This window comes from Kribbella sp. NPDC048928, from assembly GCF_043197975.1.
In the GTDB taxonomy this organism is placed as follows: Bacteria; Actinomycetota; Actinomycetes; order Propionibacteriales; family Kribbellaceae; genus Kribbella.
Window position 1 is genome coordinate 390,660 of the sequence record NZ_JBICUC010000009.1, and the last position, 48,122, is coordinate 438,781.

Sequence of the window (48,122 nt, forward strand, 5' to 3'; positions counted from 1 at the left end):
AGAAGTTCCGCTGGTACTGCGCCAACTGCAACGGGATCGTCCACGAGGTCGAGCTCCAGGTGAACGACATCGTCGAGGACCTGCCCCCGGTCTTCAAGGCGTTCTACGACAGCGAGGACGCCCGCACCTGCCCACAGTGCGGAACAGTCCACCCGGGAAAGGGCTGATGTGGGGTTAACGACAGGAGGTAGTGCCATTCTCAGGCGGACGGCGGGCGCGCTCAGGCGTGCGCTGCGGCGTACGTATACGGCTACGTCCTGTCGTTAGGCGCAGGATGACTGTCGACGTACACACGCATCTGGTGCCGCACGGGTGGCCGGATCTTGCGGCGGCTTGTGGCGGGGACGGGTGGCCGTGGCTGCGGATCGACTCCGAGCGGGCCGCGATGATCATGATCGGCTCGACGGAGTTCCGTCCGATCGGACCGCAGACCTGGGATCCGGCCGTCCGGCGGGCCGATATGGATGCCGACGGCATCGATCTCCAGGTGGTGTCGCCGACGCCGGTGTTCTTCTCCTACGAGCGGCCGGCCGTGCAGGCGGTGAAGCTGGCCGAGATCTTCAACGATCTGACGCTGGAGACGCTGGCCGGCGACGAACGGTTCGTCCCGTTCTGCCAGGTTCCGTTGCAGGACCCGGACCTCGCCTGCGCCGAGCTGGACCGATCGCGGGCCGCGGGACACGTCGGTGTCGAGATCGGCAACCATGTCGGCGACAAGGACCTCGACGACGCGGGGATCGTTGCCTTCCTCAAACACTGCGCGGAGACCGGTACACCGGTTCTCGTACACCCGTGGGACATGCCGGGCGGCCCGCGGCTGGACCGCTGGATGGCCCGCTGGCTGGCCGGGATGCCCGCCGAGACACACCTGTCGCTGCTGGCCATGATCCTCGGCGGTGCCTTCGACGCCCTGCCTCCGAACCTGCGGATCTGTTTCGCCCACGGGGGCGGGAGTTTCGCGTTCTGGCTCGGCCGGCTGGAGAACGCCTGGCACCGGCGCGGCGACATCGTCCGCGGTTGCTCACAGCACCCCCCGTCGACGTACCTGGACCGGATCCTGGTCGACACGGTGGTGTTCGAATCAGCCCCTTTGCGGCTACTTGTCGATACCTTGGGGGAAGACCGCGTGCTGGTCGGCAGTGACTATCCCTATCCACTGGGTGAGCGGCCGGTCGGGGAGGTGGTACGGAAGGCCGGCTTCCTGACCGCGGATCAGCAGCACAAGTTGCTGACGGCGAACGCCCTTCGCTACCTCGGGAGGCTGGATGAGTGAGGATCGGTCGGTACTGTCGCGCAAGGCGCCCGAACCCGACCAGGAACTGCGGTACGGCGACCACCCGGACCAGGTGATCGACTACTGGCACGGGCGGGAGCATCGTCCGCTGGTGGTGTTCCTGCACGGCGGGTTCTGGCGGCCGAAGTACGACCGCCTGCATGCCCGCTCGCTTGGCGCCGCGCTCTCGGACCTCGGCTGGCCGGTCGTGTCGCTGGAGTACCGCCGCGAGCCAGGCAACCCGGACGTGACCACCTCCGACGTCCGTACGGCCCTCGACGCACTGCCGGACCTGCTGGACGTGCACGCGGGTTACGTACTGATGGGGCACTCCGCCGGCGGCCAACTGGCGCTGTGGGCCGCGTCCACGCTCAACCCGGTGCGGCTACGTGCTGTGGTCGCTCTGGCTCCAGTCGCCGATCTATTGGCGGCTGACCAGCAGATGCTCGGCGAGGGCGCCGTTCAGGCGTTCATCGGTGGCGGCGTACGCAACGACCTGGACCCTGTCCACCTGCCCGCGTCCATCGCCTCGGTCAGCCTCATCCACGGCGTGAACGACACCGTCGTCCCGATCTCGATCACCGACTCGTACTTCGCCGCCCACCCCACGGCCCGCTACCACCGCATCGACCACTGCGCCCACTACGAGCTGATAGACCCGCAAACAGACCCCTGGCACGAAGTAACCACAGAACTAACCCGCCTCACCGGCTAGGGCCGGGGGCCTACTGCAGGCGTTTGGCGGCGGTTAGGAGGCCTTCGGAGGTGGGGAGGAGGGCGGAGACCAGGTCGTCGTCGTCACGGACGGCGCGGACCAGGTCGCGCAGGGCCATGGTGTCGGCGTCGCGGCGGGCGGGGTCGGCGAGGCGGCCCCCGGTGAGGATGCCGGCGAAGACGACGAGTCCGCCCGGGCGGAGCAGCCGCAGGGCCTCGTGCAGGTACGCGGTGTTCTCGCGGCGGTCGGCGTCGCAGAACACCAGGTCGTAGTGACCGTCGGTGAGCCGCGTGACGACGTCGAGCCCGGCGCCCGCGATCAGGCGGAACCGGTTCGACTGGACGCCGGCGTCCAGGAACGTCTTGCGGGCCAGCCGCTGGTTCTCCGCGTCGATGTCGACCGTGGTGAGCGTGCCGTCGGCGCGCATGCCACGCAGCAGCGCGAGGCCGGAGACACCGGTCCCGGTGCCGATCTCGACGACCGCCTTGGCGCCTGCACCCGCGGCGAGCAGGCTCAGCGCGGCGGTCGCGCCGGGGCCGATCGGGACGACACCGCTGTCCGCGGCGCTCGCCCGCGCACCGGTGACGACTTCGTCCTCACCGGTGTAGTCCTCGGCGTACGCCCAGGACGTCGGGTCGATGCCGGTGGCGATGGCGTCCTCCCAGTGGTCGGCTGCGTGATGTGCGGCTGCGGTACCCATGCTGAACCGAAGCCTAGCGGTTCGGAGTCCGCTTTCCGTGCTGCACGCGCTGAGGCTGCGCACTCCTGCTCATAACAACCTTGCCCTGATCAGATATGATCGTCTCATCGAGACGTGGCTCACCTGGTGAGGGAGGTGTGTGGGGTTGCGATCAGGCGCGGATGACGTCGATGGCCGCTTCCTTGAAGACGGCCAGCTGGCTGTCGTCGGCCTGGGCGTCGGTCACCAAGGTGTCGATCTCGCTCAGCTCGCAGATCCGGGCGAAGGCCCGCTGCCCGAGCTTGGAGGAGTCGGCGACCACGACCACCTTGGCGGCCCGGCTGACGATCATCTGGTTGATGTTCGCCTCGCCCTCGTGATGGGCGGTGGCGCCGGTCTCGTCGATCCCGTCGACGCCGATGAATGCGATGTCCAGCGACAGGTCGGACAGGATCCGGTGCGACAGCGGGCCGATCATCTCGTACGACTGCGGCCGCGCCACGCCACCGGTCAGCACCATCTTCACGTGCGGCCGGACGATCAGCTCGTTGGCGATGTTCAGCGCGTTGGTGACGAGCGTGAACGCCGGCTCACCGTGCTCCGCGGACAGCTCCGGCCGGGTCGCGAGCGTCCGCGCCACCTCGGAGATCGTGGTGCCGCCGTTCATCCCGATCACCATGCCGCGGCGCACCAGCGTGGCCGCCGCCTGCGCGATCCGCTGCTTCTCGGAGGCGAAACGCGCAGTCTTGTAGCGCAGCGGCAGGTCGTACGACACCGCGTTGGCCACCGCGCCGCCGCGGGTCCGGGTGAGGAGCTGCTGCTTGCCGAGATGGTCCAGGTCACGCCTGATCGTGGCCGCGGACACGTGCAGCTGCTCGGCGAGCTCGTCGACGTCGATGGCGCCCTTCTCGGCGAGCGACTCGAGCAAGGTGTTGAGGCGTTCATAACGCTTCACCCGGGGCTCCTCCTTCACACAATCGGTCAGCCGGGTGGCGGCTGGTTGGCACCATTCGATCACGTTCGAGCAGTTTCGACCATGACACGTAGGAGTACATGATGCCCAAGACGCCTTGTGTGAGCACTGAGATCGCCACTCAGCCGGACCTCTGGCGACAGGTCTCGGACGGTTTCGCGCAGTACGGCGGTTCGCTTCCGAAGGCGGGCCTGCGGGTCGCTGCGGTCGGCTGCGGCACCTCCTGGTTCATGGCGATGGCGTACGCCGCGCTGCGCGAGGACGCCGGTCAGGGTGAGACCGACGCGTTCGCCGGCTCCGAGTTCCCGGCCGGGCGTCCGTACGACGCGATCGTCGTGATCAGCCGCTCCGGTACGACGACCGAGGTCCTCGACCTGATTCGCGACACCGACGTACCGACCATCGCGATCACCGCCACCGTGGGCTCGCCGATCGTCGAGCTGGCCGACCACACGATCATGCTCGACTTCGCGGATGAGCAGTCCGTGGTGCAGACCCGGTTCGCGACCACGACGCTGGCGCTGCTGCGCGCGTCGCTCGGTGAGGACCTGACGAAGGCCGCTGCGGACGCTCAGACCGCACTGGCCGTCGACGTGGACGAGCTCGCCAAGCTCGAGCAGGTCACGTACCTCGGGACGCGCTGGACGATCGGCCTCGCCCACGAGGCCGCGCTCAAGCAGCGTGAAGCCGCGTCCGCGTGGACCGAGGCGTACCCGGCGATGGACTACCGGCACGGCCCGATCGCGATCGCCCAGCCCGGCCGTGGCGTCTGGATCTTCGGCGAGCCGCCGGTCGGTCTCGTCGACGATGTCACCGCGACCGGCGCGACGATCGTCCAGCACGGCGACCTCGACCCGATGGCGTCGCTCGTCGTAGCCCAGCGTGTCGCGGTAGCCAAGTCCCTGGCCCTCGGTCTCAACCCCGACCAGCCCCGCAGCCTCAGCCGCTCGGTCATCCTCGAGCCTCAGCAGTAGAGCTTCCCGAACAGCGAGAACAGGGTGCTGGCCGGATCGGTGTTCGGGAGCGGGTTGTAGGACAGCGTGGTGTCGACGGTCGTGCTGTGCAGCGAGTACGTCGTGTAGCCGAGCAGCTCACCGCTGTGGCCCTCGACCGACTTGCCGCACGGCAGGTGGAAGCGCTGGAGCCCGAGGCCGTAGTCGAAGAGCGGGGTTGCGGCGACGTAGCCCCGCATCTCACCGAGCGTTGCGCTGCTGAGCAGTCGTCCGCCCAGCAGCGCCTCGAAGAACCTGTTCAGCTCGCTGGTGGTGGGGCGGTTGCCCGGCACGCTGGTCCGCGTCAGTTGCAGCGGCGTGAGGATGCGGCGGCGGATCTCCGTGCCGTACGGCCGGCCGGTGATCTTCTCGATCAGCAGGCCGGCGATCACGTAGTTGGTGTTCGAGTAGTGCCAGCCGTCACCCGGCGCGAAGTACGGCGGATGCCGGAAGGCGACGGCGAGGAGTTGCTCCGGCTCGTAGTGCTTGAACCTGTCCATGCCACGCCAGCGGTTCGTCGAGTAGCCGTCGTCGTGGGCGTAGTCGTAGATACCGCTGGTGTGGTTCAGCAGTTGGCGGATCGTGATCCGTTGCCCGTCGGGCACCACGCCGGGCAGGTAACTCCACCGGCCGGCGCCCCCGACCGGCGACGGGTGACCAGTTGCCGGGTTGACCTCTGAGGTGGTGGGTCTGCGGTCGGCATGCCGATGGGACGACCCACAAGCTCAGAGGTCAACCCCGGAGATTCCGAATTGTTGCGAAAGCAGTTTCGCGTGAGGTCTGGTGTTTGCGAAAGCGCTTGCGCTACGGTGCGGAAACGGTCGGCCCGCTGACCGCCATCCCCGCAGAGGAGTTCCGATGAACAGGTTTGCATTCCGTTGTGCTGCAGGGCTTTCCGTACCGTTCCTGCTCGCCGCCTGCTCGAGCGCGCCGTCTTCGGGCGGCGACCCGGGGACCGGTTCCAGCCCCGGAGGCCAGGTCACGATCACGGTCGGCGACCGTCCGAGCAGTTCCGACCCGGCCAACCGGGCGACGTTCGACCATCGGGTAGCCGACTTCCAGAAGGCCAACCCGGACATCAAGCTGAACCCGGTCGAGACCATCTGGGACGCGACCACCTTCCAGGCGCAGGCGGCCGGCGACCAGCTGCCCGACGTACTGAACGTGCCGTTCACCGAGCCGCAGGGCATGATCGCCCGCAAGCAGGTGGCGGACCTGACCCAGGTGCTCAAGGACCAGGGTCTGATGGACAAGTTCAACCCGAACGTGCTGAAGATCGCCCAGGACAAGTCCGGCAACGTGTTCGCGGTACCGACCGCGGCGTACTCGGTCGGCTTGGTCTACAACCGGGACCTGTTCAAGAAGGCGGGCCTGGACCCGGACAAGCCGCCGGCGACGTGGGACGAGTTGCGTACGGATGCGAAGCAGATCGCCGAGAAGACCGGTCAGGCCGGTTACGCGCAGCTGACCACCAACAACACCGGCGGCTGGATGTTCACCACCCAGACGTACGCGTTCGGCGGCTCGATCGAGAACGAGGACGGCAGCAAGGCGACGTTCGACGACGCGCCGTCGAAGGCCGCGCTGCAGGCGCTGCACGACATGAAATGGACCGACAAGTCGATGGGTCAGGCGGTCCTGTACGACATCCCCGGGATCTCCAAGGCTTTCGCGGCCGGCCGGATCGGGATGTACATGGCGGCTCCGGACGGCTACCGCACGCTGGTGCAGCAGAACGGCCTGCCGTCGGCGGCGTTCGGGATCGGCCCGATGCCGCAGCAGGGCGGTGAGCACGGCACTCTGACCGGTGGCAGTGTGCAGATCGTCAGCCCGAAGGCGACCGACGCCGAGAAGGTGGCGGCGATCAAGTGGATCAAGTTCAACTACCTGAACAAGTACGTCGACCAGGACGCCGCGGTGACGAGCGCGAAGGCCGGCGTGGCGGCGAAGCTGCCGGTCGGGACCCCGGGCCTGCCGGTGATCTCGGCGGATCAGTGGTCGACGTACCAGGGCTGGATCAAGCCGTACGTCAATGTGCCGCTGGAGCAGTTCGCGCCGTACACGAAGGTCGCGGCCGAGGAGAAGATCATCCCTGAGCCGCCGGTGAAGGCTCAGGAGGTGTACGCCGCTCTCGATCCGGTCGTGCAGACCGTACTGGGCAACGAGAAGGCGGACATCCCGGCGCTGCTGACGAAGGCCGCCGGCACCGTGAATGCCAAGCTCGGGCGCTGAGTTGCTCCGCCGCCTGCGCAACGGAGTACCGGCAGTGCTGTTCGCACTGCCGGTGCTCCTGGTCTTCCTGGTGTTCTCGTGGGGCCCGATCGTCAAGGGCCTGGTGATGAGCGGGCAGCAGACCAACCTGGTCGATCCGGTCAAGTGGGTCGGGCTGGAGAACTTCCGCTACGTACTGACCGACCCCGGTGTCGGTCAGGCGGCGCTCAACACGGTCTGGTTCACCTTGCTGGCGCTGCTGTTCGGGTTCCCGGTTCCGGTGCTGCTGGCGATGTTCCTGTCCGAGCTGCGTGGCAGGTCCTGGCTCTACACCACACTGGCGTACCTGCCTGTCATCACGCCACCCGTGGTCGCCATCCTGCTCTGGCGGTTCTTCTACGACCCGTCGCCGAGTGGCATGTTCAACACGATCCTGGGCGTCTTCGGGCTCGGGCCGTACCCCTGGCTGGACAGTCCGTCGTCCGCGATGCCGTCGATCGTGCTGGAGGCGACATGGGCCGGTGCGGGCAACGCAGTGATCATCTACCTGGCCGCACTGACGTCGGTACGCGCGGACCTCTACGAGGCCGCCGAGCTGGACGGAGCAGGAGTGGTACGTCGCGTGTGGCACGTCATGCTGCCGCACCTGCGCAGCGTGCTGCTGCTGATGCTGCTCCTGCAGATCATCGGCACGATGCAGCTGTTCACCGAACCACTGCTGTTCACCGGCGGTGGACCACAGGGGTCGACCATGACGATTCTGCTGCTCATCTACAACTACGCCTTCGTGAACGGTGACTACGGCGCCGCTACCGCGTTGAGCGTCCTCTTGGCGCTGGTGCTCGCTGTACTGGCCGCGGTCTTCCAGCTGGCGACCCGTGGCTGGAGCACGGAGTGAGCGGGGACCGGGGTGCGCTGTCGGATGCGGACCGGCAGCTCAGCCGAGTACGGGTGCCATTCGTCATCGGACAGGTCGTCGTACTGATCGGCCTGCTGGTTGCCGGTCTCGGCCCGATGCTTTGGTTGTTCAAGGCAGCGATCTCGCCGACGCAGGACAGCATCCGTTCACCACTCGCCTGGTTCCCGTCCGGCAAGGTGCAGTGGGAGAACCTCGCTACTGCGTGGCAGCAGGGCCACATCGGCTACTACCTGACCAACACTGCCTACATCGCAGCAGGTACGGCGGTTGCGTCGCTGATCGTCTGTACGACGGCCGGCTACGTACTGAGCGTTCTACGCCCACGCTGGGGTTTCGTACTGTCCGCAGCGATCCTGGCGACGCTGTTCGTGCCGCACATCGTCTCGCTCGTCCCGCTGTACCTGACCGTGCTGAAGGTGCCGCTCGTGCACGCCAACCTGACCAACACGTTCTGGGCGGTCTGGCTGCCACCCGCGGCCAGTGCGTTCAACGTACTGATCGTGAAGCGCTTCTTCGACAGCATCCCGCGGGAGTACTTCGAAGCGGCACGGATCGACGGCGCCGGGTCGATCCGGGTGTTCACGTCCCTCGTACTCCCGCTGTCGCGGCCGATCCTCGGTGTGGTCGTGCTGCTCAGCATCATCTCCTCGTGGAAGGACTACCTGTGGCCCTTGCTGGTGCTGACGAACCCGGATCTGCAACCGGTCTCGGTGGCGTTGCCGAAGATCGCCAAGGTGACGGAGCTCAACATCCAGTTGGCGGGCCTGTTCCTGGCCCTGCTGATCCCGGTCCTGCTGTTCCTGGTCTTCCAGCGAGCATTTCTGCGTGGCGTGGGTCTGTCTGGGGGAATCAAGGCGTGAACCGGGTTCTCGTCACCGGTGCGGACGGATCGATCGGCCGTGCCGCGGTGAGTGGCCTGCAAGCAGCCGGGTACGACGTCGCCGGTCTCTCGCTGCGCTACGACCATGCGAGTACGGCCAACCGCGCACTGGTCGGCGACGCGCGTTCAGCGACGGATGTGAGCGCCGCACTCGACGGTGTGGACGCCGTACTGCACCTGGCCGCCATCCCGCATCCCAGCCTGGGTACGCCGGAGGAGGTGTTCGAGAACAACGTGGCGGCGACGTTCAACGTGCTGGCGCAGGCAGGACAGCAGGAGGTACGTCGTGCCGTCATCGCCAGCAGCATCAACGCGTTCGGCGTACCGATGAACGTGAACGACGTGGAGCCGGCGTACTACCCACTGGACGAGGAGGTGGAGGCTGACATCGCCGATGCGTACTCGTTGTCCAAGAGCGTCGACGAGCAGAGCGCACGGATGGCCTGGCGCCGATGGGGGACCGACGTGATCGCACTGCGCTTCCCGTTGGTGAAGGCCCGCGAGGAGCTGCTGAGGTTCGCCGCGATGGCCGAGCGCGACCCGTCGATCATGGCGCGGGAGGGCTGGGCGTACCTGGACCTGCGAGACGGCGTCCGGGCGATCATCGCTGCGCTCGAGTCACCTGTTCCCGGAGCGCACGTGGTGGGGCTCGCCGCCGACGACATCCTCATCGACCGGCAGACCGACGAGCTGTTGCGCAAATACGCGCCTGACGTGCCGCTGCGGCAGGCTGTGGAAGGACGTGGGTCGTTGGTCGACACCAGCCGAGCACGGGAGCTCCTTGGATTCGCCCCGGAGCACTCGATCCACGATCAGGCGGTGTCCGCGATGACCAGGTGAGGCTCGACGTACTCGACGCCGGGCCTGAGGTCGCCCTCCAGAAGCCGGTTGGCGACCAGGCGGCCGATCTCCTCGAGGCCGACGTCGATCGTGGTCAGGTGCCGGGTGCCGCGCTGGTCGTGCATCAGGCTCTCCCAGTTGTCGACGCCGACCAGTGCGACGTCATCGGGCACCTGGCGGCCGGCGGCCCGGACCACGCGCTCCACACCACGGCCGATCGCGTCGCTGCCGCAGAAGATCGCGTCCAGGTCGGGCACCTCGGCGAGCAGCTCGGCAGCGGCCTGCTCGCCCCACTCCTCACGCCAGCGCCCGAAGCGGACCGGTGCCGCCCAGTCCAGCCCGGCGTCGGCGAGGAGCTCGACGGCGCCCTCGGCCCGTCCCTGCGCGGCGATGTCGTGTGTCTCCGCGGTGATGTGCGCGATCCGCCGGCGGCCGCTCGACAGCAGATGGCTGATCGCGAGCCGGCCGATGGCGTGGTCGTCGGCGGTGATCGTGGTGTCCTGCGGATCCTCGGGGAGCGTGAACGCGTTGATCACCGGTACGTCGAACCGGCTGCTGAGCGACGGGGTGCGGAACGACGTACTGGTGCCGATCACGATCACGCCGTCGATCCGCCGGGCGCGCAGCTGCAGGATGCTCTCGGTGACGTCGTGCTGCTCCTCCATCCGCGCGTCGTACAGCAGGATGGCCTGCTCCTTGGCGCCGAGCTCGGTCGCGGCCGTCGCCAGCACCACGCGGGTGAACGGGTTCGACGCGCGGTGCGTGAGGACCCCGATGGTCTGGCTGCGGCCGCGGGCGAACGACCTGGCCAGCGCGTTGTGCCGGAAGCCGAGACGGTCCGCCGTCAGCCGCACATGCTCCCGGGTGGCCTCGGAGATTCGGTCTGTGCCGTTGAGCGCCTTGGACGCCGTGGACAGCGAGACTCCGGCCGCGGCGGCCACATCGGACAGCGTGATCACCTGGTCGGCCATCTGCCCATCGTAGTCAGCTCCGAGCCGTTGACAGGGCGTCGACGGCGTATCAGGGTGTGATCTGCGAAACCGCTTTCGCTCTCAGGGAGGAGAAACTCCATGACCCGTCGCCGCTCCGGCGCAGTCAGTCTTCTCACGGCCGGTTTGCTGCTGGCCGCCGTACTCCAGTCACCTGCCCGGGCCGCGACCACCGCGGCGCCGACCCTGACCATCACGCCGACCACGGTCGGCAACACCTTCACCGTCGGGCAGCAGGTGAAGCTGGGCTTCAGTACCGACGCCACGACCGTCAACTGGACTGTCCGCGACGCCGGCGGCACCGAGGTGGCCAAAGGCTCCGCAGCGGCCGCCACACTGCACGGCCAGCTCCCGTTGTCGATCAGTACGCCCGGCTGGTACCAGACCGATCTGACTGCGGTCGCCGCCGACGGTACGAGCACAGTCGGTGGTACGGACTTCGCCGTACTGACGCCGCACGACTTCTCGACCTCCACCGACACCCGCATCGGGGTCGCTGGTGCCCTTGGATTCAGCAGTGCGTCCAACCCCGGCCTGGAAGCCGTACCGCTGATGGCCAACGGCGGCATCTCCACCGACCGGGACGAGGCGTTCTGGGCGGCCGCGGAGGCCACCAAGGGCATCATCCAGTTCCCGCAGAACGTCAAGAACTACAAGGCCGCGCTGGACGCGAACCACGTCGATTTCCTGAACATCCTCGACTACGGCAACCCGCTCTACTACCCGGACGGGGCGCCGTCGACCGACGAGCAGCGGGCCGCGTTCACCCGGTACGCCGTGGCGGCCGTGGACGAGTTCGGTACCGAGCACACCACGTACGAGCTGTGGAACGAGTGGAACCTGCGGGACCCGAACGGTGCCGCGAAGGCCAGCCCGGAGAACTACGTCGCCCTACTGAAGTCGGTGAGCGCCGCAGTACGCGCGAAGCACCCGGACGTGAAGCTGACCGGCCCGTCCCTCGCGGTCATCAACGACTGGCAGGGCTGGTTCACGAAGTTCGCGGACCTCGGCGGGCTGGACTATGTGGACGCGGTGACGATCCACCCGTACGTGCAGCCGCTGGATCCGGAGGCCTCGGTCACGTACGTCAACACCATCCGCAGCATCATGGCCGCACACGGTTCCAGCAAGCCGATCTACATCAGCGAACAGGGCTGGGCCACCGGTACCAACCCGAGCGCGGTGTCGGAGCCGGCCCAGGCACGTGACCTCGTCCGCGGACAGTTGCTTGCGTACGGCAACGGTGTGGCGCGCTACAGCTCGTACAACTTCATGGACTCGGGCACGGACCCGTCGAACGTCGAGCACCGGTTCGGCATGGTGCGCAACCGGCTCGACCCGCGGGGCGCGCTCGTACCCAAGCCGTCGTACGTCGCGACCGCCGTACTTGCCCGTCAGATCGACGAGCTTCCGTTGGCCGGCGAGACGCGCTTCGGCACCAACGGGTACGACGTGGCGTTCAACGCCGGTGGCGGACAGAGCGTGCACGCAGTCTGGTCGACCACGCCGGGTCTGGTGAACCTGGCGGCGCCGGCCGGTTCACAGGTCCAGATCACCAGCCTGTACGGCGAAACGAGCACGCTGACCGCCGACGCGGGGGGACACGTGTGGGCGACGGCCGGACCGGAGCCGTTCTACGCGCGCGGTGCGATCAGCGGTGTGGCGCCGTCCAACCGGTTCGCGCTGTCGGTGGCACCGGAGATCGCCGGCGATCCAGCCACGGGCACGCTGACGTTCAGCAATCCGGATGCGGTGGCGCACTCGTTCAGCGTGGCTGCTGGTGGGACCGACACGAGCGGCTCGGCCGCAGCGGGTGCTACTGCTATGACAGCTGTGACGTACCCGGCGCAGAACTCCACGGGCGCTCGTACGTACTCGGCCAAGATCACTGTGGACGGTCTAGCGGTCGCCCTGGTGTCTACGACAGGTACGGCGACGCCACCGCTGTCCGTGACGGCGTCACACGTACTGAACGGGAGTGGGAAGGACCTGCTGCGATTCCGGGTCACCAATGCGTCCTCTCATGGGTTGACGCTTGCTGGGTTGGACTGGGCATCCGGTACGTCGTCCGGGACCCTGCTGGCGGGCTGCACGATCGGTGCGAACGCCACACACGAGGTGGACGTGCCGCTGAGCCTCACTGGTCCGTCAACCTGGTCTGCCAGCCTGCGGCGATCCGGGGAGGCCACCATCACGGCGTCCGGCAAGCTCACAGCTCTAGCCGGCCCCACTGTCGCCAAGCGGCACACGGTGAAGCTGGATGGGGTCATCGACACGGCAGTCGCGGCAGAGCCCGCGATCGCGCTCGAAGGGACCGGTACGCCGCCGGTCACCGGTTGGGGTGGCCCGACTGACCTGTCCGGGTCGCTGTGGCTCACACACGACGACCAAAACCTGTACCTGTCAGCCAAGGTGACCGACGACGTGTTCTCGCAACCGAACCGCGACGGCAACATCTGGGGCGGCGACGGCATCCAGCTCGGGATGACGGCCGGTGCGCCGGGTGAGGCCACCGCGACCCAGGAGATCGGTGTGGCGCTGACGGATGCCGGTCCGGTGGACACGTGGCGCTGGACACCGACAACCCAGGCCGGTACGCCGCCCGGTGTCCAGGCGAAGGTCGTACGGGACGCGGCTGCGCACACCACGACGTACGAGATCGCAGTCCCGTGGAGAACGCTCGGGTTCGCCGCGAAGGACCGGCTGCTGTCGGCGACCGTCGTGGTCAACGAGAACGACGGCACCGGCCGGCGTGGCTGGCTGAGCTGGGGCAAGGGCGTCGCGGAGACCAAGAACCCAGCGCTGTTCAACGCGATCCAGTTGACGCCTTCCGCTGTCGGGTAGCCGCCCACTGACCTGCCGTAGGTGCCCCTGTAAGCGCTGTCCGAGGGGCACCTACGCCAGGACCCGCACCACCCGCCTAGGATTGGCCGCGGGGACAACGGGAGGGAGCGCGACTTGAGTCACACCGTGCTGGCCGAGCTGGTGGCCAACGTGCTGAAGGTCACGGTCAAGGCCGGCGACACGGTGGGCCCGGAGACCACGCTGGTCATCCTGGAGTCGATGAAGATGGAGATCCCGGTGCTGGCCGAGGTGGCCGGCACCATCACCGAGCTAAAGGTCACCGAGGGCGAGGTCGTCCGCGACGGCGACCCGATCGCAGTCATCCAGGAAAGCTGATTCAACCGAAATGGCCTCTCGCACGTCTTTAGAGGTGGAGGCGCCGGGCGGGAACTTCCGGTCGGGGCGCCGCGTTGAGCCGACGTACGAACAAACCAGGGTCCGACCCGGGTTTTCCCGACGTGCGCAGAGGACGGTGACCGCGGCACCATGGCCTTCACGCTCATTGCCGAGAAGACCCAGGGAGGCGTTGCGGTGAAGCCGTTCAACACCTCGACGGCACCCGTCCCGGAGTCCGCGCCGCAACCGGCGCCGGACGTGCTGCCGTCGTGGGACGAGATCGTCCGCACGCACTCCACCCGCGTCTACCGGCTGGCTTACCGGCTGACCGGCAACAAGCACGACGCCGAGGACCTGACCCAGGAAGTCTTCGTCCGGGTCTTCCGCTCGCTGTCGTCGTACACGCCGGGCACCTTCGAGGGCTGGCTGTACCGGATCACCACGAACCTGTTCCTGGACGGCGCCCGCCGCAAGCAGCGGATCCGCTTCGACGGCCTGCCCGAGGACGCCCACGACCGGCTGCCGGCCAAGGGCGAGGGCCCGGCCGAGAAGCTGGACTCGGACCTGTTCGACCACGACGTGCAGGACGCGCTCGACGCGCTGCCCGAGGACTTCCGCGCCGCCGTCGTGCTGTGCGACATCGAGGGCATGACGTACGACGAGATCGCCGACGTCCTGGACGTGAAGCTCGGCACCGTCCGCAGCCGGATCCACCGCGGCCGGTCGATGCTGCGCAAGCACCTGGAGCACCGGGCCCCGCGGTCCGGCCAGACCCGCGTCGGCGGCCCGCCCACCGACGGCGGCCTGCTCGGTGAGAGCGGTGACCTCGGATGACGCACCCGCTGGACAAGCTCAGCGGCGTCGTCGACGGTGCCCTCGACCACGACTCGCGTGACAAGGTCCTGAGCCACCTGGTCGGCTGTGACAGCTGCCGGTCCGAGGTGGACGCACAACGCCGGCTCAAGGCCCGGATGGCGACGCAGGATGCCCCGGAGCCGTCTCTCGACCTGATGCAGCGCCTGATGGGCGTCTCGTCGTTCTCGACCGAGCCGCGGGAGGAGGTCCGTCCGGTGCTGACACCGGCGGTCGGCCTGTTCCCGCAGCGGTCCGCGTTCCCGGCCGGGCGTACAGGTGGCACCCGGCCGGGAGCCACCCGCGGCAGCCGCTCCCGCCGTCGCGCCGGCGTCCTGGGTGCGGCCGGCTCGGCCGCCGCGGTCGCCTCCCTGCTCGGTACGGCGTTCGTCGTCGGCGACCCGTCCCGCTCGGAGCAGCCCCCGACGCTGCAGCCGCCGGTGGCGAGCTTCTCGTCCGACCACGCCTCCACCAGCGGTGGAGCACCGTTCGCCGACCCGGTCGGACTGATGAGCACCTACAGCCCGACCGGCTACGCGGGGCTCAACCAGACCCTGGGCTCGACGGTGCGGCCGGTGGCCCTGACAGGACGCTGACCGGTGAGCCTGTCCCGGCTCGCCATCCTGGTCAGCACCGCCCTGATCGGCTTCGGCCTGCCCACGTCCGCGGCCGCCGTACCGGATTTGACGAAGGCGGACTCACCGAGCGCGGTGAACTGGCTGCGCCGGGCCGCCGCCGCGCCGAACCACATCTCGTACCACGGCACCCAGGTGATCACCGCCTGGGGACCGAAGGGTGCCAGCTCGGCGACGCTCGAGATCGTGCATGCTGCCTCGCAGGGCTCCGAGATCAGCGTGCTCGGCTCGTCCGCGCCCGGCGCGAAGGCGTTCGTGCAGCGCGCCACCACCACGGACGCCGCGATCGACGGCGGCCCGTTGGCGCTGCTGCAGGCGACGTACCAACTGGTGGACAAGTGCTGCACCGACCTGATCGGCCGGCACGCGGTGCTCGTGGAGGCGCTCCGCGACGACGGGACGCTGGCTGCCCGGTTCTGGATCGACAAGGCGAGCGGGCTGCTGCTGCAGCGCCAGCTGTTCGGTACGGACGGCCAGACGCAGGCGCGCGCCACGGTCTTCACGGAGCTGGAGATCGAGGGGTCCGAGTTCCTCGGGCACCTGCCGCCGATGCAGCCCAGCGGCGTCCAGGCGGTCGGGATGGGCAAGGTCGACAACCTGCGCTCGGACGGCTGGGTCTGCGCCCCCGAGCTGCCCGCCTCCCTCAAGCTGTACGACGTCCACCAGGACACCAGTAACGACTCCCTGCAGTTCTCGTACTCCGACGGGCTGTTCAACGTCTCGCTGTTCGAGCAGCGCGGCACGCTGGATCCGTCCGCGGTGGACGGCTTCAGCACCACCGACAGCCCCGGTGTGCACGTGCGGTACGGCATGCCGTCGTACGTCGTCTGGTCGTCCGGTGGGATCGTCTACACGCTGATCGGCGACCTGCCGCCGAGCCAGCTCGGACAGGTGGTGAGGTCGTTCCCGCACGACCTCCCGGAGAAGCTGTCCGCGATCCAGCGGCTGGGAACCGGGCTGGCGAAAATCGCGACCTGGCTCACTCCGATGGGTGCACTCTCGCCGAAGCTGGGATAATCAGATCTGGAAGCCCCTCCGGTTACCTCCGGGGCCGGGGCTCCCGACCGAAGACAACGACCAAGACGTGAGGCGGGGACCGTCATGAGCGACGACGCCGAGCCGACAGTTCCGAACCCGGCCACCGCGGAACCGACCGCGGTGCTGCCGACCGCACCCGTTCCGGGAACCGACGCCCCGCCTGCTCCGGGTGCGGATGGCTCGGCGCTGACTGCGTTGACGCCGCCGCCGCTGGGCACCGGCAACACCCCGCTGCGGACGCCGAGCTCCGATGCCGCGTACCGGCAGACCAACGGCGCCTCGGCCGGCAGTCTCTCCAACGGCAGCCTGTCCGGCGCGCAGGCCAACGGCGGGCGTTCGACCACGCAGCGCAGCTTCGGGCGGCCCGAGCCGCAGCAGGGGACGTTCCGCCCGGTGTACCAAGGGCAGGCGTGGCCGACCGAGCAGCCGCAGTACCGCCCCGCGTACCTCCCGCCGCCCCCGAGTGACTGGCACCAGCAGCAGGCCCGCTCGTACACGCCCGAGCCGCCGAAGGTGAACCGGATCGTCACGATCGCGGCGCTGGTCGCGCTCGTCATCGGTGTCATCGCCGGCGCCGGTGCGGCCACTGCCGTGGTCGCGCTCGGCGGCCGAGACGCTCCGATCACCGCCCAGCCCGATCCGCCGGTCGGCACCGGAGCGGACCCGAAGATCCGGACCGGCTCGGTCTCCGCGGTCGCCGCGACCCTGCTGCCGAGCGTCGTGCAGTTGCGGGTCCAGGGCTCGGACAACTCCGACGCCACCGGCTCCGGCTTCGTGATCGACAACGTCGGGCACATCCTGACCAACAACCACGTGGTCGCGGGCGCCGCCAAGGGCGGCTCGATCCAGGTCGTCACCAACGACAACAAGACCGCGACCGCACGGCTCGTCGGGCGCTCTCCGGCGTACGACCTGGCGGTCGTCCAGGTGGCCGGCCTGACCGCGCCGTCGGTGAAGTTCGGGCAGTCCGCCGCGGCGGTCGTCGGGCAGGACGTGGTGGCGATCGGTTCACCGCTCGGCCTGGCCGGTACGGTCACGTCGGGCATCATCTCGGCGAAGAACCGCCCGGTGACGACCGGCGACGACACCGGCCAGGCGTCCTCTTACATCAGCGCCCTGCAGACCGACGCCGCGATCAACCCGGGCAACTCGGGCGGGCCGCTGGTCGACATGAACGCGCGGGTGATCGGGGTCAACTCCGCGATCGCCACGGTGCGCGGCGCCGAGGAGGGGCAGAGCGGCAGCATCGGGCTCGGGTTCGCGATCCCGATCGACCAGGCCCGGCGGACCGCCCAGCAGCTGATCGCCAACGGCCAGGCGTCGTACCCGGTGATCGGGGCGAGTGTGGACATGACGTTCGAGGGTGGCGGCCGGGTCAGCGCCGTGACTCCGAACTCGCCTGCCGCGCGGGCGGGCCTGCGGCTCGGTGACGTGATCACCGCGATCAACAGCGAGCCGGTGGACAGCGCCGAGGTGCTGATCGTCGCGATCCGCACGCATCAGCCGGGGGAGGCCGTGCGACTCGCCTTCGAGCGCGGCGGCCATGCCCGGACGGTTACGCTCACTCTCGGCCAGCAGATCGGCTGAGCGCCATTGACCAGCTACGGGTTAGGCTGGTCCGGAACGTACGGAGAGGTGGGGACATGTTCGGCATCGGGCCACTCGAACTGGTCGTGATCGCGATCGTTGCCGTACTCGTCTTCGGACCGGATCGGCTGCCGGAGTTCGCCCGGACGGCGGGCCGGCTGTTGCGGCAGGTCCGGCAGATGGTCAACAACGCGCAGAACGATCTGCGCAGCGAGCTTGGTCCGGAGTTCGCCGACCTCGAGCTCCAGGACCTGAACCCGAAGAACTTCGTTCGCAAACACCTGCTCGACCCGATGGACGAGGACGAGAAGGCGGTCACCGAGTTCTCGGACTCGACGCCGCAGCGCCTTCCGGCCGGCGCGAAGCCGCCGTTCGATCCCGAGTCGACCTGACCGCTCCCGCGGGGCGGATCCGGAAGACCGGGTAGCGGTCGGCGATCGCCGCGAGGTCGGCGGCCGATGCGTGCCTGTCGACCGGAAAGTGCGGCCGCGCGCCCGGCGCGATGTCCAGATAGCGGCGGAGGATCGGCGGCCGGTCTGCCGCGGGTACTTCGTCCAGCTGGACTGCCTCGGCGCCGCGCCGGTGCAGGACTGCGCGCCCCTCGGCGGCATTGACGTTCAGCACCCAGTTCGCGTGCGCGCCGAGCATCGAGACCAAGTAGCGGCCGCCGTCGTACTCGGCGACCGCGACCGGTAGCCGCACCGGGCGGCCGCTGAGCCTCCCGGTGACCTCCAGCGTCATCGCGCAGCGGGGTACGAGAAGTCCGCTGCTGTGCTGCAACCGAGCGATCCAGTTGATCGCCAGCGCCAGCCGGCTGGGCCGGCCGCCGCGGTACAGCCTTCGTTTCAGTGCGTGCAGCTGTCGGGTCAGCGCCCTCATCGCCGCGCGCGGGCGAATCCGGCGCAGGCCAGCACGCCTGCGACCGCGGGCAGCAGGGCGATAATCCCCCAGACGGGCGGGAACGGGTGCACGCCGTACTCGCTGGCGAAGAGCAGGGTCAGGCCCAGGGCGAGCGTGATCAGCACCGCCAGCCCCGCGGCTCCAGTTGCGACCAGGCGAGGCGTCCGCGCGAGGGCCGCGGCCAGTACCCACATCAGTACGTTGATGACGGCCGCCGTGTACACCAGGCCGTAGATGGTCCCTGACGTCACGTCCTTGCCGTGCGCGGCGTAGCCGGCCGCCGCGTGGTCGAGCAGGCTGTGCCCGCCGCCCTGGTCCACAACTGCGGCGACGGCCAGCACCAGCGAGAGCAGGACCGCGAGCATCGCCGTGCCACGTCCGGGCGCTGCCTTCGAGCGCAGCGTCGAAGGATTTTCAGATAGTGACTGTCTCATGCAAGTGACTGTACAAACGACGCTCGTCGCTGGTCAAGGAATTTGAGAGAGTCACTTGCTGAAGCGTGCAACTGTCCCTAAGCTCGGAGGCATGGCAACCGGTCTGCGGGAACGCTGGCGTGTGAAGGCGCGGCGAACGATTCAGGAGCGCGCGCTCGACCTGTTCGACGAGCGTGGGTTCGGCGCGGTGACGATCGAGGAGATCGCGGCCGCGGCCGAGGTGTCGCCCTCGTCGGTCTACCGGTACTTCGGCACCAAGGAAGGGCTGATCGTCGCCGACGAGTTCGACACGATGAGCGAGGAGGCGCTCGCGGAGCTCTTCGACCCCGCGGACCCGGTCGGCGCCATGATCCAGATCGTCCGCGACTACGAGGCGGTGCCGTCCGACGGCGAGCCGATCCCGTGGCGCCGGATTCGGTACTTCTTCAAGGAACCGCTGGTCAGGACGGCGTTCTGTGCGTCACTGGACCGCGCGAGTCAGCGGATCGCGCCCCTCATGACCGGCGGGCACCTCAGCGAGACACAGGCCCGGGTGGCGGCGAACGCGCTCGTTTTCGGGTACTTCTCGGCCCTGGAGCAGTGGTACGTCGACGGTGGTGTCAGGCCCGTCGCGCAGTACGTCGAGGAAGGTCTCGACGTACTGCGTCCGATCTGGTCAGCTGCGACCGGCAGCGAGTCAGCGGCCGGCGGGGGAGAGACCCAGCTGACGGCCGAGCAGACCGCGGGGCTTGCCGCCGAGCGTTGAGGCGATCTTCTCGAGAACCTGGGCGGCCGGGGTGTCCGGGTCGGCCATCGTGAGCGGCTGACCGAGGTCACCGCCGGAGCGCAGCCGCTCGTCGAGCGGGATCTCGCCGAGCAGCGGGATCGTGTACCCGAGGCGGGCGGAGAGGGTCTCGGCGACCCGCGTACCGCCGCCGGTGCCGAAGATCTCGATCCGGTGCTCGGGACCGCAGTGCGGGCAGGGCAGGTACGACATGTTCTCGACCACGCCCGCGACCCGCTGGTGCACCATCTGCGCCATCGTCCCGGCCCGCTCGGCGACCTCCGCGGCCGCCTCCTGCGGGGTCGTCACGACGATCACCTCGGCGCTGGTCAGCCGCTGGCCGACAGAGATCGCGATGTCACCGGTGCCCGGCGGGAGGTCCAGGAGCAGGACGTCCAGGTCGCCCCAGTACACGTCGGCGAGCATCTGCACGAGCGCGCGGTCCAGGATCGGGCCGCGCCAGGCGACCACCTGGTCGCGCTTCGGCTTCAGCATGCCGATCGAGATCACCTTCACGCCGTGCGCGGGCACCGGCATGATCATGTCGTCCACGGCGGTCGGGCGCTCGTCCGCGACGCCGAACATGGCCGGCACCGAGTGGCCGTAGATGTCCGCGTCCAGGACGCCGACCGACAGGCCCTGCCGTGCCATCGCGACGGCCAGGTTCACGGTCACCGACGACTTGCCGACACCGCCCTTGCCGGACGCGATCGCGAACACCTTGGTCAGCGAGTCCGGCCGCGAGAACGGGATCTCCTTCTCGGCGACGCCGCCGCGCAACTGCGTCTGCAGGGCCGACCGCTGCTCGGCCGACATCACGCCGAGGTCGATCTCGACTCCGGTGACGCCGTCGAGTTTGCTCACCGCGGCCGTGACATCGCGCCGCAGCGTGTCCTTCATCGGACAGCCGGCGACGGTCAGCAGTACCCGGACGGCGACCACACCGTCCTCACGAACGACAACGGACTCGACCATCCCCAGGTCCGTGATCGGCTTCTTGATCTCGGGATCGAGCACTCCACCGAGCGCCGCGGTCACCTGCTCAGCAGTGGCAGCCATGCCCCAAGGCTACGTGCTCCCCCCACCACACCCGACCCCAGTCCATGTGACGCTCACTTCACAGGCCGGGGGCGCCGTAGATGGGGAACCAGCGGGAGAGGTCTTGTTCGAAGTTGAGGTCGGTGCCTACTACGGACTTGATTTGGAGTTCTTTGGCGTTGTCGCGGCGGTCTGGGCCTACTGGGACGAAGGGGTACCAGGAGCCTCGTTTGTAGAGGTAGACGAGGCCCAGGGACTCGGTGCCGTTGGTGAAGGCGACCAGGGTGCAGAGGAGGGCGTTGCCGAAGCCGGCGTCGACCAGCGATGTGTTGACGGCGTGCAGGTCGGTGACCAGGGTCTCCAGGTCGTCCGGGGACGTCTGCCGGACCAGCCAGGTGAAGCCGTACGAGTCCGTCGTACTGGTGAACTTGCCGTTGTCGAGCGCGAGCAGCTTGTCGACCTCGTCGCGGAGCGTCGAGAACCCGCCGCCCTCGGCCGCCTTGAAGCAGACCGAACCGCTGCCAGTCGGACGGTAGTCGGCCGCGGTCTCCAGCGTGATCGCGGCCGACGGAAGCGAGAACAACTGATCGAGGTTCGGCGGCACAGCCTTGCTGCGCCCGAGCAGAATGTCGAGAAGTCCCATGTGTCTAAGCTTGCTCGCCCAGCTCGCGGGAGAGGACACCGAGGCGGTCCAGGCGTGTCTCGAGCGACGGGTGCGTCGAGAACAGGGCCGAGACGCTCTTGCCGCCGGAGATCGCGGGGGCGAAGAAGAACGCGTTGAACGCCTGTGCCTGGCGCAGGTCCCGCGACGGTATCCGCGCTATGTCGCCGCTGATCTTGGTCAGTGCCGACGCGAGCGTGGACGGTCTGCCGGTGAGCATCGCCCCGGCCCGGTCGGCGGCCAGTTCGCGGTAGCGCGACAGGGCGCGGGTGAGCAGGAACGAGATCGCGTAGACGGCGATCGACACCGCGATGACCGTCAGCATCACGAGGGCCGCGTTCTGGTCGCGGTTGCCGCGCCCGAGGCCGCCGTACAGCCCGAAGCGGGTGATGAGCCCGGCCAGTACGCCGAGGAAGGACGCGATCGTCATCACCGCGACGTCGCGGTGCGCGACGTGCGAGAGCTCGTGCGACAGCACGCCCTCGAGCTCGTCGGCGTCCAGCCGGCGCATGATGCCGGTGGTCACACAGACGACGGCGTTCTTCGGGTTGCGGCCGGTGGCGAAGGCGTTCGGCAGGTCGACGTCGGCGATCGCGACCCGCGGCTTCGGCATGTCGGCGAGCGCGCAGAGCCGGTCGATCGCGCCATGCAGCTGCGGCGCCTCCTCGGGCGTCACGATCCGCCCGTGCATCGCGTACAGCGCGATCTTGTCGGAGAACCAGTACTGCACGAACAGCGCACCGCCGGCGATGATCACAGCCAGCACCGCACTGCTCGTCAGCGCGATCAGCAGCGCCACGAAACCCACGTACAGCAGTCCGAGCAGGAAGCTCGTGATCACCATCCGGCTGGAAAGCCCCCGGTCGGGCGCGAATCGAGTCTTCATCCCACGTCCTTCTTCCTCACCTGATAGTGAGCCTAGCTCGGGGTCAAACCCGATCGTCCTCGCGCGTGTCGAGGTCGGCGAGCAGCGAGCGGAGCTCGGAGCGCAGGAAGTCGCGGGTGGCGACCTCGCCGACCGCCATCCGCAGTGACGCCATCTCGCGGGCCAGGAACTCCATGTCCGCACGGGTCCGGGCGTCGACGGCGCGGTCGCGCTCGTACTGCACCCGGTCGCGGGCCTCCTGCCGGTTCTGCGCGAGCAGGATCAGCGGAGCCGCGTACGACGCCTGCAGGCTGAGCGCGAGGGTGAGGAAGATGAACGGGTACTGGTCGAACCGGATGCTCTCCGGCGCGAAGATGTTCCAGCCGATCCAGAACAGGATCGTCACGGTCATGTAGACCAGGAACTGCCCGGTGCCGAGGAACCGCGCGATCCGCTCGGACAGCCGGCCGAACGCGTCCGCGTCGTACGTCGGCCGCGGTACGAACGTCCGCCGCCAGTCCCGCGGTACGTCGAGCCGGGAGGTCCCGCGGGGCATCCTGCGGTCGTCACGGGGCATCGTGGGCCACCTCCTGCGGCGTGTCGGGCTGATCAGGGTGGTCGTGCTCACGCCAGTCGTCGGGGAGCAGGTGGTCGAGTACGTCGTCGACGGTGACCGCACCGATCAGCCGGCCCTCGTCGTCGAGCACTGGTGCCGAGACCAGGTTGTACGTCGCCAGGTACTTGCTGACCGTCTGCAGGCTGTCGTCCGGCCGCAGTCCGTCGAGGTCGGTGTCGAGTACGGCGGAGACCAGCTCGGACGGGGGTTCGCGGAGCAGCCGCTGGATGTGACCGATGCCGATGAACCGTCCGGTCGGCGTCTCCAGCGGGGGACGGCAGACGTAGATCATGGCGGCCAGTGCGGGACTCAGGTCCGCGTTACGTACGTGCGCCAGCGCATCAGCCACCGTGGCATCCACGGGCAGGATGACGGGCTCCGACGTCATCAGACCGCCGGCGGTGTGCTCCTCGTACGTGAGCAGCCGCCGCACGTCCTCTGCTTCTTCTGGCTCCATGAGCGTCAGCAGCCGCTCGGCCGTCTCGGTAGGCAGCTCCGCGATCAGGTCGGCCGCGTCGTCGGGGGACATCTCCTCCAGGACGTCGGCGGCGCGTTCGGTGTCCAGACCGGCCAGGATCTCGACCTGGATGTCCTCGGGCAGCTCCTCGAGTACGTCGGCCAGCCGCTCGTCGTCCAGCGCAGCCGCGATCTCCTTGCGCCGCTTGGCGGACAGGTCGTGCAGTACGCCGGCGAGGTCGGCCGCACGCATCGAGTCGAAGGCAGCCAGGATGTGTGTCGCGCCCTGTCCCTCCTCGACCTGGGTGAACCCGCTGACGTCGGTCCAGTCGAGCACGTGGGTCTGACCGCGCCGGCGGAACCGTTTGGATCCCTCCCGCACAGCGACCTTGGTCAGCAGCCAGTCGCGGGTCCGCCACTGCTCCATGGCCATGTCGTACACGACCGCGGTGCCGCCCGTGTCGGCCAGCGTGACTGTCCGGTCGAGCATCTCGCCCAGTACGAGCACCTCGGTCGCCCGCTGCTCGAAACGGCGCATGTTGAGCAGGCCGGTCGTGATGACGTGGCCGATGTCGACCGAGGTGACCCTGGTCATCGGCAGGAAGATGCGGCGCCGGGTGAACACCTCGACGACCAGCCCGAGGACACGCGGCGGCTGGTCGCCCTGGCGCAGCATGGCGACCACGTCCCGTACCTTGCCGACCTGGTCCCCGTTCGGGTCATACACCGGCAGACCGGCCAGCCGTGCGACATAAACCCGCGACGGTGATCCGCTCATCCCCGTCCTCGCTCCGCTCCGGGCGGGGATGAGCGGACCGCCGCTCTGTGCTGTCCGATGAACTCGCTTCGCTCGTTCATGCCCGAAGGCTAACCCGGCGGACCGGCGTCCCGGCTCAGGACGCTTCGTAGACTTCTGCTCCTCGGGTCAGATCGGAGTGGGGTGGGGATGCTGGGATCCACCGGACTGGGCGTGGACGAGGAGACGGCGTACCTGGAGCTGGTCCGCCGGGGCGGGGCGTCGCCGGCCGACCTTGCCAAGCGGCTCGGGCTGTCCGAGCCGGACGTCGAGCGGACGGTCGGCGTACTGCTGGCGGAGGGCTTCGTGCACCGGACGCCGGCGCCGGGCGAGCTGATCGTGCCGGTGCCACCGGAGCTGGCCGTGGAGCACCTGATCCTGCGGCAGGAGGAGGAGTTCGAACGGATCCGCAAGGCGGCGTACCGGCTGGCGGCCGAGGCGAGCCGCCAGACCGGCGCCCGGCGGACCGAGGAGCTGATCGAGATCGTCGCCGGTGAGACGGCGGTCGGGCTGGCGTTCGACCGGGTGCAGCGGACCGCCCGTGCCGAGATGCGCGAATTGGTGGCCCCGCCGTACGTCGCCTCAGCTGAGGTGAACAGTACGCAGCTGGCCCGGCAGGGAGCTGGTGTGGCGTACCGGGTGGTGTACGACAACTCCGCCCTCGCCGACCCGGTGCTGGCAGCCAGTGCGGTCAGCCACGTCCGGGCGGGGGAGCGGGCCCGCATCGCTGACGTACTGCCAACCAAGCTGGCGATCGCGGACCGGGAGCTGGCACTGCTCCCGCTGGACTGGGCGACGCCGGCACAGGACGCGGCGCTGCTGGTGCACCCGTGCAGCCTGCTGGACGCACTGGTCGCGCTGTTCGAGACAGTGTGGAACAGGGCCAGCCCGCTGTCCGTGACCGACTCCGACGAGCTACAGGCGGAGGAGGCGATGTCCGCCGAGGACAGGCACCTGTTGTCGCTGCTGGTCGCAGGACTGACCGACGACGCCGCAGGGGCCCGGCTGGGCATCAGCCGCCGCACAGTGGCCCGCAGAGTCCAGCAGCTAATGGAACAGACCCACTCCCGCTCCCGCCTCCAACTGGGCTGGCACGCCCGCGACCGAGGCTGGCTGTGACCGGATTGGTCGTGACCCGTTTGCGCCAGCCAGATCCATAGCAGCAGGGCACGGGAGCCACATGTAATTCGGAGATCGTTGGACTCCCCCTGAGCTTGGAGCTTCCGTGCCCTTCCCCTCCTCGTACCGCCGCTGGCTGACCGCCCTCGGCGCGGCGGCACTGGCGCTCGCCGCCGTCACAGTGCCAACTGCTGCGCAGGCGGCACAGCCGCCCGTCAGCACGTCGCCGCCGCGCACCGTAACCCTGATCACCGGTGACAAGGTCACCGTCACCACCGTCGCCGGCCATCCGACCGCGACCGTCCGCAAGCCCAACGGGACGCCGGCCGGCGCGCACATCATGGCCGTAGGCAACGACCTGTACGTCTACCCGGACGCCGCGATGTCCTACCTGGCGTCCGGTGTGCTCGACGAACGCCTGTTCAACGTCACCCAGCTCGTCGCGGACGGGTACGACGACGCGCACAGCAACGGCACACCGCTGATCGTGTCGTACGTACCGGGCCGCAAGCAGGTTCCTCTGGCGGGTGCGCGGCAGACGCTCGCACTCAGCAGCATCAAGGGTGCGGCGCTGACCGCGGACCACAACCGCGCCGCGTCGTTCTGGTCGTCGTTCACAGCCGGCGGGTCGGTCGCCAAGGTTTGGCTCGACGGCAAGGTGAAGGCCGCGCTGTCCGACACGACCGCGCAGATCGGTGCGCCGGAGGTGTGGCAGGGCGGCGACACCGGCCAGGGCGTGGACGTCGCCGTACTGGACACCGGGATCGACGCAGCACACCCGGACTTCGACGGACGGATCGTCGCCTCCGAGAGCTTCGTACCGGACCAGGACGTCACGGACCGCAACGGTCACGGGACACACGTCGCTTCGACGATCGCCGGTACGGGCGCCGCGTCCGGTGGCATGGAGCGCGGTGTCGCGCCTGGCGCCGGCCTGCACATCGGCAAGGTGCTGAACAACGACGGAGACGGCCAGGACTCCTGGATCCTTGCGGGCATGGAGTGGGCCGCACGCGACCAGCACGCCAAGGTGATCAGCATGAGCCTCGGCTCCGGTCCGACCGACGGCACGGACCCGATGAGCCAGGCAGTGAACGAGTTGAGCGCGGAGACCGGCGCGCTGTTCGTCATCGCGGCCGGCAACTCCGGCCCGGACCCGTACAGCGTCTCGGCGCCGGGTGCTGCCGACGCTGCGCTCACGGTCGGTGCGGTCGACGGGAACGACCGCTTGGCCGCGTTCTCCAGCCGCGGTCCGCGCCTCGGCGACAGCGGTTTCAAGCCTGACCTGACTGCTCCGGGCGTCGACGTGCTCGCCGCACGGTCGCAGTACTCGCCGGAAGGCGAGGGGGCGTACGTCGCCATGAGCGGTACGTCGATGGCGACGCCGCACGTGGCCGGTGCGGCGGCGTTGCTGGCGCATGTACACCCCGACTGGACCGGGCAGCAGTTGAAGGACGCGTTGGTGAGCACGACCAAGCCGACGGTGCAGTACAGCCCGTTCGCAGCGGGTACTGGCCGACTGGACGTGGCGGCTGCTGTGCGCAGCACTGTGTACTCGACCGGTTCTGCGTTCGCGGCGGTCAAGTGGCCGTACCCGGCGAGCGGACTGGTGCAGAAGGACGTTACGTACACCAACAGCGGTGCTGAGCCAGTCACGTTGAACCTGGCTCTTAAGAACCAGGGCATTCCGGCTGGCCTGTTCACGCTGACAGCTCCTCAGGTGACGGTGCCGGCTCACGGTACGGCGGCTGTCGGTGTAGTGAGTCACCTGGACCTGGCCGCTGATGACGCCGGCTACAGCTCAATGCTGACGGCAACGGACGCGAGTGGGGCAGCGGTCGCACACACCAGCATCGGTGTCAGCAAGCAGAGCCAGCGCGTCAAGCTGTCGCTGCGCGCCAAGGACCCGCACGGTGCGCCGCTGTCCGGTGTCGTCGTACTCAAGGACATCAAGCGGGACGTGGTACCGCAGGTGTACGAGGTGAACGGCGGCCTGGACATCAGCGTTCGCCCAAGTACGTACGCCGGGTGGATGTACGCCGACGTACCGGGGCTGGACGGCCCGCACTCGCTGGGGCGCGCTGTGATCAGCCAGCCCGAACTGGACGTCAACCAGGACCGCGTGGTCACTTTCGACGCGGCTGGTCTGCACAAGGTGGCTGCTGTCACTCCACGGCCCAGCCAGAACACGTACGTACGAATCGACCAGTACCGCAGCTATGCCGACCTGCATCGCTTTGTCGACTCGTACCAGCTGGAGTGGTGGATCTACGACTCGCTCTGGGCGACGCCGTCTCCCAAGGTGACACAGGGTTCCTACACGTTCGCCACGCGCTGGCGGCAGGTACAACCCGCGCTGACAGTCGGGTCGTTCGACAGCGTCGTCCAGAGTTGGTCGCCGAAACTGCCGGAAGGTATCGGTCTCTCCCCGGTCGTGTACGTCGGCTCGGATCCGGCGAAGTACGACGTCCGCGGCAAGATTGTGGTTGCCCAGCGCAACGATGCCGTACCGCCGACGGAGCAGGCCGCGGCCGCAGCCAGGGCCGGTGCGAAGCTGTTGCTGATCCTGAACGACGGCTACGGCCCGCTGGACGCGTGGGCCGACCTGCCGCAGGAGGAGGCACCGACACTGCCGGTGGCGTCGCTGAACACGGACCAGGCGCAACAGTTGCTGGCACACCGGCCGAAGCTGCTGAGGCTCGAGTCGCATCCGTACCCGGACTACCTGTACGACCTGGTCCAGCACCACGACGGTGCAGTGCCGAAGGACCCGGCGTACCGGCCGGGTGTACGTGACCTGGCGCGGATCGACGAGTCGTTCCGGGACACCAAGCCGGGTGAGGCGCTCGACATCCGTTTCGACCTGTCGCCGGATCTCGTGACGGCTGTGGGCGCAATGGCGACCCCGGTGCCGGCGCAAGGCGACCGCACCGTGTTCGTGACGGCCTCACCGAAGGTGCAGTGGCTGAGCATGGCCGCAGTACCTGACCTGACCGAGCAGAGCTCCTCGTTGTCGTACCGTGCAGGTACCACTACGAGGGACACGTGGTTCGCGGGCATCCAGCGGCCGCGGCTGTTGAGCGACAGCGCGTTGTCCACGCCACCGTCGCGTACGGGCGACATCATGTCCGTCTTCAGCCTGCCCGGGTTCGCGGACTCTGGTGCGCATCAGGGGGTTGTGTACGACGTCGGCGCGTCGGTGACGTCCAGGTTCTACCAGGGCGAGACGCTACTCGGTGAGGGCGCTGACGCGCTGTCGGTGGAGGTCGCTCCGGAACGGCTGCCGTACCGGCTCGTCGTCGACACCAAACGGGCGCTGCCGGACCGGCCGTACTCGCCCAGCACCCACACCGAGTGGGGGTTCAGCTCGGGGCAGGCGTCGTTCGAGCGGCTCGAGACGATGCCGTTGCTGCAGCTCGACTACTCGATCGGAACTGACCTGTCCGGCCGGGCCAAGCGTCACACCGACCTCACTGTGACTGCCTCCCACCTGCCGGGAGCTATCGGCACCGGCAAGATCAGTACGGCGACAGTGGAGTTCTCGTACGACGACGGCGCCACGTGGAAGCCCGTCAAGGCACAGCGGTTCAAGGCGGGCTGGCGAGTCAAGCTGGATGCACCCAGGTCAGCCGAGTACGTGAGCCTGCGTGTGACGGCACACGACGATGCAGGCAACAGCATCAATCAGACGGTCCAGCGGGCGTTCGGACTGCATTAGGTCAGCTTCGGGCGGCGTCTGACGGCGCGGTGCAGGGTGGTCGGAGGTTTGCCGCGGGTCGTGGCTCTGGTTGGTATCGGAGTCTCGGCCCGTGGTGTGTTGCCGTACCGCCCGGCGGTCTCTGTGAGGTCACCGGTCGGCTCGAGGACGAGGAGGTCTGCCTGGGTCTTCCAGCGCTCCAGTTGCGTGTCCAGCTCGGCTGCGTTGAGGCGCTCCGTACGGAGCACCTGCGCGGCTGCTGTCCACTCTTCGGTGCCTGGTTCCAGCCGGCGTACCGTGGCCTGCCAGCCCGCCAGGCGGCTCGTTGCGGGCTTGGTTGGTACGACCACGTTGACCGAGGACGCTGTGGCGAGTCCGGGAAGCGGCTGTTCCGCACTGTCGGCCGAGTCCGCCAGCACGACGTACTGGCCGTCGACGTTCGCGAACCACGCGGGAGCCGGTCGCCGGCCGTCCCAGGCCAGCCAGACCAGGCCGGCCTTCTTCATGACGGTCGCGATCTCCGTCACAGCTTCCTCGGTGTCCACCGCCCCAGGGTGTCACAAAGCTTGACACAGTGAGCGATGTCACCGGGCAGTCCGGACGCGTTTCACCGTACGCTGCCGGTGACCGGTGGGTAACCGAGCGGAGGTCGGCCGTGGTGGACAAGGTGACGGACAAGGGTTTGCGGAGCAGGCGGTCGTGTTTGGCCACGCCCGGGTCGAACCCGCGGTTCCTGGCCAAGGCGAAGGGGCTGGACGCCGACCAGGTGTTCCTGGACCTGGAGGACTCGGTCGCGCCGATCGCCAAGCCGGACGCCCGGAAGAACATCGTCGCCGCGCTGAACGAAGGCGGCTGGGGCAACAAGCTGCGGGTCGTCCGGGTGAACGACTGGACCACCGAGTGGACGTACGCCGACGTGATCGAGGTGGTCGGCGGCGCCGGCGCGAACCTCGACTGCATCATGCTGCCGAAGGTGCAGACCGCCGAGCAGGTGGTCGCGCTCGACCTGCTGCTCACCCAGCTGGAGAAGGTACACGGGTACGAGCCGGGCCGGATCGGCATCGAGGCGCAGATCGAGAACGCGCTCGGACTCACCAACGTGAACGCGATCGCGGCCGCGTCGCCGCGGGTCGAGACGATCATCTTCGGGCCGGCGGACTTCATGGCCTCGATCAACATGAAGTCGCTGGTGGTCGGGGAGCAGCCGCCCGGGTACGACGTCGGCGACGCGTACCACTACATCCTGATGCAGATCCTGATGGCCGCGCGGGCCTACGACAAGCAGGCGATCGACGGTCCTTACCTGCAGATCAAGGACGCGGACGGCTTCCGCCGGGTGGCCGGCCGCTCCGCCGCGCTCGGCTTCGACGGCAAGTGGGTCCTGCACCCCGACCAGATCGCCGCCGCGAACGAGGTCTACTCGCCGCGCCAGGACGACTACGACCACGCCGAGAACATCCTCGACGCCTACGACCACTACACCTCCGCAGCCGGTGGCGCCCGGGGCGCGGTGATGCTCGGCGACGAGATGATCGACGAGGCCAGCCGCAAAATGGCCCTCGTCATCTCCGCCAAGGGCCGCGCCGCCGCCCTGACCCGCACGAACATCTGGCACCCCCCAACCACCTAACCCCGCACCGCCTCCCGCCTCGCGCCCTTCCCCCCGCCCCCGGCCCCGGCCGCCGTCGGCCCGCCTAACGCGAGTGGTTATCCACTCGTGTGGTGGGTTCTTCGCTGTTAGAAGTGTGGAGAACCCACCACACGGGTGGATAACCACCGGTGTTGCGCAGGGGGTCGGCTGGGGTTTAGTGGGCCCAGACCTTGAGGATGTGGATGGGCTTTGCCGGGGGGCCGTCCTGGTCGGGGTCGGCGATGCCGGCGGCGACCATGCGGTCGAAGGTGGACATGCCGGCGATCACGTGGCCGAGGACGGTGTAGTTCGGGTCGATGTTGGCGAACGAGTGCACGACGAAGAACTCCGATCCGTTGGTCCCCGGACCCTGGTTGCCGTAGGCAACGGTGCCGCGCGGGTACGTCTCCTGGCCGGTGACCTCGTCCGGGAACTTGTAGCCCGGCCCACCCTCCTCCTGGCGGTAGATGTCACCGCACTGCAGCACCCCGAGGCGGGACGAGTTCGTCAGCCGGAAGCACTGGGTGAAGTCGTAGAACCGGCTCTTCACCAGGTGTACGAAGTTGTGCACGCCGCACGGCGCGTTCGCCCGGTCCATCCGGACCACGAACGGCCCGTAGTTGGTCACGAAGTACACGTCGACGGTGCCCTTCGCGCGGGCGTTCGCGGACGGGATCCGGACCGGCTTCGCGGCCGGGTTCTCCGGCGTCGGGGTGAACTCGCACTTCACCACCGGCTTCGGATGCCGGGACGGCGTCGCGGACGCCGGCGTGGTGGTCAGGGCGGTCAGCGTCGTCGCGACCAGCGCGGTCGCGATCAGGGCGGGAATCGATCGCTTCATCGACACACCGTAGTACGCCGATCGCTTTCTGCAGAGGTTTCTGAAGGAATTGGCCGCGGACTCGATCCGTACCGGCATCCCGCCTAAGGTGATGCGGTCCGCTGCGGAAGGTGAGTGTGTGAACGGCGAGGTACTGGCAGGTCGGTACCGGTTGCTGACCCTGCTGGGCAGGGGCGGTGCGGGTGAGGTGTGGCGGGCCGAGGACACGATCCTCGCCCGGCAGGTGGCGGTGAAGCTGCTGCGCAGCCTCGACGGCGACCCGATGGACTCGGTCGAGCGGTTTCGCGCCGAGGCTCAATCAGCCGCTCGATTGACGCACCCGAACGTGGTCGCGACCTACGACGTCGGCACCGAGGGCGACCATGTGTTCCTGGTGATGGAACTCGTACCGGGGCCGGATCTGGCCCAGTTGATGCGTACGTCGGGACTCCCGGCCGCCGATCTGGTCGAGGACATCGCCGCCCAAGGCGCCATGGCGCTCGACGCGGCGCACTCGGCCGGCATCGTCCATCGGGACGTGAAGCCGGGCAACCTGCTGCTCGCCCCGGACGGCACGCTCAAGATGACCGACTTCGGGATCGCCAAGCGGGCCGGCAACGAGACGACCGGCCTGGGCGTCCTGCTCGGTACGGCGTCGTACGTGTCGCCAGAGCAGGTCCGTGGTGAGCCCGCCACGCCGGCCAGCGACTGGTACGCATTCGGCTGCGTGCTGCACGAGCTCCTGACCGGTACGCCGCCGTACACCGGGCCGACCGTTGACGTGGTGATGCGGCAGCATCTCGACGTACCGCCGCCGCCCATCACCCGGACCGACGTACCGGCCGAGCTGGCGAACCTTGTCACGCACCTGCTGGCGAAGGACCCAGCAGACCGGCCGTCGTCGGCCGGTGAGGTCGCTGCACTCCTTAACGCCCCGGCAAACACACAGGTGCTCGCTGTGCAGCCCTCTGCCGTGCAGCCTCGCCCTGCGGAGCCGGCTGGTGCTGGGCCGGCTGGTGCGGAGCCGCTCGGCGTCGGCCACTGGGAGGACGAGCCCAGCTCGCACCGTGCGGCCAAGCGCCCCTTCCCGCTCGCCAAGGTCGGTATCGGTGCCGCCGTGGTGCTCGCTGCAATCAGCGGGCTGCTCCTGCTGCGTGAGGGCGTCAGTAACGACCCGCCGACGGCACAGGCTGGTGGTACGCCGTCAGTGCCCGTCAAGAAGGCCACGACCGCTCCGAAGACGACTACGCCGCCAAAGCCCACGCCCACCGCAACCAAGACGACGCCGACGAAGAAGCCGACGACGCCCAAGCCGACGCAGAACCCGCGTGCTGTCCTGGTGCAACGGCTGCGTTCGCTGGCGGCGCAGGTACGCGCCACGCAACAAAACAGCCACAGCAAGGCCCCACGCGACGCAGCCCACCAGCTGGACCAGGCAGCCCAGTCAGTCGACCAGGGCGACCTGCAGTCCGCCGCCCAGCACTTCTACGAAGCCCGCCAACGCCTAGCAGAAGCCCAACAACGCCACCGCTGGCAAGCGACCCAACAGATCGCCACCCTCTTCTCGACCGTCGCCCAGTCACTCCCACGCCCTCAGCACAACAACGAGTGAGCCACACGACCTCCGACAGGTGGTCGGTGTCACAGCGGGTGTTGGGGTCGTGCCGGGATGCTGGGAACCGCGATACTCGCGGGTAAGCCGGTCGAAGGAGGCGCACGATGAGCAGGTTGCAGCAGACCGAGGGGCTGACCGACATCCAGGAGGAGATCCTGAAGACGGTCCGGGCCTTCGTGGAGGCGGAGATTCTCCCGGTCGCCACCGAGCTCGAGCACCGCGACGAGTACCCGACCGAGATCGTCGAGGGCCTCAAGGAGCTCGGTCTGTTCGGGCTGATGATTCCCGAGGAGTACGGCGGCCTCGGCGAATCGCTGCTGACGTACGCACTGTGCGTCGAGGAGATCGCCCGCGGCTGGATGAGCGTCTCCGGCATCATCAACACGCACTTCATCGTCGCGTACATGCTGCTCCAGCACGGCACCGACGAGCAGAAGCAGAAGTACCTGCCGCGGATGGCCACCGGCGAGGTGCGCGGTGCGTTCTCGATGTCCGAGCCGGGCTGTGGTTCCGACGTCTCCGCGATCAAGACCAAGGCCACTCGCGACGGCGAGAGCTACGTGATCAACGGCCAGAAGATGTGGCTGACCAACGGCGGCTCGAGCAACCTCGTCGCGGTCCTGGTGAAGACCGACGAGGGGCAGGACTCGGTCTACAAGAACATGACCACGTTCCTGGTCGAGAAGGAGCCCGGGTTCGGCGAGGTCGACAAGGGTCTGACCGTGCCGGGGAAGATCGAGAAGATGGGCTACAAGGGCGTCGACACCACGGAGCTGGTGTTCGACGGGTACCGGATCGACGGCGGGCAGATCCTCGGCGGCGTACCGGGCAAGGGTTTCTACCAGATGATGGACGGCGTCGAGGTCGGCCGCGTGAACGTCGCGGCGCGTGGGTGCGGGGTCGCGCGGCGGGCGTTCGAGCTGGGGATCTCGTACGCGCAGCAGCGCGAGACGTTCGGCAAGAAGATCGCCGACCACCAGGCGGTGCTGTTCCGGCTCGCCGACATGGCGGTCAAGGTCGAGGCGGCGCACGAGCTGATGGTGAAGGCCGCGCGGAAGAAGGACAGCGGGTCCCGCAACGACTTCGAGGCCGGCGTCGCGAAGTACCTGGCCAGCGAGTACTGCGCGCAGGTCGTGGAGGACTCGTTCCGCATCCACGGCGGCTACGGCTTCTCCAAGGAGTACGAGATCGAACGTCTCTACCGGGAGGCCCCGATGCTCCTGATCGGAGAAGGCACGGCCGACATCCAGCGGATGATCATCGGCCGCCGCCTCCTCGAAGACTACAAACTCTGATCAGAGCTTGACCAGCACGAACTGCTGCGAAGCCAGCCCCCGGCAGGTGGAGGCGTAGAGATTGCCTCCCGCGAACGTCATGCAGTTGCGCGTCTTGAGGTTCTTCAGCTCGACCGACCCGTTGCTCTGCTTCACCAGCGTGAACTGCTGGTAAGGGGTTCCGTTGCACCGGACCGTGTTCAGCCCGTTGATGCTGTCGTCCAGGCAGTCGTTGATCCAGCCGCGGTTCGAGAACACGCGGGTGTTCGGCGGCGCGTCGACGTCCCACTGCTGGTTGACCCCGTAGGCGCACGGCTGCGCCCACAGGCCATCGCTGGAATCGGCGGCGCAGTAGTTCGAGTTGCGTGCTTTGATCGCATAGATCCCCAGATAGACCGTGCTCTGCGCCGTTGGCGTCGCGGCGACGAGACCGGTCGCGGTGACTGCCAACGCACCCAGAGCGCCGATGAGCTTTCGCATGGTTCTCCCTTGGTTTGGCCGCCGTCTCCCGCGCCGGCGGTCAGGTAGAGCTTGCAGGGAGGGACTTACCGGGCGCTTACTGCGCGCTTACCGGGCGAAACTGCCCGGCGCGCTGGGTCGACGGGCGGGGCGGTGCCAGTCGGCCCAGCGCGCTAGCGGGCAGGGCTCTGGGGGGTTGCCGGCGCGGGGGCGCGACCGGAGCCGTGGCCGGAGAGCAGCCAGATGCCCAGTTGGGTGATCTCGTGCAGTACGGACGCGCCGGAGCGGCGGGTGGTGATCAGCCCGGCCTCCCGCAACACGGTCGCCTGGTGGCTGGCGGCCGCCGGGGAGATCCGGCAGCGTTTCGCCAGCTCCGTCGTCGTACAGCCGGAGACGGTCGCCTCCAGGGCGGCGGCCCGGGTCGAGCCGAGCAGCGAGCCCAGTGGATCGCTCGACGGTGCAGCCTCCACCGACGCCTGCCGCAGGATCCCGGGCGCATGCTGGATCGGGTACACCAGGATCGGTTTGAGGTCCGGGTCCCGCAGCTTGGTCGGTACCTGCCAGCAGAACGCCGAAGGCTGCAACTCGATTCCCCTGCCATCGAGATACAGATCGCGGTCGTTCATGTCCAGCACTTGCAGGACCGGTGCGACCCACCGGACCCGAGGATGCAGCGACGACAGCAGCCGGTGCACGCCGTGCCGGGCCAGGGCCTCCCCGCGATGGGCGTGGTCGGCGGACACGTGCGTGCCGATCGACTTCCAGTACGGCGCAATGGCCGCGTCGTGGTACGTCCGGATGGCCCGTCCGAGCTTCGCCATCGACGTCCGGGCGCCCTGCGCCAGCTCCCGCGTCCACGGGGACGCCGGCCGGTACTGCCCGAGCAGATCGAGCTGGCTGCGCACCTGCTGGCGTGGTGTGGCCAGCGTCTGCTCCAGCGCGCTCTCGAAGTCCGGCGCGGACTCGGCCGGGGTCAGGAAGTCGGGGGAGTACCCCCTCGAGGGCGTCAGCTCGAGCAGCATCCGCATCTGATCCGGGGCAACGGTGGCCCGCACGCGGCGGCGCCAGTCCTCGAAGATCAGCCGGCCCTCCGAGTGCTGGAGCATGTGCAGGCTGAGCAGCACCTCCCAGAGCGGAGCCGGCCTGGTGGCCACCGTGACGCGGGTCAGGTCGCGCGGCGTGAAATGAATTCTGAGCATCGCCGTCCCCTCCCGTTCCAGGTCGTCACCGCATCCCCCGGGTCGTCCAGCGGTCGCGGAAAGTAGTCGTTTCCTGACCGAATGCAACCCTCGAATTCAATCAAGGCAGCCGATCCGGCGACAACTGTTTGAACATTCCAATCCGGGAGTAGTCCCGGCCATGGCAAAAGGTTGCCACCTCACCCCAACGGGTGAGCGTGCGGATCCGTTCAGAGCCAGTGGTTCCGCTTGAACAGCCGGTGCAGGACGAAACACGCGCAGACCATCACTCCGAGGACGGCGAAGTACGCGTACTTCAGCCGCAGCAGCGGCATGTAGTCGAAGTTCATCCCGTAGATCCCGGCGATCATCGTCGGCACCGCGAGGATCGCGACCCACGCGGAGATCCGGCGCATGTCCTCGTTCTCGGCGACCTGGACCTGGGCGAGGCCGGCCTGCAGGATCGAGCTGAGCAGCTCGTCGAACGAGATCACCTGCTCCTTCACCCGCTGCAGGTGGTCGTCGACGTCGCGGAAGTAGTTCCTGGTCTCCTCGGCGATCAGAGCGTGCCGCAGTGTGGACAGAGCCCGCATCGGCCCGGTCAGCGGCGCCACGGCGCGCTTGAGCTCCAGTACTTCGCGCTTGAGCTGATAGACCCGGTCGATGTTGCGCCAGCCACGCGGCGTGAACATGTCGGTCTCGATCAGGTCGATGTCGGCCTGTACGGCGTCCGCGACCTCCAGGTACCGGTCAACCACGTGGTCCGCGATCGCGTGCAGTACGGCGCCCGGGCCGGTCTCGAGCCGGTGCGGCTCCTTCTCGAGGTCCTGACGCAGCCCGGTCAACTCACTGTGCTCACCGTGCCGCACGGTGACCACGAAGCCTGGACCGCAGAACACCATGACCTCACCGGTCGCAACCACCTCGCTGGTGGCGGTCAGGTCGCGGTGCGGGACGTATGTGACCGTCTTGAAGACCGCGAACAGCGTCTCGCCGTACCGCTCCAGCTTCGGCCGCTGGTGCGCCTCGGACGCGTCCTCGAGCGCGAGCGGGTGCAGCCCGAACTCGGCGCCGATGATCGCGAGCTGGTGGTCGGTCGGCTGGAACAGGCCGATCCAGACGAAACCCTGCCCGCGCTGAGCCCGGTCGAGAGCCTCCGTGTACGAACTGACCCGGTGGTCGCGGACGCCGTCGCGGTACAGCCCCCAGTCGACCAGGGCGCCCTCGAGCTTGCCTCTGACGACGTCGTCGGGCGGGCGTCCGGCACCCGCCGCGCGGCGGGCGAAGACCCGTCCCATCCGGCGTGTCGCGCCTAGGTCCCACCGTCGCCCGGTCATCACCGGCGAGGCTATCAAGACGTGGTAACCAGCCGTCGGCAATGATGGGGGGAAGCACGTGGAGAGGAACGACGATGACCGCGCAGGGCATGCCCTCGATGGACCCCAGGCCGACCGGCCTGACGATCGGGACGTACGACACCTACCGGGAGGCACAGCGAGCAGTCGACTACCTCTCGGACGAGAAGTTCCCGGTCGAGCACACGACCATCGTCGGCAACAACCTCCGCCAGGTCGAGAAGATCACCGGGCGGCTGACCTGGGGCCGGGCGCTGACCGCCGGTGTCGCCAGCGGCGCCTGGTTCGGTCTGTTCGTCGGATTGCTGCTGGGGCTGTTCACCGCCAACAACTGGATCGCCGCGGTGCTGACCGGCATCGTGCTCGGTGCGTTCTTCGGGCTGGTGTTCGGCGGGCTCAGCTACGCACAGTCGGCCGGCCGGCGGGACTTCACGTCGCGGACCGCGGTGGTCGCGACCACGTACGACGTCCTGTGCGACTTCAAGTTCGCCGAAGAGGCGCGCAACCATCTGGCGAAGCTGGCGCTCAAGGGCGAGGTGCACCCGCTGCTCCCGGACCAGCCGGCCCCGCGCCCCACCGACTAGGTGACGTATCTCTCGCACAGGTGAGAGCCAGACCACGGTCCGGATGCGCCTGGACCGGCAGCATGGGGAATCCAGCGGCGGAGGAGGAACCGGATGCAGTTCGGGCGTAGCTACGAAGAGTTCGAGGTCGGGGCGATCTACAAGCACTGGCCGGGCAAGACGGTCACCGAGTACGACGACCACCTGTTCTGCCTGCTCACGATGAACCACCATCCGCTGCACCTGGACACGCACTACGCCGAGGGCAGCACCCAGTTCGGCAAGAACGTTGTGGTGGGCAACTACATCTACTCGATCCTGCTCGGGATGTCGGTGCCGGACGTCAGCGGCAAGGCGATCGCGAACCTGGAGATCGAGTCCCTGCGGCACGTCGCGCCGACCTTCCACGGCGACACGATCTACGGCGAGACGGTCGTCCTGGACAAGTGGGAGTCCAAGTCCAAGGACGACCGCGGCGTCGTGTACGTCGAGACCAAGGGCTACAAGCAGGACGGCACCGTCGTCTGCCTCTTCCGCCGCAAGGTCATGGTCCCGAAGAACAACTACCTCGACAGCCGCGGCGGGGAGCAGCCAGGCCGTCCCACCCCGGCCTCCTGAGTCAGCTCAGGAACAGCTCGATCACCGGTACGAGGACGTTCGGCTTCTGGATCGGGAGTTTCAGGGTGAGGGTCTGCGAGGAGACGCCGCCCATCGTCGTGTTCTGCGCCTCTTGAGCGGGGTCGTTCACGATGCGTTTGATCTCGGACGCGTCGTTCAGGAGCTGGGCGTACTTGACCTTCCCGGCCAGGCCCGGCAGGTGGACGTGACCCATCGGCCACGAGAACAGGTGCAGGTAGAGCCGGTCGCCCTTCTGCGTGAACCGGCAGTCGGGTGGGGCGACGAGAGCAGCCGGCCGCGCGCCGCGGATCGATCGCTCGTGCAGCCGCATCCACTCGCCGATCGAGGCCAGCGTCGCCAGAGCGCGTGGATCGAACTCGCCGCGTCCGGTCGGGCCGACGTTCAGCAGCAGGTTGCCGTCCTTGGAGACCGAGTCGACGAGCATCTTCACCAGCGTCTCGGGTGACTTCCAGTCCAGGTTGTCGCGGTCGTACCCCCAGCTCCCGTTCAGCGTCTGGCACGCCTCCCACGGCACCGGTACGCCGGCGCGCAGCATCGGCCCGTCCGGCTGGTACTGCTCCGGGGTCACGAAGTCGCCCGGGACGTCCAGCCGGTCGTTGATCAGGATGCCCGGCTGCAGCTCCCGGACCATCGCCATCAGCTCCTCGGACCGCCAGTCGTCGCGACCCTTGCCGTGCCCGTCACGTCCGTCGGGGTACGAGCGCCCCGGGTAGGAGAAGTCGAACCACATGATGTCGATCGGCCCGTAGCCGGTCAGCAGCTCTCGCGTCTGCGCGTGCAGGTAGTCGGCGTACACACGGATGTCCCGCCCGGCCGCCTTCGCGATCGCCTCCTCGTCGTCGCGCTGCGGGTGCACGAGGTCGATCGGGAACTCGGGGTGGTGCCAGTCGATCAGCGAATGGTAGAACCCGACACCGAGCCCCTCCTCGCGGCACGCCTCCACGAACTGCCTGACCAGGTCCTTCCCGGCGCCCCAGGCGGTGTGCGCCACGGTGTAGTCGGACACGGCCGAGTCCCACAGACAGAAGCCTTCGTGGTGCTTGGTCGTGAGCACGGCGTACCGCATGCCCGCGTCGCGTGCGGCCCGGGCCCACTTGCGTGGGTCGTACAGGTCCGGCTCGAAGTGGTCGAAGTACGGCTGGTAGTCCTCGTCGGTGAGCCGCTCGTAGTTCTTCACCCACTCGTGGCGGGCGGGCAGCGCGTACAGCCCCCAGTGCACGAACAGCCCGAACCGCCAGTCGCGGAACTTCTCGACCGAGGCAACAGTCATCACCATTCTCCTCGGGTTCAGCAGTCGCCCGGCCCGGGTGGCTGGGTTACGCCTCGCCCGACTCGAATTGTTCCATGGCGATCAGCGGGCGGATCCGCTGCTCGACCGTGTGGGTACCGAAGTTCCGCCGGAGCAGCTCGTTGCCGAACACGTTGCCGATGGCACCCATCACCATCGCCTGGTCGAGGGCGAGGTAGCGGCGGGCGATCAGCCCGGACTTCACCGCCACCGAGTCGTAGAATCCGCCGCTCCCGTACGCGTGCAGTGTCTTCTCGATCTTGCTCAGGTTCTCGATCGCCTGCCGCGGGGCGTACGACATCGCGAGGAACGCCGCGTGCGGGGTCACCACCCCGTCGCCGTACGTCGGGTTCGGGTTGGTGCCTTCGCGGCAACCCTCGAAGCCGGCGTCGTAGTTCGTACCCTCGAGATCGGACGGGTAGCCGCCCGGGTCCATCCCGATCGCCTCGACCCCGTACACGGAGTACCCGCCCTTCGGGTTCGACGCGGGCGAGAAGCCCCAGTAGCCGTACTTCGCGTCGTCCAGGCCGTGCTCGATCTGCGCGCGGACGGTGAGCGGGTGGTTGATGCCCCAACTGCACGGCGCCCAGGTCGACTCCGGGACGAACAGGTCCGGCATCAGCGACTCGAACATGTCGCCGCCCCACGACGGCACCAGTCGCATACCGCGGTACGCGTACGTGCCCTCGAAGACGTCCAGCCCGAGGTACGTCCGGTGCACGCCCTTCGGTTTCTGCTCCACCCACGACCAGTCGCAGCTGTCCGGGAACGTCCGGTACGTCGCGAAGTACTGGGTGTGCGGGACCTGGTTCAGCGCGAACCCGACGTACCCGGCGATCCGGGCCTCGGTGTTGCAGGTGTCGTAGTGGAACTTGCGGTAGTACACGTCCGGTCCGACGCCGGCGTGGTTGCCCTTGTCGGTCTCCTCGTCCGGCGGCGGGGTCTCGAAGAATCCGCCGCGCATCAGGCCACCGGGGCGCGCCGCGGGGTTGTAGTAGTACTTGAAGTTCATCCGGTTCAGCAGCAGGTCCGCGAGGGCACGGGCGCGCGGCTCGGCGTTGCGGACCACGAGCAGCGCACAGGCGAACCACGCATTGTCGACGCTCGACACGAACGGTGTGATCGGCTTGGTGCCGTCCGGGTCGACGTACCGCACCTCGCCGGTCGCCTCGTCGTACCAGTTGAAGTACATGCCGCTCGGTACGTGATGGACGGCGTTCTTCATCGTGGTCAGCGTCTGCGTGATCCGGCGCAGCGACTCCTGCGGCGAGATGATCCCGAGGTGCCGCGCGACCACGGTGCTCCACAGGTACCCGCCGATGTTGGTCGGCGAGGTGTAGTTGCTCCGTACCGGATTCGTCACCGAGTCGCCGATGTTGTCAGCAGGCAGCCCGGTGTGCTCGTCCGTCATCGCGACCAGACTGCGCCAGGTGTCCCGGGCCCACCGCCCGACGAGGGCCTTGTCGGTGCGGCTCGGCTTCCAGCCGTCGTTCAGCAGTTGGGCGGGCGTGGGCGTTCCGCCGAAGGCGGGTGCTGCGGCGCCGGTCAGGGTGAGGGCGCCGGTGGCGGTCAGTAACGTACGGCGACTGATGTTGGCGGTCATCGAAGTCTCCTACTTGAGTCCGGTGATGGCGATGCCCTTGGTCACGTGCCGCTGGAAGGCCAGGAACATGACGAGCACCGGCAGGACGACCACGACCGCGCCGGCCATCAACAGGCCGTAGTTCTGCGCGTTCTGGCCGGTCGAGTACAGCGCCAGGGCGACGGGAAGGGTGTACTTGTCCTCGGTCTGGGCGATCACGAGCGGCCACAGGAAGTTGTTCCAGGAGCCGAGGAAGGTGAGGATGCCGAGCGTGGCCAGCGCGGGCCGGGTGAGCGGCAGCATGATCCGGGCGAAGATGCCGAGTTCGGTGGTGCCGTCGACACGGCCGGCGTCGATCAGGTCGTCGGGCAGGCCGAGGAAGAACTGCCGCATCAGGAACACGCCGAACGGCGAGACCAGGAACGGCAGGATCAGGCCCGGGTACGAGTTCGCCAGGCCGGCGTTCGTGACCAGGACGAACAGTGGGACGAACGTGACCATGCCGGGAATCATCAGCGTGGCCATGACGAGCACGAACAACGCGTTCCGGCCCTTGAACCGGAGCTTGGCCAGCGCGTAGCCGATCATCGAGCAGAAGATCAGGTTGCCCGCCGTCACGGCCAGTGCGACCAGCGTCGAGTTGACGAAGTACCGGGGGAAGTTCGCCTTGCTGAACAGGTCTGCGTAGTTCTGCGAGGTCGGTTCGTTCGGCCACCAGGTCGGCGGCACCCGGAGCAGTTCGCCCTGGGTCTTGAAGCTGCCGAGCACCATCCACAGGAACGGCGCGGCGACCGCGATCAGGCCGAGCACCCCGATCAGATAGATCCACCAGGTACGGCGCATCATTTCTCCCTCAGCAGCCGGAACTGGATGAACGTGACCACGGCGATGACGACGAACAGGATGTACGCCATCGACGTCGCGAGCCCGTAGTTGCCGAAGCCGAACTGGTCGTACGTTGCCATCGACACCGAGACCGTGCTGTCCAGCGGCCCACCCTGCGTCATCACGAACGGCTCCTCGAAGAACTGCAGGTACCCGATGCCGGTGGTGACGCTGGTGAACAGGACGGTCGGGCGCAGCAGCGGCAGGATCAGGTGCCGGAATCGTTGCCAGGAGCCCGCACCGTCGATCTGGCCGGCCTCCTCGACGGACTGCGGGATCCCCTGCAGACCGGCCAGGAAGATGATCATCGCGGAGCCGAAGTTCCGCCAGACGGCCATCGCGATCAGCGACGGCATCGCCCAGGTCTTGGACGCCAGCCAGTTCGGCCCGTCGATGCCGACCCAGCCGAGGACGGTGTTCAGCAGGCCGTTGTCGGGGGAGAGGACGAACCGCCAGATCACCGCGATCGCGACGATCGACGTCACCACCGGCAGGTAGTACCCGACCTTGAACAGCGCCTGGAACCGCTTGACGCCACGGTCCAGCAACACCGCCGCTCCCAACGCCACCACCAGCGTCAACGGCACGCCGACGACGACGAAGTACGCCGTGTTGAACGCTGCCTTGCGGAACGTCTCGTCCTGCAGCGCCTTCACGTAGTTGCCGAACCCGACCCCGTTCACCGAGAACGGCGTCCGCAGATCCCGCTGCTTGATGTCCGTGAACGACATCCCCAACGACCCGAGCACCGGCCCAGCCGTGAACGCCAAGAACAGAACGACAAACGGCAACGCGAGTGTCCAGGCCGCAATCGCTTCACGACTGACTCGTCGGCGCGGACGCCCGGGCGGCGCGGACCGCCGTACCGCCCGGGTCTCCGACTCGGTGACAACCGTCATCAGCTACCGCCGGTGCCGATCTGGGACGCCTTGGTCTGGATGGCCTTGGCCGTGTCGGCGGGGGACTGGCCGGCCTTCGCCATCTTCTCGACCTCGGTGTCGAACGCCTTCGCAACCTGCTCCCAGTTCACGATCGCCGGCGGCGCCTTCGCGTCCTCGAGCTGCTTGCCGAACACCGGCAGCAGCGGATCCGACGCGATACTCGGGTCCTGCCAAGCGCTCTTCACCGCCGGCAGGTCCGACGACAGCTTGAACCAGGACGCCTGCGTCTTCGGATCGGACAGGAACTTGACCAGCTTCCACGCACTGTCCTTGTTCTTCGACGACTTGAACACCACGAAGTCCGATCCGCCGACGAACGACGTCGACGTCTTGTTCTTCGGCAGCTGGAACACGCCGATGTTCGGCTTGATCGCGTCCCCGCCGGCCTTCGCCACCGAGCCCGCCATCCACGGACCGGAGATGAACATCGGCACCTGCCCGTTCACGAACTGCGCCTCGGTCTGGTTCGGCGGCAGGTCGGTGCCGGCCAGCTTCTCGGTGAAGAAGCTCTGGTAGTACTTCAGCCCCTCCTGCATCTCCGGGGTGTCGAAGGTGAACTCCTTCTGGTCGTCCCCGGTGATGTTCGCCCCGGCCGACCACGCGAACGGCATCACGGTCTGCCAGGACCCGTCACCGCCTGGCTGCAGGTTGATCCCGTACTTCGCGCCGGCCTTGTCCTTCATCGCCTTGGCCATCGCCTTCAGGCCGTCCCAGTCGGTCGGGGGAGTGCTGAAGCCGGCCTTCGCGGCGAGGTCCTTGCGGTAGTACACGAGCCGCGTCTCGACGTACCAGGGAACGCCGTACTGCGTGCCGCCGGCCTTGGTCGTGTCGAGCGCGCCCTCGTAGAACCCGGAGTTGTCGAACCCCTGCGGCGTCGGGTCGAGCGCACCGAGATCGGCGAACTCACCCATCCAGGTGGTGCCGACCATCGCCGCGTCGGGCAGCGTGTTCGCGGTGATCGCGGTGGTGAACTTGTTGTGCGCCGCGTCCCACGGGATCGGCGTGACGGTCACGTTGACGCCCGGGTTCGCCTGCTTGAACTGGTCCATCAGCTTGGGCAGGTTCTCGCCCTCGGTGCCCATCGCCCAGACCGTCAGGTTGCCGGTCGCTGGTCCTTCGCTGACAGTAGTTGTGGCCTTCGCCCCCGCCTCGGGGCTGTCGCTGGACCGGCCACAACCGGTGAGCGCGAGCGCGGTGGCCGTCAAGGCGGCGCTGCCGATCACCAACCCGCGACGGATGCTGTGGGTGAACATTGTTGTCTCCTCACTCGGTTACTGCGGTGCATCCCCCGTGTTTGTGCCACAACTTGCGCGCAGCACCAGTTCCGTTGCCAGTACGTCGTTGCGCGCGCGGGTCCGGGACCCGGTCACACGTTCGTGCAGCCGCTCCGCGGCCACCCGCCCCAACTCGGCCATCGGCTGCCGTACGGTCGTCAGCCCCGGCGACACGTACCGCGCCGCCATCACGTCATCCCACCCCGTAACAACAACCTCCCCAGGCACCCCAACCCCACGCCCCGCCAACACCATCAACACCGCCAACGCCAACTCGTCATTCGCACACACAAGCCCATCAGGCCGTTCGGTTGCCTTAAGCACCTTCTCGGCGACGGCGCGTCCTGCCTCCTCCGTCAGCGGTACGCGGACCGGCTTGGGAACCTGCAGGCCGCGCAGCTCGTGTGCCTTCGCGAATCCGGCGTACCGCTCGGAGACGTCGTACGAACTGGCGGGATCACCAACGAACTGCAGCCTGCTCCGCCCGTGGTCGAGCAGCCGGGTGGTGAGCAGCTCGGCGCTCGCGGCGCTCTCGCTGCGGACCGAGTCACACCCGGTCGCAGGCGGATGCGCGATCAGCACCACCGGTACGCCGGCCTTGCGCAGCCCCTGCACCGTCGGCAGGTCCAGAGCGTTGCCGTGGACAACGATCCCGTCGACCCGCCCGGCCAGATCCATCACGCTGCGGCGCGGATCCGGGTTGCCGTGCGTGACCGTGATGACAACGCTCTGACCGTGCTCGCCGGCCCAACGCTCGTACCCCATCAGCAAATCGCCGTAGAACGGACCGGCAAGGTCCGGCAGTACGAGCCCGTGCGCCTCGTGCCGCTGGACGGCGAGGCTCCGCGCGGCCCGCAACGGTACGTAGTTGAGCTCCTGTGCCGCCTGGTCCACCCGCGCCCGCGCCTTCGCCGACACCGGTCCGGTCCCTTGCAGGACACGCGAAACCGTCGCGATCGACAGCTTCGCGCGAGCCGCGACGTCGTAGATCGTCGCCGGCCGGCCGGTGGGTCCGGAAGCCACGGGGCTCACCTCCCGGGATGAAAGTGGAAGCGCTTACAGTTTGGATACCCTGCCCTGGATCGTTCAAACGGTCAAGGCTTCGGCGCCGTCCTACCCGTGGACTGCCGGCGGACGTGCCCGTGGACATGCTCGTGGGTTGCCGGAGGACTGCCCGTGGACATGTCCGTGGGCTGCGCGTGGACTGCTGGCGGACGTGTCGGTGGACTTGCCCGGTGGACTTGCCCGTGGACTGCCGGCGGACTGCCGGCGGACCTGCCTGTGGGACTGCTAGCGGACTTGCCGGTGGACGTGCCCGTCGACGTGCTCGTGGCTGCCTGTGGGCTGCGCGTGGCCGGCTCGCGGTCGGCTTGCGGTCTGCGAGGATGAAAGCGTGACCACACAGGAGCGAGACGACCGGGTCTTCCTGGTCCGGCACGGCGAAACCGAGTGGAGCAGGTCCGGCCGGCACACGTCGGTCACCGACCTCCCGCTGACCCCCGAGGGCGAACGTGTCGCAGCGAGCCTGAAGGAGCGCCTCGCGGGGGAGTCCTTCGACCTCGTACTGACCTCACCACGGCAGCGCGCCCGCCGGACGGCCGAACTGGCCGGCTTCCCGGATGCGGAGGTCGACGACGACCTGGTCGAGTGGGACTACGGCGATTACGAGGGCATCACCACCGCGGAGATCCGCAAGACCGTCCCCGGCTGGACCGTCTGGGACAACCCGGTCCCCAACGGCGAAACCCCCGCCCAGGTCGCCACCCGCCTCGACCGAGTCAACGCCCGCCTAGCCGCGGTCCCCGGAGACGTACTCGTCTTCGGCCACTCCCACGCTCTCCGAGCCCTAACCGCCCGCTGGCTCGAGCTAGCCGTAACCGAAGGCCGCCACTTCGTCCTGAACACCGCCACCCTCTCCACCCTCGGCTGGGAAAGAGGCTCCCCCGCCATCCTTCACTGGAACAGCTGACCCACCCCAGCGCGCCCCACCCGCAGCCCAGCCTCCCCGCGCCGCGCCACCCGCGCCACCCGCGCCACCCGCGCCACCCGCGCCGACCCGCGCGACCCCACCCGCCCGACCCGCGCGACCCGCGCCGACCCGCGCCGACCCGCGCCGACCCGCGCCGACCCGCGCGACCCGCCCCGCCCCCGCGCGACCCGACCCGCGCGACCCGCGCCGCGCCACGCCCCCGCGCGACCCGCGCCGCGCCACGCCCCCGCGCGACCCGCGCCGCGCCCCCGCCCCCGCGCGACCCGCGCCGCGCGACCCGCCATCCTCCGCTCCGCCTCTGTCCTGTCTTGTAGGGGTTCTTTGCGGAACATTTGTTGCGCTAGCTGGCGGAAATGTTCCGGAAAGGTACGACGGGACAGGTGGGGGAGCATGGGGTGGCGGTCAGGAACGGGTTCTTTCGGCGCAGTACCTGGAGGACCTGTACCGCGACATCGCAGGCGCGGTTGGTGATGTCGAACCATCCGTACCGCAGCGTGGCGTCGCCCCGGAGCGTCGACTGGTTGTCACGGCCGAGGTCACGCCACCGTTGGTGCGGTACGAGATGCAGCCGCCCGTCGAGCTCGACGTTCAGATGCGTGTAGTACACGTCCGTGACCATGCCGTCGACCGCGCGCTGGCGCCGGCTGCGCGGCAGGCCGTGCCGACGCTCTACATCCCGCAGATAGCGGAGTTCGAGCAGCGAATGGGAGCCGGCGACGACATCGGTGATGATCGGCCGCAGGCTGCCCCGGTGCCGCATCCGCGAATGATCCGCGAGTGCGCCGAGGAGATCCTCCAGGCCGACTCGCCCGCTCTGACAGGCCTCGGCGATGACCGCGGCTGCGTCGTCCAGCGACGGCGTGATCCCGACGATGTCGAGTACGGCGTCGGCAGGTGTACGTCGTGGTGGCATGACCGCAGCGAGCCGCGCGGACCAGTGCTTGTCGCGGCGGATCACGAGACCAGGCTGCGCCCGGACCCTTCGGCGCTCTGGGATGGTCACGTAGACGTGGCGTGCAGGGTCCGGTTTGAGCAGGCCGAGTTGCTCGGCTGCGGTGTAGTGGCTCCACGCCGCCTCGGGCCCGGCGTAGAGCAGGGCCGCTAGGAGCCGTTCGCGGTACCCGATCGGCCCGGTGTGGGCGACGTACACACCGGGATGGACGGTCCGCCACCGCTTGTTGCGGAGCGACTTCCGGATCCGCGGCTCCGGCCAGCCCGCCGCGAGGAGTTGCGCCCGCGACACGATCTGGTCCTGGTCGTCGATGAGCGCACCAAGGCCCTTGTCATGCAGTTGCTGCGTCCACCACCAGTCCACCCGCCTCAGAATGACGGATTTCGCCGCCCGCCGCCGTACCCCCTGTGGATAACCGCGAGGACCCGCCACCCCGACCCGCCACCCCGACCCGCCACCCCGACCCGCCACCCCGACCCGCCACCCCGACCCGCCACCCCGACCCGCCACCCCGACCCGCCACCCCGACCCGCCACCCCGACCCGCCACCCCGACCCGCCACCCCGACC

General features: G+C 68.4%; 47 protein-coding genes (1 of these 47 only partly in view). 24 read left to right on the forward strand and 23 right to left on the reverse strand.

What is annotated here, in order from left to right:
- From ACGFI6_RS34840 to ACGFI6_RS34850, 3 genes are all read left to right on the forward strand, one after another.
- Window positions 1–167: the 3' portion of a 3-hydroxyanthranilate 3,4-dioxygenase gene (locus ACGFI6_RS34840; RefSeq protein WP_393126281.1), read on the forward strand. It extends 352 nt beyond the left edge of the window; the window shows 167 of its 519 coding nt (coding positions 353–519); the start codon falls outside the window, past its left edge; its stop codon occupies window positions 165–167.
- A gap of 107 nt (window positions 168–274) precedes the next feature.
- Window positions 275–1,273 (forward strand): amidohydrolase family protein, encoded by a 999-nt coding sequence (locus tag ACGFI6_RS34845; protein ID WP_393126283.1) that lies wholly within the window; start codon window positions 275–277, stop codon window positions 1,271–1,273.
- Window positions 1,266–1,988 carry an alpha/beta hydrolase family protein gene (locus tag ACGFI6_RS34850; RefSeq protein ID WP_393126285.1) on the forward strand — a complete coding sequence of 241 codons (723 nt, stop codon included), beginning with the start codon at window positions 1,266–1,268 and terminating at the stop codon, window positions 1,986–1,988. The genes ACGFI6_RS34845 and ACGFI6_RS34850 overlap by 8 nt, the downstream gene beginning before the upstream one ends.
- 10 nt (window positions 1,989–1,998) lie before the next feature.
- On the opposite strand, the gene ACGFI6_RS34855 is transcribed toward ACGFI6_RS34850, so the two are convergent.
- On the reverse strand, window positions 1,999–2,688 hold the full coding sequence (locus ACGFI6_RS34855; RefSeq protein ID WP_393126287.1) for an O-methyltransferase: 690 nt from the start codon (window positions 2,686–2,688) through the stop codon (window positions 1,999–2,001).
- Between the two features lie 151 nt (window positions 2,689–2,839).
- Window positions 2,840–3,622 carry a DeoR/GlpR family DNA-binding transcription regulator gene (locus ACGFI6_RS34860; protein WP_393126289.1) on the reverse strand — a complete coding sequence of 261 codons (783 nt, stop codon included), beginning with the start codon at window positions 3,620–3,622 and terminating at the stop codon, window positions 2,840–2,842.
- A gap of 119 nt (window positions 3,623–3,741) precedes the next feature.
- On the opposite strand from ACGFI6_RS34860, the gene ACGFI6_RS34865 reads away from it, so the two are divergent.
- The gene (locus ACGFI6_RS34865) at window positions 3,742–4,614 is read left to right on the forward strand and encodes an SIS domain-containing protein (RefSeq protein WP_393126291.1); all 873 of its coding nucleotides are present in this window, start codon (window positions 3,742–3,744) and stop codon (window positions 4,612–4,614) included.
- Here the strand turns inward: ACGFI6_RS34865 and ACGFI6_RS34870 are convergent.
- Window positions 4,605–5,240 (reverse strand): serine hydrolase domain-containing protein, encoded by a 636-nt coding sequence (locus ACGFI6_RS34870; RefSeq protein ID WP_393126293.1) that lies wholly within the window; start codon window positions 5,238–5,240, stop codon window positions 4,605–4,607. The genes ACGFI6_RS34865 and ACGFI6_RS34870 overlap by 10 nt on opposite strands.
- A gap of 250 nt (window positions 5,241–5,490) precedes the next feature.
- On the opposite strand from ACGFI6_RS34870, the gene ACGFI6_RS34875 reads away from it, so the two are divergent.
- From ACGFI6_RS34875 to ACGFI6_RS34890, 4 genes are read left to right on the forward strand one after another with little or no spacing between them, the layout of a single operon-like run.
- Entirely contained in the window at window positions 5,491–6,864 is a 1,374-nt protein-coding gene (locus tag ACGFI6_RS34875; RefSeq protein WP_393126295.1) for an extracellular solute-binding protein, read from the forward strand.
- A gap of 34 nt (window positions 6,865–6,898) precedes the next feature.
- Entirely contained in the window at window positions 6,899–7,741 is an 843-nt protein-coding gene (locus ACGFI6_RS34880; RefSeq protein ID WP_393126297.1) for a carbohydrate ABC transporter permease, read from the forward strand.
- A complete protein-coding gene (locus ACGFI6_RS34885; RefSeq protein WP_393126299.1) occupies window positions 7,738–8,622 on the forward strand; it encodes a carbohydrate ABC transporter permease in 885 nt (294 codons plus the stop codon). Before ACGFI6_RS34880 ends, ACGFI6_RS34885 begins: the two co-directional genes overlap by 4 nt.
- Window positions 8,619–9,482: an NAD-dependent epimerase/dehydratase family protein gene (locus ACGFI6_RS34890; protein WP_393126301.1), complete on the forward strand. Its 864-nt coding sequence runs from the start codon at window positions 8,619–8,621 to the stop codon at window positions 9,480–9,482. Before ACGFI6_RS34885 ends, ACGFI6_RS34890 begins: the two co-directional genes overlap by 4 nt.
- Here the strand turns inward: ACGFI6_RS34890 and ACGFI6_RS34895 are convergent.
- Entirely contained in the window at window positions 9,455–10,453 is a 999-nt protein-coding gene (locus tag ACGFI6_RS34895; RefSeq protein ID WP_393126303.1) for a LacI family DNA-binding transcriptional regulator, read from the reverse strand. The genes ACGFI6_RS34890 and ACGFI6_RS34895 overlap by 28 nt on opposite strands.
- Window positions 10,454–10,552: 99 nt before the next feature.
- Between ACGFI6_RS34895 and ACGFI6_RS34900 the strand changes: the two genes are divergently transcribed.
- The 7 genes from ACGFI6_RS34900 to ACGFI6_RS34930 all read left to right on the forward strand — a co-directional run bounded on the left by ACGFI6_RS34900 (window position 10,553) and on the right by ACGFI6_RS34930 (window position 18,155).
- A complete protein-coding gene (locus ACGFI6_RS34900; protein ID WP_393126305.1) occupies window positions 10,553–13,315 on the forward strand; it encodes a sugar-binding protein in 2,763 nt (920 codons plus the stop codon).
- A 114-nt stretch (window positions 13,316–13,429) separates the two neighbouring features.
- On the forward strand, window positions 13,430–13,651 hold the full coding sequence (locus ACGFI6_RS34905) for a biotin/lipoyl-binding carrier protein (RefSeq protein ID WP_393126307.1): 222 nt from the start codon (window positions 13,430–13,432) through the stop codon (window positions 13,649–13,651).
- Window positions 13,652–13,801: 150 nt separating this feature from the next.
- Window positions 13,802–14,485, forward strand: coding sequence for an RNA polymerase sigma factor SigE (sigE, locus tag ACGFI6_RS34910; protein WP_393126308.1), 684 nt, complete (start codon window positions 13,802–13,804; stop codon window positions 14,483–14,485).
- Entirely contained in the window at window positions 14,482–15,099 is a 618-nt protein-coding gene (locus ACGFI6_RS34915; RefSeq protein ID WP_393126310.1) for an anti-sigma factor family protein, read from the forward strand. Before sigE ends, ACGFI6_RS34915 begins: the two co-directional genes overlap by 4 nt.
- 3 nt (window positions 15,100–15,102) lie before the next feature.
- On the forward strand, window positions 15,103–16,155 hold the full coding sequence (locus ACGFI6_RS34920; RefSeq protein ID WP_393126312.1) for a transcriptional regulator: 1,053 nt from the start codon (window positions 15,103–15,105) through the stop codon (window positions 16,153–16,155).
- Window positions 16,156–16,239: 84 nt separating this feature from the next.
- A complete protein-coding gene (locus tag ACGFI6_RS34925) occupies window positions 16,240–17,763 on the forward strand; it encodes a trypsin-like peptidase domain-containing protein (RefSeq protein ID WP_393126314.1) in 1,524 nt (507 codons plus the stop codon).
- Between the two features lie 56 nt (window positions 17,764–17,819).
- Entirely contained in the window at window positions 17,820–18,155 is a 336-nt protein-coding gene (locus ACGFI6_RS34930; protein ID WP_393126316.1) for a sec-independent translocase, read from the forward strand.
- On the opposite strand, the gene ACGFI6_RS34935 is transcribed toward ACGFI6_RS34930, so the two are convergent.
- Window positions 18,079–18,642 (reverse strand): nitroreductase/quinone reductase family protein, encoded by a 564-nt coding sequence (locus tag ACGFI6_RS34935; RefSeq protein WP_393126318.1) that lies wholly within the window; start codon window positions 18,640–18,642, stop codon window positions 18,079–18,081. The two genes, ACGFI6_RS34930 and ACGFI6_RS34935, sit on opposite strands and share 77 nt — an antisense overlap.
- Window positions 18,639–19,097, reverse strand: a complete 459-nt coding sequence (locus ACGFI6_RS34940; RefSeq protein WP_393126320.1) for a hypothetical protein — start codon at window positions 19,095–19,097, stop codon at window positions 18,639–18,641. Before ACGFI6_RS34940 ends, ACGFI6_RS34935 begins: the two co-directional genes overlap by 4 nt.
- Before the next feature lie 91 nt (window positions 19,098–19,188).
- On the opposite strand from ACGFI6_RS34940, the gene ACGFI6_RS34945 reads away from it, so the two are divergent.
- Window positions 19,189–19,842 carry a TetR/AcrR family transcriptional regulator gene (locus ACGFI6_RS34945; RefSeq protein WP_393126322.1) on the forward strand — a complete coding sequence of 218 codons (654 nt, stop codon included), beginning with the start codon at window positions 19,189–19,191 and terminating at the stop codon, window positions 19,840–19,842.
- On the opposite strand, the gene ACGFI6_RS34950 is transcribed toward ACGFI6_RS34945, so the two are convergent.
- From ACGFI6_RS34950 to ACGFI6_RS34970, 5 genes are read right to left on the reverse strand one after another with little or no spacing between them, the layout of a single operon-like run.
- The gene (locus tag ACGFI6_RS34950) at window positions 19,774–20,919 is read right to left on the reverse strand and encodes an Mrp/NBP35 family ATP-binding protein (RefSeq protein ID WP_393126324.1); all 1,146 of its coding nucleotides are present in this window, start codon (window positions 20,917–20,919) and stop codon (window positions 19,774–19,776) included. The genes ACGFI6_RS34945 and ACGFI6_RS34950 overlap by 69 nt on opposite strands.
- A gap of 58 nt (window positions 20,920–20,977) precedes the next feature.
- Window positions 20,978–21,541: a hypothetical protein gene (locus tag ACGFI6_RS34955; protein ID WP_393126326.1), complete on the reverse strand. Its 564-nt coding sequence runs from the start codon at window positions 21,539–21,541 to the stop codon at window positions 20,978–20,980.
- 4 nt (window positions 21,542–21,545) lie between these two features.
- Window positions 21,546–22,445 (reverse strand): zinc metalloprotease HtpX, encoded by a 900-nt coding sequence (gene htpX, locus ACGFI6_RS34960; RefSeq protein ID WP_393126328.1) that lies wholly within the window; start codon window positions 22,443–22,445, stop codon window positions 21,546–21,548.
- Between the two features lie 43 nt (window positions 22,446–22,488).
- A complete protein-coding gene (locus tag ACGFI6_RS34965; protein WP_393126329.1) occupies window positions 22,489–23,001 on the reverse strand; it encodes a DUF1003 domain-containing protein in 513 nt (170 codons plus the stop codon).
- Window positions 22,991–24,274: a magnesium transporter MgtE N-terminal domain-containing protein gene (locus ACGFI6_RS34970; protein ID WP_393126331.1), complete on the reverse strand. Its 1,284-nt coding sequence runs from the start codon at window positions 24,272–24,274 to the stop codon at window positions 22,991–22,993. The genes ACGFI6_RS34965 and ACGFI6_RS34970 overlap by 11 nt, the downstream gene beginning before the upstream one ends.
- 168 nt (window positions 24,275–24,442) lie before the next feature.
- On the opposite strand from ACGFI6_RS34970, the gene ACGFI6_RS34975 reads away from it, so the two are divergent.
- Together ACGFI6_RS34975 and ACGFI6_RS34980 are read left to right on the forward strand one after the other, a co-directional pair.
- A complete protein-coding gene (locus ACGFI6_RS34975) occupies window positions 24,443–25,411 on the forward strand; it encodes a helix-turn-helix domain-containing protein (RefSeq protein ID WP_393126333.1) in 969 nt (322 codons plus the stop codon).
- 106 nt (window positions 25,412–25,517) lie between these two features.
- Window positions 25,518–29,129: a S8 family serine peptidase gene (locus ACGFI6_RS34980; RefSeq protein ID WP_393126334.1), complete on the forward strand. Its 3,612-nt coding sequence runs from the start codon at window positions 25,518–25,520 to the stop codon at window positions 29,127–29,129.
- On the opposite strand, the gene ACGFI6_RS34985 is transcribed toward ACGFI6_RS34980, so the two are convergent.
- Complete coding sequence (locus ACGFI6_RS34985; RefSeq protein ID WP_393126336.1) at window positions 29,126–29,653, reverse strand: hypothetical protein; 528 nt, start codon at window positions 29,651–29,653, stop codon at window positions 29,126–29,128. The two genes, ACGFI6_RS34980 and ACGFI6_RS34985, sit on opposite strands and share 4 nt — an antisense overlap.
- 122 nt (window positions 29,654–29,775) lie before the next feature.
- Here ACGFI6_RS34985 and ACGFI6_RS34990 point away from each other — a divergent pair, with 122 nt between their 5' ends.
- Window positions 29,776–30,738: an HpcH/HpaI aldolase/citrate lyase family protein gene (locus ACGFI6_RS34990; protein ID WP_393126338.1), complete on the forward strand. Its 963-nt coding sequence runs from the start codon at window positions 29,776–29,778 to the stop codon at window positions 30,736–30,738.
- 175 nt (window positions 30,739–30,913) lie between these two features.
- Here ACGFI6_RS34990 and ACGFI6_RS34995 read toward each other — a convergent pair whose 3' ends face one another.
- The gene (locus ACGFI6_RS34995) at window positions 30,914–31,579 is read right to left on the reverse strand and encodes a peptidylprolyl isomerase (protein WP_393126340.1); all 666 of its coding nucleotides are present in this window, start codon (window positions 31,577–31,579) and stop codon (window positions 30,914–30,916) included.
- Between the two features lie 118 nt (window positions 31,580–31,697).
- Here ACGFI6_RS34995 and ACGFI6_RS35000 point away from each other — a divergent pair, with 118 nt between their 5' ends.
- Window positions 31,698–33,170, forward strand: coding sequence for a serine/threonine-protein kinase (locus ACGFI6_RS35000; protein WP_393126342.1), 1,473 nt, complete (start codon window positions 31,698–31,700; stop codon window positions 33,168–33,170).
- A gap of 107 nt (window positions 33,171–33,277) precedes the next feature.
- The gene (locus tag ACGFI6_RS35005; protein ID WP_393126344.1) at window positions 33,278–34,468 is read left to right on the forward strand and encodes an acyl-CoA dehydrogenase family protein; all 1,191 of its coding nucleotides are present in this window, start codon (window positions 33,278–33,280) and stop codon (window positions 34,466–34,468) included.
- On the opposite strand, the gene ACGFI6_RS35010 is transcribed toward ACGFI6_RS35005, so the two are convergent.
- From ACGFI6_RS35010 to ACGFI6_RS35020, 3 genes are all read right to left on the reverse strand, one after another.
- Window positions 34,469–34,927 (reverse strand): hypothetical protein, encoded by a 459-nt coding sequence (locus tag ACGFI6_RS35010; RefSeq protein WP_393126346.1) that lies wholly within the window; start codon window positions 34,925–34,927, stop codon window positions 34,469–34,471. It abuts the gene before it with no gap.
- A 152-nt stretch (window positions 34,928–35,079) separates the two neighbouring features.
- Entirely contained in the window at window positions 35,080–36,105 is a 1,026-nt protein-coding gene (locus ACGFI6_RS35015; RefSeq protein ID WP_393126348.1) for an ArsR/SmtB family transcription factor, read from the reverse strand.
- 209 nt (window positions 36,106–36,314) lie between these two features.
- Window positions 36,315–37,421 carry a magnesium and cobalt transport protein CorA gene (locus ACGFI6_RS35020; protein WP_393126350.1) on the reverse strand — a complete coding sequence of 369 codons (1,107 nt, stop codon included), beginning with the start codon at window positions 37,419–37,421 and terminating at the stop codon, window positions 36,315–36,317.
- Window positions 37,422–37,495: 74 nt separating this feature from the next.
- Here ACGFI6_RS35020 and ACGFI6_RS35025 point away from each other — a divergent pair, with 74 nt between their 5' ends.
- Window positions 37,496–38,023 (forward strand): general stress protein, encoded by a 528-nt coding sequence (locus ACGFI6_RS35025; protein ID WP_393126352.1) that lies wholly within the window; start codon window positions 37,496–37,498, stop codon window positions 38,021–38,023.
- Window positions 38,024–38,116: 93 nt separating this feature from the next.
- Window positions 38,117–38,620, forward strand: a complete 504-nt coding sequence (locus ACGFI6_RS35030) for a MaoC family dehydratase (RefSeq protein WP_393126354.1) — start codon at window positions 38,117–38,119, stop codon at window positions 38,618–38,620.
- Window position 38,621: 1 nt separating this feature from the next.
- On the opposite strand, the gene ACGFI6_RS35035 is transcribed toward ACGFI6_RS35030, so the two are convergent.
- From ACGFI6_RS35035 to ACGFI6_RS35060, 6 genes are read right to left on the reverse strand one after another with little or no spacing between them, the layout of a single operon-like run.
- Complete coding sequence (locus ACGFI6_RS35035; RefSeq protein WP_393126356.1) at window positions 38,622–39,911, reverse strand: alpha-L-fucosidase; 1,290 nt, start codon at window positions 39,909–39,911, stop codon at window positions 38,622–38,624.
- Between the two features lie 46 nt (window positions 39,912–39,957).
- Complete coding sequence (locus ACGFI6_RS35040; RefSeq protein ID WP_393126358.1) at window positions 39,958–41,532, reverse strand: glucoamylase family protein; 1,575 nt, start codon at window positions 41,530–41,532, stop codon at window positions 39,958–39,960.
- A 9-nt stretch (window positions 41,533–41,541) separates the two neighbouring features.
- Complete coding sequence (locus ACGFI6_RS35045; protein WP_393126361.1) at window positions 41,542–42,357, reverse strand: carbohydrate ABC transporter permease; 816 nt, start codon at window positions 42,355–42,357, stop codon at window positions 41,542–41,544.
- Entirely contained in the window at window positions 42,354–43,295 is a 942-nt protein-coding gene (locus tag ACGFI6_RS35050; protein WP_393126363.1) for a carbohydrate ABC transporter permease, read from the reverse strand. The genes ACGFI6_RS35045 and ACGFI6_RS35050 overlap by 4 nt, the downstream gene beginning before the upstream one ends.
- Window positions 43,295–44,590, reverse strand: a complete 1,296-nt coding sequence (locus ACGFI6_RS35055; RefSeq protein ID WP_393126365.1) for a sugar ABC transporter substrate-binding protein — start codon at window positions 44,588–44,590, stop codon at window positions 43,295–43,297. The genes ACGFI6_RS35050 and ACGFI6_RS35055 overlap by 1 nt, the downstream gene beginning before the upstream one ends.
- A gap of 18 nt (window positions 44,591–44,608) precedes the next feature.
- Window positions 44,609–45,634 (reverse strand): LacI family DNA-binding transcriptional regulator, encoded by a 1,026-nt coding sequence (locus ACGFI6_RS35060; RefSeq protein ID WP_393126367.1) that lies wholly within the window; start codon window positions 45,632–45,634, stop codon window positions 44,609–44,611.
- Window positions 45,635–46,004: 370 nt separating this feature from the next.
- Between ACGFI6_RS35060 and ACGFI6_RS35065 the strand changes: the two genes are divergently transcribed.
- Window positions 46,005–46,580 (forward strand): histidine phosphatase family protein, encoded by a 576-nt coding sequence (locus ACGFI6_RS35065; protein WP_393126369.1) that lies wholly within the window; start codon window positions 46,005–46,007, stop codon window positions 46,578–46,580.
- Window positions 46,581–46,941: 361 nt separating this feature from the next.
- On the opposite strand, the gene ACGFI6_RS35070 is transcribed toward ACGFI6_RS35065, so the two are convergent.
- Entirely contained in the window at window positions 46,942–47,916 is a 975-nt protein-coding gene (locus tag ACGFI6_RS35070) for a hypothetical protein (RefSeq protein ID WP_393126371.1), read from the reverse strand.
- Window positions 47,917–48,122 lie beyond the last annotated feature (206 nt).

Bases quoted from the DNA above. Each gene is read 5' to 3' on its own strand.
- ACGFI6_RS34850 (WP_393126285.1), top strand. From the start codon at position 1,266: ATGAGTGAGGATCGGTCGGTACTGTCGCGCAAGGCGCCCGAACCCGAC.
- ACGFI6_RS35055 (WP_393126365.1), bottom strand. From the start codon at position 44,590: ATGTTCACCCACAGCATCCGTCGCGGGTTGGTGATCGGCAGCGCCGCC.
- ACGFI6_RS34945 (WP_393126322.1), top strand. From the start codon at position 19,189: ATGGCAACCGGTCTGCGGGAACGCTGGCGTGTGAAGGCGCGGCGAACG.
- ACGFI6_RS34955 (WP_393126326.1), bottom strand. From the start codon at position 21,541: ATGGGACTTCTCGACATTCTGCTCGGGCGCAGCAAGGCTGTGCCGCCG.
- ACGFI6_RS35010 (WP_393126346.1), bottom strand. From the start codon at position 34,927: ATGCGAAAGCTCATCGGCGCTCTGGGTGCGTTGGCAGTCACCGCGACC.
- ACGFI6_RS34845 (WP_393126283.1), top strand. From the start codon at position 275: ATGACTGTCGACGTACACACGCATCTGGTGCCGCACGGGTGGCCGGAT.
- ACGFI6_RS34970 (WP_393126331.1), bottom strand. From the start codon at position 24,274: ATGAGCGGATCACCGTCGCGGGTTTATGTCGCACGGCTGGCCGGTCTG.
- ACGFI6_RS34965 (WP_393126329.1), bottom strand. From the start codon at position 23,001: ATGCCCCGTGACGACCGCAGGATGCCCCGCGGGACCTCCCGGCTCGAC.
- ACGFI6_RS34995 (WP_393126340.1), bottom strand. From the start codon at position 31,579: ATGAAGCGATCGATTCCCGCCCTGATCGCGACCGCGCTGGTCGCGACG.
- ACGFI6_RS34930 (WP_393126316.1), top strand. From the start codon at position 17,820: ATGTTCGGCATCGGGCCACTCGAACTGGTCGTGATCGCGATCGTTGCC.
- ACGFI6_RS34895 (WP_393126303.1), bottom strand. From the start codon at position 10,453: ATGGCCGACCAGGTGATCACGCTGTCCGATGTGGCCGCCGCGGCCGGA.
- ACGFI6_RS34975 (WP_393126333.1), top strand. From the start codon at position 24,443: ATGCTGGGATCCACCGGACTGGGCGTGGACGAGGAGACGGCGTACCTG.
- ACGFI6_RS35005 (WP_393126344.1), top strand. From the start codon at position 33,278: ATGAGCAGGTTGCAGCAGACCGAGGGGCTGACCGACATCCAGGAGGAG.
- ACGFI6_RS34940 (WP_393126320.1), bottom strand. From the start codon at position 19,097: ATGAGACAGTCACTATCTGAAAATCCTTCGACGCTGCGCTCGAAGGCA.
- ACGFI6_RS35035 (WP_393126356.1), bottom strand. From the start codon at position 39,911: ATGACTGTTGCCTCGGTCGAGAAGTTCCGCGACTGGCGGTTCGGGCTG.
- ACGFI6_RS35015 (WP_393126348.1), bottom strand. From the start codon at position 36,105: ATGCTCAGAATTCATTTCACGCCGCGCGACCTGACCCGCGTCACGGTG.
- ACGFI6_RS35030 (WP_393126354.1), top strand. From the start codon at position 38,117: ATGCAGTTCGGGCGTAGCTACGAAGAGTTCGAGGTCGGGGCGATCTAC.
- ACGFI6_RS34875 (WP_393126295.1), top strand. From the start codon at position 5,491: ATGAACAGGTTTGCATTCCGTTGTGCTGCAGGGCTTTCCGTACCGTTC.
- ACGFI6_RS35025 (WP_393126352.1), top strand. From the start codon at position 37,496: ATGACCGCGCAGGGCATGCCCTCGATGGACCCCAGGCCGACCGGCCTG.
- ACGFI6_RS35045 (WP_393126361.1), bottom strand. From the start codon at position 42,357: ATGATGCGCCGTACCTGGTGGATCTATCTGATCGGGGTGCTCGGCCTG.
- ACGFI6_RS35040 (WP_393126358.1), bottom strand. From the start codon at position 41,532: ATGACCGCCAACATCAGTCGCCGTACGTTACTGACCGCCACCGGCGCC.
- ACGFI6_RS35020 (WP_393126350.1), bottom strand. From the start codon at position 37,421: ATGACCGGGCGACGGTGGGACCTAGGCGCGACACGCCGGATGGGACGG.
- ACGFI6_RS34935 (WP_393126318.1), bottom strand. From the start codon at position 18,642: ATGAGGGCGCTGACCCGACAGCTGCACGCACTGAAACGAAGGCTGTAC.
- ACGFI6_RS34855 (WP_393126287.1), bottom strand. From the start codon at position 2,688: ATGGGTACCGCAGCCGCACATCACGCAGCCGACCACTGGGAGGACGCC.
- sigE (WP_393126308.1), top strand. From the start codon at position 13,802: ATGGCCTTCACGCTCATTGCCGAGAAGACCCAGGGAGGCGTTGCGGTG.
- htpX (WP_393126328.1), bottom strand. From the start codon at position 22,445: ATGAAGACTCGATTCGCGCCCGACCGGGGGCTTTCCAGCCGGATGGTG.
- ACGFI6_RS35050 (WP_393126363.1), bottom strand. From the start codon at position 43,295: ATGACGGTTGTCACCGAGTCGGAGACCCGGGCGGTACGGCGGTCCGCG.
- ACGFI6_RS34950 (WP_393126324.1), bottom strand. From the start codon at position 20,919: ATGGCTGCCACTGCTGAGCAGGTGACCGCGGCGCTCGGTGGAGTGCTC.
- ACGFI6_RS34915 (WP_393126310.1), top strand. From the start codon at position 14,482: ATGACGCACCCGCTGGACAAGCTCAGCGGCGTCGTCGACGGTGCCCTC.
- ACGFI6_RS34900 (WP_393126305.1), top strand. From the start codon at position 10,553: ATGACCCGTCGCCGCTCCGGCGCAGTCAGTCTTCTCACGGCCGGTTTG.
- ACGFI6_RS34925 (WP_393126314.1), top strand. From the start codon at position 16,240: ATGAGCGACGACGCCGAGCCGACAGTTCCGAACCCGGCCACCGCGGAA.